The following is a 57,671-nucleotide window of genomic DNA, read 5'->3' on the forward strand; positions in this document are numbered from 1 at the left end:
CCACGACCCCGCACTGACGGCGTTCCAGTTTCTCGATCCCCAGCGATACCACCAGTTACAGCGCGATACAGATTCCGGAACCCGCCCGGCAGTCACCGGATTGGATATCGACGACGGTGCCGTGGAGGCGACGCGAGCGAACGCCAGAGAGGCCGACATTCTGGACAGCATTACAGTTTCGACGGAGGATGCGACGGTGATCGACATAGAGACAGATGTCGTCGTGACAGACCTGCCGTTCGGGATCCGGACGAACACGGAGTTGCGGGTACTGTACGATGCCTTCTTCGAGAATTTACAGGCTGGTAGCTGGGAGCGAGCAGTCGTACACACCGCACGCGAGGAGTTGGTACCAATCGAAATCAGTGAAACGATCCCAATGCGTCGTGGACGACTCGAAACGAGTATTCTCGTGATCGAATAGCCGCCGATTAGGCGGGTTCCGGTAACTGGAAGCTAACGCTTTCGTCTTCGTCGACGGAGACCATCCCGTCGAACAGTTGTTTGAGGGTGTTCATCGTCTCCGCGTCGTGGGCGTTCGACTCGATGACGTGGATCCCGATCGCCTCTGCATCTTCGATCCGACTCGTCAGAACGTGCATAAACCGGAAGACAGTCTGGAGATCGGAGTACATGAGCAGCGTCGACAGCGAATCGATCGCGACGCGGTTGTGTCTGACCTGGCGGTCGGTGTAAAACTCTTCGACGAACTCTGAGAATTTGATACCGATCCCCGTCATGTCGACCGGGGAAGAAGTGTATTTGACCAGCTCCGTATCGTTGGTCGACCGTCCCTGGTGTTGGGTGACACAGTCGACAACACCGACGTGAGCGTCCTCAGGATTCTCCAGTAGCGATCGGAAATCCGTGAGAACCCGGTCTGAACTATCCCGGGTCGTGACGATGACGGCCCCCTCACCACTGTTCGCCCCGTGAGCAAGCCCCTCCATCATGAGACGTCGCTTGCCACTTAGTGGTGGCCCAGAGATGAGAATATTCGTCCCTTCCTCGACAGATTTGTTATCGAACGCCGGACCAAGTTCGTACATTGCAATGTTCCCTTTGGAGACTGACACGGATCAGCGAGCCAATCCCTTTCTCTCGTCTGTTATCTTGGCCAGCATATATATATGGTTTTTTGTTACTGACTGGACTCCTGATATCGATGTCGAACCGGGGAGTTTTTATTCCAACGCCGGTTTGTTGCGGATGCGGGCGCTTAGCTCAGCTTGGACAGAGCACTTGGCTTCGGACCAAGATGTCGCGGGTTCAAATCCTGCAGCGCCCACTTCCAGACGGGTTGTTCTAGATTGTCCGTACGGCGTAGGGGCGTTTATAAATCATATCAGTCCATCAGAGAAGTGATTTCAACCCGCGACGGGTTGACCCCGTCACGTCCCGCAACTTTCTGCGAAAAGTATCGTAGTTTTGATGTGTAAGGCTGCCCGAGTAGTATCCCGGTTAGAAGGGTCAACGGCCAATCAAGACCCGGCCGAAATCCGCCCTTTTTCACGCACGTTTCGGGTGCCCTGCCCTTTTATGCGCGCGAAAGTGTAAGATTTCAATTATGATGTCCGTCGGCACGCGGGATGGCCCAGATGGGGCACCACCGTCTCGAAGGCACGTGCAGTTATGGCTCCGAACAGGGGTAAATGCCTAAAAATTGGATTTGAGACGGGTCTCGTGCTGCAATACGGGCTCGGGGGTCAAAGATCTATCCGGTCGCCGTGGCGGTGCCGGCGGTGCGGATCAAGCGGGAGAAATTTTTTTCAGCCTAACACCGCGGAGGTGCCCGGCGATGAGGGATGAGAACCCTCGTCCGTCGGATCACACTAATTTATGCATAAGTATCATACAATCTGACAAAATATGGCCGAGTCACCGGATGACCCTCCTTTCCGATCCACCAAATCAACTGAGGCGATTCAAGCTGCCTACGACGAGGAAGAAGCCACGAGCTATGTCGAGAGACACTGGCTCAAGCGCCGTATCGAACGGCGTACCCGCCGCCACCAATTCGGGGATGCCACCGGTCGCGTCCTCGACGTTGCCTGTGGCACTGGCGAGAACCTCCCCCATCTTCCTGAATCAACTGAAATCGTCGGGATTGACATCAGTACACCTATGCTCCTTCTCGCGCGCGAGAGGGCAGACGACCTCGGTCGGCAAGTCGAACTGGAGCAGATGGATGCCCAACGGCTCTCGTTTGCGGACGATTCGTTCGACCACGTCATCTCATCGCTCTCGACTTGTACCTTTCCAGATCCCACCGAGGCGCTGAACGAGATGGGGCGAGTCTGCAAACCTGACGGACAGATTCGACTGTTAGAACATCACAAATGGAAAGCACCTGTGTTTGGCAGAGTCACAGAACGAATGCACGAGGGCGAATATGAGCGAGTCGGCTGCCGACTGTATGAGGATCCAACGACAGTGGTCAGACAGTCAAATCTGGAGGTCATCTCTGACCGACGGTGGCGTCTCCCACCATTCACTGGTATCACCGCTTGCCCACCAACAACCGCCGATACACCAATTTAATAGAGCACCTCGAAACGTACAGCAACTGCTTACCGTCCCCAAGCATCTAAAAAACTTCTTGGGAGGGTGAGCCGAAAGGCTCTGACAATGAGCGGCGATCAAGAGCGCTCGACTCCGTACGGCGCGTGGTCATCGCCGATCTCCGCCGAGATGGTTGCCAGTGGCGGGATCGACTTCGGTCACACTGATTTGGACGGCAATACCATTTACTGGCGCGAAGCACGGCCAGCCGAAGACGGCCGTGGCGTCGTCGTGCGTCACGACGGTGAAGATACTCGAGACGTGACGCCTGACGACGTCAACGTCCGCACTCTCGTTCACCAGTACGGGGGTGGTGATTTTGCCGTACACGATGATGTCGTCTTCTTCGTGCGATTCAGCGACCAACGCGTCTACAGACAGCCACGGAACGGCGAGCCGACACCAATCACGCCAGAGCCCGAGACCGACCGCGGGTTGCGATATGCGGACTTCGAAATCTCCTCCGACGAGAACCATCTCTACTGCGTCCGGGAGGATCACGATGCGCCTAATGTCGAGGAAGCTGTCGACGAGCCGGTGACTTCTCTGGTACGGCTCACACCCGACGTGGACGAGGAACCCGTAGTGGTCGCATCAGGCCACGGTTTCTATGCGGCGCCTACGCTCTCGCCGGACGGTGACCGGCTCGCGTGGCTCACGTGGGATCACCCGCGGATGCCGTGGGACGGCACCGAACTCCACGTCGCCGACGTAGATGACGACGGAACGCTTTCGAACGAGCGCGTTGTCATGGGCGGCTCCGAGGAGTCGGTCTTCCAACCGGCGTGGCGCCCCGACGGAACGCTCCACGCCATCTCTGACCGGACGGGCTGGTGGAATCTCTACCGACGAGATGGTGACGACTGGGTGCCCTACCGCGAGGAAGAAGCGGAGTATGGCGTTCCGCAGTGGGCGTTCGGTCTTGCCACGTACGCGTTCCTTGACGAGGGGCAGGTTGCCGTGGTCGTCATTCGCGACGGGGAACAGACACTCGAACTGATCACCCCGGATGGGGATCGAACAGTCACAGACCTGCCGTTTGCAGCGTTCGGAGAGCGCGGACAGCCGCGACTTCGATCGGACGGCTCGTCCCTCTATTTCGTCGCCAGCGGCCCCGCGACGCCGCCGCGACTGGTTCGCTGGTCGCCCGGGGCGGAGTCGACCGTGCTACGACTCGGGAACGAAGTAGAACTCGACGAGGAGTACGTGTCGGTGCCGGAGCACACCAGCGTCCCGACGCGAGACGGGTCGGAAACCCACACGTTCGTCTACCACCCGGCCAATCCGGACGTAGATGCACCTTCCGACGAGTGTCCGCCAGTTCTCGTGTTTGTACATGGCGGCCCGACGAGCGCGGTGCTTCCGGCTTTCCACCTCAGCACGCAGTTCTTCACGTCCCGCGGGTTTACTGTCGTTCACGTGAACTACCGTGGTTCGACCGGACACGGTCGGGCGTATCGTGAGGCGCTGTACGGCGAGTGGGGAATGACCGACGTCAAGGACTGCATCGACGCCGCGCAGCATCTGGCCGAGACCGGGCGAGTCGATGGTGATCGCATGGCCATCAGGGGCGGAAGCGCCGGTGGGTTCGTCGTCCTGTCGGCACTCGCGTTTCACGATGTGTTCGCAGCGGGGACGAGCTACTACGGTGTGGCTGACCTCACGCGCCTCGCCGAACTCACGCACAAGTTCGAGTCACGGTACCTCGACCAGATGGTCGGGCCGTACCCCGAGATGGCCGACACATACGATGCCCGGTCGCCAGTCCACCACGCTGACGGCATCGAGGCCCCCGTACTCCTCCTCCAAGGAGAGGACGATCAAGTCGTGCCGCTTTCACAGGCCGAAGAGATGGTGGAGGCGCTTTCCGCGAATGACGTCCCGCACCGTCTCCGCGTGTTCGAAGACGAACAGCACGGATTCCGCCGTGCGGAGTCCCGGAAACGCGCTCACGAGGCGGAACTAGCGTTCTACGGCGAGGTGTTCGGATTCGACCCCGACGATGACCTTCCCCCGTTCGACTTATCGGAGAGCTATGATCTGGAGCATCGCGGCCACTAAGAAACTGGCGTGTGAGTGTCTGGATACCCCGGGTCAGACGAAGGCGGTGTGACGGTTATAGATAGAAAGCTGGGCCAATACGGACATCTCCCCTCAACCACTCAGTTCGCCCGGGACTATCCATCTGAGGTTGTGAGTCCCTGATTGCGTTAGCTAAGTTTGTGAAAATTCCCAAACTCCAGACTACACCTGCACCATATCAAATAAGTGTCCACGAGGGGTCGTCTGAAAGTATGAGCCTACGCAGCGATGGGGGCACATCTGAAATTCCCTCTCTCGATTCATCGTTTTCTCGCGACGAAGTCTCGATGGATCTCACGATGTGTGGTCTTCTCGTCGAGAAAGCCGAAGAGATGGCGAACCTCTACGCGTCCCATCGTGATTGGACGACGGTCGAAGATCGATGGTTCGACGAACGGATTGACGGGCGAAGCACACGCGGCAGCTCGCGGAAGGTCTACCGAGTCCTGAGTTCGAGGTTCAAGACTGCGGACACCTCGTTGCCGTCGATTTCGCAACTGCCGTCCGTCTTCGAGCAGTGCGACACCACGCGAGACAAGGCACAGGTCTTGTACTTCTACCTCGTCGAAGACGACCCGCTCGTTCGATTCGTCGTTCATGAATATGTACGACGACTGCAGGAACGCAGTACTGATAGCTTGGACTTCGAACAGGATGTCCTCGAATCGATTCTTGGAGGCTTTCATTACTCGGACGGTGGGAAATTCGATTACGCCGACTCAACGACCGCGAGGTGGGGTGAAGGATTCAGAAGCGTACTGCGAGAGATTGGCGTCCTCGAAACACAGCAAACGCTACAAGGACAGCCCCCGAATCTCGGTGAGATCCCTCTTCTCGTCGCCTCGGGCTACTCGTGGGAGAAGGAAGAGGATGAGTGGCTCACCCAACCTCGTGGGTGGCTCTATCTCTTCCAACCGGAGCCGTACTGGGACTCGTTGGCCGAACGCCTCAGTGAGCATCCGAGCTGGGAGGCGAGCGGAATTCACGGAGAGCTGCGACTTCAACCAGTCGACGAGACGTACGGCTGGGCCGAGCCGATGGAGGATAACTCATGACTGACGGGACGTGGTTCGCCGCCGACGTCGGGGTCGACTTCGAGGAGTCCGTACGGATCGACCGCGAGGACGACGGCCGCGACCACCGGCTGGAGTCGATCGACACCTACCACGTGACCGACGAGGCCGAGAACTTCATGTCGGACTTCTTCGCGCGGCTGCTCGGTCGGTCGGAGGACATGCGGTCGGGGGCGAACTACTGGCTCTACGGCTACTACGGCAGCGGGAAGAGCCACCTCCTCAGCGTGCTTCGCGGCCTAATGGACAGCGAGTGGCGCCGTGGGCGAGATGACATCTGGGGACAGCTCACCGACGGACGAGAATTGTCGGCGTTGCAGACGACGTGGGAGTCGATCCACGGCGAGTACGAGGTTATCCCGATTTCGGTGAACCTCCTGAAGCACCAAGGACAGAAAGAACTCAGTTTCAGCGAGATCGTCCTGCAGGCTGCCCACACGTCCGAGCGGCTCACGGGTGTCAAAGACGGGTTCTCCCCGCAACTCGACGTCGCCTACTTCGAGGACTGGTATCGGACGACCAACGCGTGGCCCGACCGCACGGCTCATGCTCGGTCTGCACTCAGCGACACCGTTTCCGACCCCGACAAGTACGACTGGGAGGACGTCCAGCAGTACAACGCGCTGGCCGAGACCGTCCTCCCCGCGCTCTTTGAGGAGGAGACCGGCACGGCCGACGGGCTGGACGACCTGACGCCCTCGGATCTCGACCCCGAGGCGATGGTCAGCCGCCTCGAACAGCTACGGAGCGACCGCGAGGACGAACTCGGTCGCCCGGTCAAACTTGTCTTGCTGCTGGACGAGGTGAGCCTGTTCATCGGTACTGACTTCGACCGCCTGACCGAGCTGCAGACGCTCGCAGAAAGCGTCGACGAGATCGGCGACGGGGACATCCAGATGGTCGCGACCGCACAGGCCAAGATCGAGGACGTTCAGCCGCAGTTCGCCGCCCGGGGCGCTGACTTCAGCATCGTCAAGGATCGATTCCCACACCGGTTCGGGCTCCCGAGCAGGCACGTCGGCGAAATCTCGACCCAACGGCTGCTCAAGAAGACGACAGACGGGAGACGAGAGACGGAACGCGTCCTCGAACGCACCAGCAACGAGCCGGAGACGCTACTCGTGTACTCGGGAATCGAGCAAAACACCGAACCACCGCTCGACGACATCGACCGCGACCGTCTCCTTGACTTCTATCCCTTCCTCCCATACCAGCCGGCGCTGTTCCTCGATATTCTCTCGAATCTCCGACAAGAGGCTCACGACCCGGCCAAGTCGATTTTCTCGGGGACGGCCCGGGCGATTCTGGCGCTTGTCCACGGCCTTTTGCAGGAGTGGCTGGATGCTGATGAAGAGACGCATCTCGTTTCGCTGGTCAACTTCTACGACCTCATCGAGCCGGAACTTGAGGACATCACGCCGCAGGACGTTGCAGTCATCGAAGAGATCGAAGAGCAACAGGAACGGGGCGAACTGGAAGAACTCGATATAGATGTAGCGAAGGCCGTACTTCTTCTACAGCACGTTCCCGAGACGATCCCAATGTCCGAGCGGAACCTCGCTGTCGCCATACTGAGCGACCTCAACGGCCCAACCCAGTTCCAGATGGAAAACCGTGTCGAGGAATCACTTCAACGCCTCCGGAAGTTTATCCGGCCGACGCACGACGAGGCGGGAGCGAAGTATGCATTCACGGGGCCAGTAGAGCGCGAGATTTACGAACGGGCCGAAGAGAACCTGAATAATATCGACTGGGAAGCCATCATTGAGGAGTTGGACACCTATCTCTGGGACGACATCGTCCGTGATATTTCGCTTCCGACGGCAGCCGAATACGGCGACACCAGCGAACAGTATCCGGTTCGCTACGAATTTACTGTCGATGGGACTCCGTTCGAGACCACGGTCGAATCTGACGATTCACTTGATGTGGAGGTGGCTATTGAGGGTATTTCTCTAGCACCGCGTCAAAATGAGTTTGAAGACGATCCGATGGAGTGGGTGATAAGTGAAGACGGACTAAACGACCTCCGTGACAGTCTAGTAGATTGGTGGGCACTCAGAGATGCCGTGGGTGACGAGCTTCCAGAATCCGTCGAACGCGACCTCACAGATCGAGCAACTCGTGTCCGTAGCAAACTTGTTCAAGCACTCGATAATGGCTCGTTCACGGTCAAGGATCGGACGGAAATCCACGGATTGTCCGCGGCGGTAGAAGAGTTCGTGGAGGTTCGCTATCCCGATGACTTCCACCCAGTAATGCTGCAGGTCAATGAGGAACATCTGCGGGAACTCCGCGGACTCTCTGCCAATGACCCGCTTCCGGGGTGGAGCCAGCAGATCGAGGTCGCTACCGAGGATCCGGAGACCCACGGTGGAAGAATTCAGAACAACGTGAGATCGTTTACCCACACGCCATTAGATCAGAGTGGCGGTAGCCTCGCGATGGCCACCGTTCTTGACGAGATCACCGACCGGAAACCGATCTACGAGGATGCCCGCCCCGCCCTTTGTGCGATTATCTGGGGGCTCTGTCGCAAGGGTGACTTCCTCCCCGTCGACGAGACCGGGGACTCGCTCGAACTCGACTCCGTCATCAACCTGAGCGAGTTGACGACCACACGTCTCAAGATCGCGGGGGGAAGTGGCGTCCGCAAGGCGCTCGAAGCAGGCGGCTTCATCGACTCGACGGAGACCATCCCGGACGGGATGGTCAGGCTCCAGTCCGCGAACGAGACTCTCGCCGGGCGTCTCGGGAGTCTCATCGAGGACGTTGAGCTGGTCGCAAAGAGCGACCTCCAGACACAGCCCGTTCGGGGACTGCTCGACGCGTTCGTCAACGCTCTCGAAGACAAACAGCAGGCGGCCGTCGCCCGCCACGAGGCCGTGAAGTCACGAGATACCGACTGGCAGCAAGTGGTTGAGGCCACCAACGACGCACAAGAGTGGTACGACGATGCCGAGGAGGTGTGGAACCTCCGCCTGCCGGCGCTGGCGCAGCTCGACGCCCAGCTCACCCTCGCTCAGCAGTCCTTCGACTGGCTGACCGACGAGTGCGACACTGCCAGCCGGGCGCTTCGGGACAGTATCGCGGAGTACGACGACGAGTGGTGGACGCACGACGGCTGGGACAGGTTCAACGACGCCCGAACAGTCTCGCCATCGTTGGACGACGCCATCGAGGACGCGTGGGAAACGTTCCAATCGTCGACGGATGTGGACGCGTTCGTTCGTGATCTCGACGACCACCCGTGGATCCGGCCACCGAGTGACTTCGGATCGAACGTTCGCCCCGCCTTCGAGAACGCGTACATCACGCCGCTTCGCCGGGCCGCGTCGTGGTACGAGGATGTCTCGGAGGCCGTCACCACCGTGACCGGGGGCACGACGGGCACAGAGGCAGACGACTTCATACGGGCGACGGACACGCTGGTCGATACCGAGCCACTCCACGTGGTCGCGGGCAGCGAGATCGACGAGTTGCGGGCCACGTTCGAAGAGCTGCAAGCGATCGTGGGCAACCAACCGCCGTCGGAGGTCACTGCAGTCGGCCTGCTCCCGTTGGATCGGGAGTCGCTAGACGCCGAACTCGAGCGGTTGGTCGAGCGTCACGACCTCAGTATCGAGCGGATGGAAACGGGGATGATCGTCCGATGACGAGCAACCGTCCCCTCCACGACTTCAAAGAGCGACTTGCCCGGTTTGCAGACGGGCGTCGCGGCATCCGAAACCCGTTCGTGATCGTCCCCGTTCAGCCGAAATACGAGCGACGCGTCGCCGACCGCCTCGTCGAGTGGGCAGAAAATCCACACGAAACCGATGGGTTTCCCGTGGACGGAACCGTGCAAGTCCTCCGGTTGGACGAGTTGCTCGTGGAGACCGACGTGTTTGACCTCGCGGTCGATCTCGGTGACCGATCGCAGCCGGCTACGATCAAAGACACGATGCAAGATCGGTTGGCAGAGGAACTGATCGGGGTCATGGTCGAAGAAATCGCGGCTCCCGACCAGCAGCGACACGTGGTGGTCTTGACCCACCTCGGCAGTCTCTACCCGTTCACCCGTGCCTCGGAGCTGCTTGACGAACTCGACCGCCGCAACGTCCAGTCAACGATCGGTATCCCGTTCCCCGGTGAAATCACTCTCGGGAAGTTGAGCTTCTTCGGCGAGGAATCGCGCAACTACTACCCGGCCCACCAGATTGACGGCCGCATCGAGGGGGTGCATCTCCAATGAGCGACCAACGTATCCACGACATCTTCCAGCAGTCACCGACCCGCGAACTTGAGGAAGTCCAGAAGGTCAACGCGAGAACACAGGCCGAGAACGACGTGCGCGAGTTCTACGAGACGGACAGCGCACGGAGCGTCCTCACCACGCTTGGGAACCTCGTCGACAGGTATCCGAACGAAGACCCGCGCTTCCTCTACATTTCTGCGACGTTCGGGTCGGGGAAGACCCACCTCCTGAAGCTCGCCGGGTTTGCCGCCGACACCGAATCGGAGTTCACCGACCTCGGCGAGGAGCTGGCGAGCCGGTGGCCGGGCTTCCAGTCGTTCAGACAGAGCATCGCGGACTCCCACGTCGACCGTCTGAAGCCGGTCTTCCTCAACCTTCTCAACCGGGACGCGTCACAGGAGCCGCCACTTCCCTACCTCATTTACGAGGCCATCGGCCGCGAACTCGGGTATCCGACTGATCCGAACTGGCTGCTCGAGTGGGCGTGGCAGCTGGACATGAACCACGGCGACTGCTGGGAGCAACTGCAAGAGATCGAATACGACGGGCGGACGTTCGACGAGGTGTACGACGAGCGGGCCTCGCTGCGGAGCTGGCTATATGGAGCTGTCCCCACTCTCGACGACTCACCGTATCGCTCCAGCGACGAGGTGAAACAGTCGATCGATAATGCGATCGACGAGGTCGACCCCGGCGAATTCGACTCGGAAGAACTCGTCTCCCGGGTCAAGGTGGCACAGGACGCCCTGAGTACAGCCGATACCGAGACGGAGCTGCTGATCGGCCTCGACGAGGTGGCGTTGTTCATCGGCGACGGTCGCCACCGCTACCGGGAGTTCCAAGAGACGATGGAGGCGCTGACGAATACCGCGACCGGGCCAAATCCGCCGATCGTCGGCACGGGACAGTATCCCTTCCAGCGCATCCACAGCGAGTTCGAGGACTCTGACGTCACCGACGAGCCGTGGTGGGGCGAACAGGAGCCGCTCGAAGGGGCCGACACTGAGATCATCGTCCGCAAACGGTGGCTCCAGAAGGACGGCGACGGCGAGCGGGCAGTCGAGCCGGCGATTCAGGAGATGCCCGATCTCACGCTCGACGCGTACTCTGACATCACGGGTACGGATCCAGATGCAATCGAGTCCTATCCCTTCCGCGAGTACGATCTTGGCCTGTTGCGCACGGTGATCCAGCAGTTGATGCCGCGCGGTCGCGTGACCGAGGAAGAGTACGTGCAGGGTCGGGCCTTGCTCATCCTCGTGCGGTCGCTGTTCACGCGGTTCGAGTGGGGCGAGAAGTCCGTCGGCGCGCTCGTCACGTGGGACGAACTGTACGACCTACTGGTGGAGGAGACGACGTACGTCCCGCTGTGGGTGCAGGAGATGGTCGACAACAAGCTCGTCCCATCCACCGGCGGGGATGAAGACGCGTTCTCGGTGCGGGTCGCGAAGGCGCTGTACCTCCTGAATCAGGTGCGCTCGGAGGTGCCGTCCACGCCGTCGAACCTTGCCCGACTGATGGTCGGGTCGACAGACGAGTCGCTCGCATCATTCCGAGACGACGTCGAGTCTGCGCTGGCAGACCTCGTCGAGGACAGGAAGGTGCTGACCGAGACCAACGACCGCGGGGACGAAGAGTACCTGCTGGTTTCCGAGGAACAGGAAGACATCCTGACGAGAGCGAAGACTCGGGCGCAGCAGATTTCGTCTCACCGGCTGTCGGCCAAGTTGGAGACGTACCTGCAGGAGGGGAGCAACCACCTCCTCTCATCGGGCAGTCGACACGAGGTCGATCTCGATGGTGAGCGCCGGGTGCCGCTCCGGTTTGAATACTCCATCCTCGATCCGATCGAGCGGGCTCCCACCCCGGAGTTCGACGCCATCCGCGTCCGGCTGGTCGCCGACCAGCCCGACACGGTGGCCGATCAGGTGGACGTGTGGCAGTCGACAAACGGGGGACAGGACGGCGGTGAGCACATCCTCGTAGCCGTCGATATTCCGGAGTCGACCGTTGACCGGTTACGGGACGTCATGGGGATGCAAGAAGTCCTCTCGGAGGAGACCGAGACCTACTCTGACTTGGAGTCCGACCATCGTGACGAACAGCTCGCACTCGAATCCACGGTGCGCGAGCAGCTCGACGAGGCGGATGTCTACGTCCGCACCGGCGACACACGGGGTCGCTACGGCGACGCGTTCGAGCAAGTCGTGACGGGACAGGTACGGTCGGTCTTCGGCCAAACGCGGCACGTCCTGACGAACGGGATCACCGAAGTCAACGACGCCGAGCAGATGGCGCGGTTCTTCCGCGGCGTCGACGACTGGCCGCTGTCGAGCGAGGACGCCGTCACGCTCGGCGTTGACACCGACCGGGCGGAACTCGCCGACGGCTGGTGTCAGGAGTTCCTCGACGACTACGAGAACACCCAGTCGCTCCGCGGCGAGGACTTGCTCGCCCAGACCGTCCAGCGCGGCGGCAACTACCGTGGGACGCCACGGGAGTCCATCGCGGCGCTTTTGATCACGCTCGCCACGGCCAACGAGATCGCCCTCCGTCGCGACGACGAGTACATCACTGAACCCGAGGAGATCGGGCGGGCGGTCAGGAACAAGACGAACATGACTGGCGTACAGATTCGGTTCGAGTCGTTGGACGGCATCGATCCCGATCAGATTCGGGAGACCGTCCGGACGCTCATGGGCGAGTCGCCGGACGGTAGCGACCCGGACGCGTGGCTCTCGGAGCTGGCCGAGTGGGTCGACGAGAACAGCGTTCTGGTGAAACGCGTCCTTCGGGGCGTCAGTAGAGAGTTCGGCGAGGGTGCGTCGCTGGACGAACTTGAGGACGCCCTCGAACCGGCACTCGGCGGTGAGGCGCTCAAGACCGAGGACTTCGCGACCGATGCGGTCGAGCGACAGGCCGAACGGTTCGCTCGGGCCAGAGGGCTGTTCCGGCCGGACGAGGACGATGAGACCCTGTGGGAGCGGTTCAGCGAGCGGACGGCCGAGATGCAGCGCCTCCATCCCGGCGCTGACGTCACCGGTGACATGCAGGGCATCGCCGGCGGTATCGATGTGCCCGACGCCGAGCGACTTCGGGCGCTGATCGACGAGGCAGACGCCCACAGACAGCGCGTCGTTCGGGAGCAGTACGAGCGCATCACCGGCGAGACGCCCGCCGACGAGGCGCCGGAGAGCGTTGTCTCCAGCCTCGCAACGTGGCTCTATGCCCACGACGGGAGCAGCAAGGAGATTGCCGACCGGGTGTCCGTCGAATTCGAGGGGGTGACCATCGACGATCTGTACGACTTCTTTGAGGTGGCATGGGAGGGTGACTCGTTCTCGGAGGAGGAACTCGTCGATCCGGCGGTCGTTCAGCAAGCCGAGCGATACTCGAGGGCGCGGCAACTCCTCGAATCGTCCGGCGGCAAGTCCAGTCTCTGGTCGCAGCTTCTCGACGCGTCGAGACGGCTCGAAGAGGAGTATCCGAACCACCCGGTTACGAGTGACGTGGATGAGACGCTTTCTCGGTCACAGCCACCGAGCGTGGACGAGGTCGAAAGGCTCCTTGACGAAGCCGAAGACCCATTCAAGGTCGACGAACGGCTGGAGGAACTCGCCGACGAACTGCAGGCTGAACACCCCGATCACGAAGTTACCTCGGCAGTCGTTGACGCCGTCGAAGGAACCATCCCGCTGAGCGACGAACGTGTGGGGGAGTTAATCGAGGAAGCCGAACAGTTGCTTGAGGGCGTGGACGAGCAGATGCGGCGGATTAGGGAGACGATGGACGAACTTGAGGATGGTTCCGTAGTGCTGATTGAGTCGCTCGACTGAGTGGTAGAATTTTTTGTCAGCGGGGTATGAGAATCGGGACATGCGTGAATACAAAGATAACATATTCTATTACGAATCCGGAGAGAAAGCAGACCCATTAGAAAAGAATACCGTACACGGGCTCGTTAAGACTCTCAAGGACACGGAGTTCCCCGTATCACAGCGGGTTCTTGAGTTCTGTACTGGTCGCTCCTTACCGGACTCGGCTACATTTGAGTACGAAACGGAAGTGCCTGCTAAGAGGGTGTCTTCTGATTCGGCAGAGAGGATTCTGATCGGTCTTTCAAGAACTGGTGGGGTAAGAGACGGGGGTGGCGCGGGAGAATCACCGCAAGTGGACGCCCGAGTCCGAATCAAGAATTCTGAGGGAGAGTCTCTGTATGATGTGTTTATTGAGGCAAAGGTTCGTGGCTCTGATCTTCAGCGCAGCCAGCTCGATGATTACGTTGACGCCTTCGACATCGATGAGCAAGGTGAAGATAGGCAGCCGTGGGATACCATCCAGTGGTCGGATATTTACCGCCTTTTCGAGGAGGCTCGCGAATCTGTCCCAAGTGGCGAGGTTGCCTCTCGAGACGAGTATCTACTCAGCGAGTTCAACCATCGCCTTCTTCAGAAGGGTATGGTGCGGGGAACGCTCGGAGTGAGCAAGACTGGTGGAAGCGGGGACAAACACCGCAAACGGTTGCTCGTTGGCCCAAAAGACCCAGATAGTGATCCAGTACTTACCTTCTGGGCGTTCTCCCGCCGTGAAGAACAGAACCAATCCTCGTCGATGGAGCTTCCAGAAGATTGTCTTCAGGAACTCTTCGGTGAGATGTCTCTCGAGACTCGACGGAAGGTGTTCCTTGAAGGTAACTTCGAGAAATTACAGCAGTGGGTGGTTGATACAACGGATCTCACTCCATCGGACTTCAAAGACGATGGAAGTACTTTCGCGAGAGCCGAGCGAGAGGGATACCCTGAGCCAGCTGGCATAATGCTCAGATTCAGCAATTCAAACCTCTTCAAAATCAACTCTTACAACGTCGAGAAATCGAATGGCTGGATCTACTATCCACCGATATTGGCTCCTAACGAGTGGGAAACCGTGTTCACCGAATTAGCAGAAAAACTCTCTGCGAGCCAACGAGATCGGTTCATCGAGGATTTCGATTTGGACGCCCTCTGGGAGGCATATTTACACGATTCACCAATGAGTACAAGCTGAAAGGATGGTTCCATCTCGTTGTAGTGCCTTCCCGGATGGACAATCTTCAAGACACCTCCGTGGTTCTGAACGAAACATCACTAACTCTACTATGGAAGGGAATTCTGCGGCTCCGCGGAAGGCTCAGCTCGACAAGGAAGAGCGCGAGCATCTCGAAGACATCGTCACCGAGATGCGGGAGCGCGTCGAAGCGAACGTTCGCTACCAGCTCGAGGAGTATGATCTCGAAGAGCGTCCTGACGAAGACGCGCCCCTGAGCGACGAGGAGGAAGATCTCGTCGAGGCCATCGAATTGGAAGCCGTCGACGGTAACGAGTGGGACGAGGGCTACGAACAGTACATCACCGGCGTCGGCTACACTATCGTCAATCGGCTCGCTGCTCTCCGCTGTATGGAGGTTCGGAACTTCATCGATGACGAGGTGACGCGATTCCGTGAGGATGGGCTCACGCCGGCGGCCGACCGGCTGGTCACCGAGGAGTTCATGCTTGAGGAGGAAGCCGTCCTCGAAGCCTACCGAAACGCGTGCGACGACCTCGCCGAGGAGATCGAGATTCTCTTCGACCGTTCGACTGCCTACAGTCTGATCGATCCCGACGACGACACCTACGAAGACCTCTGTGAGATGCTTGACAAGGTTTCTGACGAAGTCTGGCGAGCCGATGACGTGCTCGGTTGGGTCTACGAATACTACAATGTCAAACTCCTCGACGATCTTCGACGGAAGGGCGACCACGAGGGATTAGAGCCCGAAGACGTACCGGCGGCGAACCAGTTCTACACCCCCCACTGGGTCGTGCGGATGCTCACTGACAACTCCCTCGGCAAACTCTATCTCGAAGATCAAGGGGAGTTACAGGATACCGTCGAAAGGCAGGACTCGATGACATCCAACGAGCGCAAGAACCGCCCTCTCTCCCCTAACGAATCTCCGGACATCGCGGACTTCTGTACCTATCTTGTCCCCTCTGAAGAGGAAGGTGAGCCCCCGGAATTTGATGGCCCTGAGGACATCCGCGTCATCGATCCAGCTTGTGGTAGCGGACACTTTCTGTTGTATGCGTTCGACGTGCTGGAGCGAATCTATCGGGCCGAGACTGACCTCGACCACGCCGAGATCCCCCGAGAAATCCTGCGGAACAACCTTTACGGCGTCGACCTTGACATGCGGGCCTGCCAACTCGCTGCATTCAACCTCTATTTGAAGGGGCGTACGCGTGCTGAAGCGGAGGGTGCCAACGGCTTCGACATGCCAGAAGTCGGTATCGTCTGTGCCGACGCCAAGGTAGCTGATGTCGAGGGTGTTGAGGCGGTTTTCGAGGAAGTTATTTCGAGCAGCTCGAGTATCGAGGGCGCTCTAAGTGAAGAGGATGTTCGCGAGGCGTTAGAAAATATCCTCGGCGCATTCGAGAACATCCACGGACTAGGAAGCCTTCTCGACGTTCGAGGAACTATCGGTGAGATGTTTAGTGATGAAGAGGGTGGCCTTCAGTTAACCTTCGAAGACGATTTCTCTGCTGACTACACTTTAAGCAGTTTCCTCCACACCCTACAGAAGGCAATCTCAGAGCATCGTGATGAAGATTCGTTCTTAGCACAGGACTTGCGTAGTTTTGTACGATTGCTCGATGTGCTTGCACAGGACTACGATGTGGCATTAATGAACCCCCCGTATGGATCAAAGAATCGAATGCCAGACGTTGTTCAGGACTATGTTGAATCACATTATTCATACCCCAGTGAATTTTATATCAACTTCTTCGAAGTTTGTAGCAGATTGACAAACCAATATGGCCGTATCGGTATGTTGATTCCAAGCACCTTCATGTTTAAAGGCCGATACGAGAAATTTCGGAGGGACTTCATAGGGCGTGAAGGTAGTTTTGACTTTTTAGCAGAATTTGGCAATGGTATCCTTGATAACGCAACTGTTCGGACAGTCGGTACTGTCGTACGGAATGGTGCAGAGCAAAAACCGACGGGAACGTTCTTTCGGCTTCACGACTTGCCCACTCAAGAGAAAGAAGAAGCGTTCACAAACATTGCGTCGGGTTTAGACACGAAGGTAAAGAGATACTTCGAGCTTAGTTTGGGCGAGTTTGAATCCATTCCAAGAACTCCAATCTGTTATTCTGTTCCGGGTATCGTTAGAGAGTTACAAGATAACGATACAAAAATTGACGCCGTTCAGGCCGGTATTGAAGGGGAGTCAGTGGCTCATGCTGTTACTGGTATTGTGACTGGGAATAACGACCGATTTACGAGGGAACATTGGGAGTTGTCCGATTTCGACCGGTTCAAACCCATGACAAAAGGCGGATCAAATGCTTGGGTAGTTCCACATATTCCAAAGACAGTAGAGTGGGGTGAAGGCGGGTCAATTGTGATGAAACGGTCTGGCGATTATGTTCGAACGCCAAATGAGGATCTGTATGGTCAAGAAGGATTGACGTGGACTTACATTAAGCAAACCGGGAGAAGATTTGGATACTATCCGGGAGGTCTGTTTAGCCATGCTGGCTTCATGTTAATTCCACGGGGAGATGAATCTCCGTGGACTATGATGGCTGTATTGAACTCGAATCTCTATCATAATATGTTCATATCTCAGACTTTAGATCGAATGTGGAATGTTGGTGAAGTCGGAGGATTGCCTTGGCTTGATGAACTTTCTGTAGACGAAGTTTCAGAACTAGCAGTAGAACAGTATCGGACAAGAATTAAGCAGCATACAAAAAATCCGACAAGTCCGTTTTACAAATCCGCTGCATTAGCACCGGAATCTGGGTTCTTCTACGATCATCCACATACTGAAGAAGTAGAAGAGTGGATAAAGGAAGACAACTCTGTAGATCCTGCGTTATCAATTAAGAATGCTGCTCTTGAAAACGAGCGGCAGAAGATCCGGCGGCACAATAAGCTGGAAACTTTATCAGAAGAAATTGACTCGATCATATACGAACTGCTCGATATAGACGAGGACACGCGAGACCTTATTGAACAAGAAGTCTTTCTTAGAACTTCTGAAACAGCTGAGGATAGGGAAATTCAAGATGAAGATACTGTCGAAGGCGTTCCAGAGAATATTGATGAACAAGCCAAAGGCCTTGTCCACCACTTCGCGATGGGGGCCGTCCGCGAGGAAGATGACGGCATCATCCCGCTTGAAGGTACGGACGAACAGGCTGATATGCTCGACCGAATCGTCGAGCGATTCGAGGATGCGTATGACGAGTATGCTGAAGACCGCCTCGTCGAGGTCGACGACATCCTCGGGGCCGAATCTGCCGGCGACGTGGCGTACCCCAACCTCCGGTCGTTCATCGAAGACGACCTCTTCGCCTACCACGTCGACACGATGGAGAACACGCCGATCATCTGGAAGCTCAGCACGGCGCGGCTCCTCGCCGACGCGAAGGGCGAGGGCTTCGCGTGCTTCGTCGACTACCATCAACTCGACGCCAGCCTGTTCGACCGCCTGAGCAACCAGTACCTCGAACCACGAAAGGCAGAACTCCGCGACCGTCGGTCGGCAGCGAACCAGCGCCGGAACGACGAGTCACTCTCTACGAGCGAACGCGCCGATGCGACCGACGAGTTCGAGTTCTGTTCGAGCGCCCTCGAACAAATCGCCGAACTCGAAGAGGTGATGCAGGAACTCGGCTCCACCAGCGAGCGGGATTTCGACGATGATGACCGGGAACGCGTCAGCGAGTTGGCCCCCAAGGTCGCCACGTTCCGCGAGGAAACCGCCGAGCGTATCGAAACGCTCGCCGAACTCCGCGAAATGAACGGCGAGGAGTGGTTCCAAGACACCTTCTCCGATGGCTTCTGGGACAAGGTCGACGAGTGGCGCGAGGAGTGGCTGGACGCCCTCGAAGAACTCGAACACGCCTGCGAGGAGTACGCCAAACCCGGCGACGAGCCTGTAGAAGCGCATCTCGCCGACCTCTTCGACTACTTCAACTGGCGGCTCAAGGGCTCGGATCACTACTCCAGCACCGGCATCCTCTTTATGACCTACTACTTCGAGCGCGAGGGCGCGGAGTTGCTGAACGAAGATGGAGAGCCCTTCGAGAATTTGACCGATGACGAACGGATGCTAGCCTCGCTGGCGACGGGAGTAGACGACGCGTCCACCATCGGCGAGGAGTATCTCGAACAGATTGCGGACGATGAAGATGTCGATGACGTTGATGACCTCCCGCCGCTAGCGGAGTTCAAGGCGCTGGCCGAGGAGATCGACGACCGCTGCCAGACCGTCGATAAGCAGGTTCCCTCTGATTGGTCTGATCGGTCGCTGTCGGAAATCACGACCGCCGGCTACCAGCCGAACCAGAAGCACGGCGTTGCAATCAATATCACTCCGCTTGTGGAGAAGAACATCGTTCCGGAAGTCGTCGAAGACAAGGTGCTCTAAACTATGCAAGCGACCCAGACCCTCCCCGACGCTGCGAAAGACACCATCCGGCGGAAGTTCGACCGTGCAGAGTCGAACGATCCGATCGTTCTCTGGTGGGACGACGGTAACTACCTCGAAGACATCCTCCAGCAGGCGTGCGCCGATCTCGGTATCCCGCTGAAGACCGCCGAGAAGACACCGCTCGAACTCCGTGCTGACCCAGTCGACGGTGAGCAGGTCTGGTACGTTCCGCATGTCAAAGAACCAGCTGACAAAGAGGGCGACTACGACTGGTTCCGGGACATCCAGCACACGGGGAGCGAAGTGGAGATGAGCATCGAGGATCTCACCGTCCACGTCTTCGGGAGTGAACAGCTCCAAGCGTGGGAACTGAAGAACGCCACCGAGTCCAACGACCCACAACAGCGCCGAGAGATTGCACGGATTCTTCACGACCAGCTCACCGGCGGCCAACTCCCGACGCTCGAACAGCTCCGCACCCAGATCGTCACCGGCGGCTACACCGATCCCGTGGCGTTCGTGCTGGAGAACGGCTGGGCTGACATCGACGACGATCCCCAGACCATCGACCAGATGAAGGACTTGCTGACCAGCGAGGGCGTCGATGCGGTCGCCGACGAGAGCGATCCTACGGCCATCGAAACCCAGACGCGTCGGTGGGCGGTCGCGGAGTGGCTGATTCACGCCGGCGCTGATGCCGAGCAGTTCCCGAACGAATTCCGTGCCGAAACCGCCGGCGCTCACGACTTGCCCGAACTCAAGTCGCTGCTGAACAATACGACTTCACCTAACCTGATCGCCGACGACTACCTCGGTGAGACGATTTGGCCCGAGGTTATCGATACCATCGACGATCCGTGGGAACTGTCGAGCTGTATCGTCGACGCTGCGCTCGAACGTCGTCTCTGGGAGGAGTGGCACGCGTCCTTCGAAGCCGGCGACTACGAGGCGTGCCTCAACCGGGCCGAGGAGCGGCACGAAGCCCTTCTCGGGAGCGAGGACATCCACGGAAACTACCGAGGCGCCTACGGCCCTGACAGTCCGTGGACGCAAACGTGGGAGCAGGCCGCCGAGGTGGCCCGACTCGCACATCAGCTCGACACGTGGGACGAGAGCGTGAACGACGACGTCGTCTCCCTATACGCGGACGAGGATGACGGCACGTGGCAGATCGACAACGCCGTCCTAAACCTCGTCGTCTCTGGCGAGCCAGAAACCGCTCTCCCCAGTGACCACTCGGCAACCGAGACGCTGGACGACCTCCGTACGCAGCTCCAGTCGGAGTACGTCGACTACCTCGAAGACCTCGGCGACCTCGTCACCGAGACCGTCGAAGCTGGTGCCCCCTTCGTCGACGACGATCACGCCTACCAGTTCTTCACCAAGGAATCCAACGGCCTCGAGAGCGGGCAGACGGTCGCACTGTTCGTCATCGATGCCCTTCGACTCGACTTGGCCCGTCGTCTCGCGGACGAACTCCGCGAGTACGTCGCGACGCTGCCGGCAGAGGCCCCCGAGTTCGCCGTCGAGGAGAGCGTCTGGCTCGGCACACTCCCCTCGGAGACCGAGTTCGGCAAGGCCGCCCTCACACCCGGCGAGGTGCAGATGTTCGACATTTCGCTGGTCGATGACGAGCTACAAGTCCTCCGGAACAACCGCGAGGTCACCGTGAATCGACGTAACTCACTGCTGGATGGCGACGGTTGGATGGTTACTCGTGAGGAAGATGAAGGTTGGCAGTCGACGCGTGTGGCCTACTTCAAGAACGATCTCGACAACATGGGGGAGAAGGAACTCAGCGACCTTGAGGAGATGCTCGCCCAGCGCGTCGACTCGCTCGCGGAGTTCATCGGCACGAAGATCGAACAGGGAGAGTGTGATCAGGCCTACGTCCTGACCGACCACGGGTTCGTCCTCCTACCTCACGACGTAATCCCCGAGAAAATCTCGCGCCCAGCCGAAGCGTCGGACTCGGGGCGTCGGTGGATCGCCGGCGAGGATGTCGACGAGGAGTCGCCCGGTGTGCTGCTTGACGCCAGCACGCGGTTGGGCTATCTCGATGCCAACGTCAGCGCCTTCGCGAGTCCGCTCAAACGGTTCAGCAAGCAGGGCGTCGGCGACGCCCGCTTCTACCACGGCGGTCTCCTCCCGCAGGAGTTCGTACTCGACTTCATCAGCATCACGCAGGGCTGAAGACAACTATCTACCATGTCATCACGAGAGATTGAGGAAAGCATCTCCGAGATTCGCGGACACATCGTCGACCTACTCGACACGCTCGACGACCGGATGGCCGATCCCCGCCTCGACGAGGTAGTCGAAAACGGCGGCACCCTTCGGAGTGCCAATCTCGGCCAGCTCCCGGAGCGGTGTGTCGAAGATGCGCTGATCTGGCCGACCTTGGAGACGCTCGGATTCGAATACACCCCACGACCGTACTATCCCGTTGGTGCTGACGACGAGCAGCCCGACTTCTCTATCGAGAACCTCTCGGAGACAGTCATCGGGGAAAACAAGTCGGTCAATCGGTTCGGCGCTGCGAGGGACGACATCGAGTTGTATCTCGACACACAGCGGTACGAGTACGGCATCGCGACCGACGGCCTCCGCTGGGGGATGTACGCCATTGAGACGCACGGGAACGGGCGGGCAGAACTCGTCGACGTGATCGAGGAACAGGATTTGACACCCGCCGTGCAGCGCATCGCCCGCGACCGTGGGCTCGTGAGCTACAACAAGGAACTCCAGTCCGAAGGGACAGTCGACGCCGTGCTTGGGCGGTTCTACCAGACATTCAATCACTACGGCGTTCGTCGGGCCATCGGCGGACTCACGGAGTTCTACGACCTCTATCTCGAGGTAATCTCGGGGGATGGCGAGTACCAGTCCCTCGAATCGAATCTCCACGAGACGATCGAGGCGCCAGCCGGTGCCTCTGAGGATGATCGACTGGCCTTCGCGGCCCTTCTGGTTGATCGGTTGGCGTTCCTCAAACTGCTCATCGACAGAGGTGTTCTCGACGGTGTCGCACTCCACGACCAGTGGAGCGAGCATAATAAGGGGCTCAACCGATTCCGGGGGAGCTTCTACTCGCAGTATCTTCAACCGCTGTTCTACGACGCTCTCGCCACTCGCCCCCGGCAACGCGGCGACGAACTACCCGATTCGTTCCGGGATGTCCCGTTCCTCGCTGGTGGGCTGTTCGAACCCATCCTCTCCGACGAACGTGACTACGACGTCTCGGACACGGTGATGAAACCCGTTCTCTCTCGATTCGTCGAGAGTGAAGAACGCACGCTGGTCAACGAGGCGGCAAACGGATCGCTGTTGCAGACGTACACAGAGGGCTTCGAGAGTCGCGACTTGGCCGGACAGATACCTCGCCACTACTCGGCCATCGTGGACGCGTACGAAGCCGAACTCAATTACGTCGAGTCGGAGATCGAACGGACACTCCGGTCGTTTACCAGCTCGGAGGCGAACTGATCGATGGACGAGCCGACAAGATTCAAGATTCCATGCAATCTTGAAACACATATCACTCGATGACGGACGCTACCTTCTCACCCGGGCAACAGATTGTTCTCAACGGCACGTCCGCGGAGGTCATTCAGACGCGGACAGTTGGTGACATCGAGTATCTACGAGCCTACATCGACGGGGAAGGCGTCAAGACGGTCTGTCTCGACGACGTCGACGTCCAACCCCACCAGACGGGCCTTGAGCGACTTCCTATTCAGCGGTTGGCTGACCTTCACCCGGATCACAACGCCGTGTCTGCCCAGTGGTTCGACCTCCACACGCAGGCGACGAAGCTAAAACTCGCCCACGAGCAGGGCCAACTGCTGAGCATTTCGAACTCGCTTGTCCGGCTGGAGCCCTACCAGTTGGCGTGCGTCAACTGGGTGATGCAGAAGCTCCGGCAGCGCGCACTCATCGGCGACGACGTCGGCCTCGGGAAGACCATCGAGGCCGGCCTCATTCTCAAGGAACTGTCCGCTCGCAACCGGGCCGACCGCGTCCTGTTCGTCGTGCCCGCTCACCTCCAGAAGAAGTGGATTCGGGATATGGATCGCTTCTTCGACGTCGATCTCACCGTCGCCGACCGTGCATGGGTCGAGGGCGAACGCCGGCGGCTGGGGGAGGAGGCCAACATCTGGAATCAAGACCAGCAGCAGCTCGTCACGAGCATGGCCTTCTTGCGGCAAGACGAGTTCCGGCCGGCACTCCGAGACGCGTTCTGGGACGTCGTCGTGGTGGACGAGGCCCACAAAGCCGCCAAGCGGGGAGACTCCCCAAGCAAGACGGCGAACATGGTCAAGACCGTCGCCGGAAACTCCGATTCCCTACTGCTCCTCAGTGCGACGCCTCACGACGGGAAGGGGGAGGCATTCCGCTCCCTCGTTGAGTACATCGATCCGTTCCTCGTCGGGGAGAACCGCGAACTCGGTCAAGAGACCGTCGATCGTGTGATGATCCGGCGCGGCAAGACGGACATCTATGACGACGACGGCGAGCGCATCTTCCCCAACCGTGAGGTCAACTCGGTCTCCGTCTCGATGACCCACGACGAACGGCAGTTCTACCGCGCCGTCACCGACTACGTCAAGAACGTCTACAATCGCTCTGAGAAGCTGAACGAGCCCGCAGTCGGATTCGCGATGGCGCTCATGCAGAAGCGGCTGGTCAGCAGCGTCGGTGCGATCCACGCTACGCTCCGCCGCCGACTGACAGACCTGCTCGACGAGCAGACTGCGACAGACGAACTCTCGGAGGCGGCTGAGGCCTACCTCGACGGCGAGGATCTAGACGAGGACGACAAGCAGCAGGCGGAAGACGAGATTGCCGGGCTGACCGTCGCCAGTAACGACGAGCAACTCCAAGAGGAGATCGACACGCTCCGCGACCTCGTCTCACTCGCCGAAGATTTGCCGGTCGACTCCAAGGCCCAGAAGGTGCGGCGGTTCATTAGCCAACTGCTCGAAGAGCAACCAGACGAGAAGCTGCTGCTGTTCACGGAGTATCGGGACACGCTCGACTACCTCCTCGACTTCGTACAGGACGAACCGTGGGCTGACGAGATTCTCGTCATCCACGGCGACGTCGACAAGGAGGAGCGGGCGCGCATCGAGGACGAGTTCAACCACGGCCAGTCGCGGCTCCTGTTCGCGACCGACGCAGCGAGCGAGGGGATCGACCTGCAGCACAGCTGCCACATCATGGCGAACTACGAGTTGCCGTGGAACCCCAACCGGCTCGAACAGCGCATCGGCCGGATCCACCGCTACGGACAGGACAAGGAGGTCAAGGTCTGGAACTTCCTCTTCGACGACACTCGCGAGAGTGAAATATTCGAAATGCTCCAGACCAAGGTCGAAGAGATTCGCTCGAAGCTCGGAAACACCGCGGACGTGCTCGGAATCCTCGACGACATCAACGTGGACTCGCTCATCATGGAGTCCATCCAGAACGACGAGCCGCCGAGCGCAACCAAGGAGGAACTCGAAGAGCTGATCGAGGAACGCCAGCGCACGCTCGAAGAGTGGTACGAACGGAGTCTCGTCGACACCAGCACGTTCGACGCAGAGAGTCGCCAACAGATACAGGAGGTCGTCGACGAGTCGGAAGACGTCTACGGGAGCGCCGGCGATATTCGGGAGTTCTTCGAGCAAGCAGTCGAGGCCTTCGGTGGCGAGTTCGAGAAGCGCGGCACCAACCTCTATCAGGCGGAGTTACCCGAGGACATCCGGCCACCGAATGCGGATGCGACCTTCGGGCCGTTCACGTTCGACCGCGATTTCGCGATGGATCACGAGGACATCACGTTCGTGGCGCCCGATACGGACGTCCTCCAACGCCTCATGGCACGCGTGCTGGAAGACGACCGAGGTGAGGTCGGCCTCAAGCTCCTCCCGTTCGTCGACACGCCCGGAATCACCTACAATTATCGCGTCGCCTTCGAGGACGGCACTGGAGAGGTAATCCGAGAGGAGACGATTCCCGTCTTCGTCGACGCCGAACAGCGTGACGCCCAACAGGCGCTCGGGGAACGAGTCGTCGAGGGCGAGACGGTGTCTGCGAAGCCCGATGCAACCGATCTTCGGAAGGTGATGGACGCCGAAGACAATCTACGGGCGGCTGCCGACCGCTACGTGAGTGTCCGGGTCGATGAGATCAAGGCCGACCTCCGTTCCAAACGCCACGAGGAGACCGCCCGAGAACTCGAAAACCTCAGCGAGTACGCGGAGGCCGAACGCGATCGCATCGAGTCCTTCATCGAAGAGTACGAGCGCAAGTCCGAGGCAGGTTCGGACATGGACATTGCGATCAGGGGCCAGCGCGAACGTCTCGAAAAACTCGAAGAGCGAATCGAGACGCGTCGCCAAGAGCTGAAACGGCGGGAGCAGGTCATCTCTCTGGCGCCTGAAGTCGAGAATTACTGTCTCACCTTGCCGCTGTAAGGTCAGAAGAAAATATAACAGTCCATTGATGTTTTGAGCCGACTTACCGTAGGTACTTCTATCAACTTGGCGTTAATGACGTCTATATTTCGTCCTCTTTCGGTTGCTGCATTTACAATCACCGTGGGAATTTCGAGACGATTGACAGAGGAGCACAAATGCCAGAGATGGGCCGCCTCCGGGTGTAATTCCCAACGGTGAACCTATTGGGATCCTCAACCGGACACGACCTACCTGCTCTCGAGACAAAGTGCCGATTCATTGTAATCGCGAACAGAGGGAACCGGTCACCATGCCGGACATCGCCGCTATAAGATCCTAAATCTCACATAACTAACCGCGTGAAAAGTTGGGGGAACTACATTTCTTGACATGACTTATTATCACTTGCGAAGCCGGTGGCTTCAAATGCTGGTACTGGCGCCTCCCCTGCTCCCTCCACCAACGTTTATACCGATTTGCTGCCGTTAACGGATGTGGCCCGAAACCGAAAAGTGAGTACAGCCGATCTTCTCGTGGTATTCGCGGATCGGAGCGATCCGTTTGAGCCACTGACTGCTTCCGAAGTGGCCGAGGAGGTCGATTTGAGTCGCCGTGCCGTCAGTGACAGACTGGAGGAACTGGCGGGAGACACCCCGCCCGCACTCAGAACGAAAAAGACCGGGGCGAAGGGGCGTGTTTGGTGGGTCAATGCGGACGTCTGGTATCCGAGTCTGTCAGGTGGGACGTGGCGGGATGTCGCCGTCGAGCGAGTTTTGGAACGCGTCCACGGGCAGACACTCGACGAAAGTGAGTCCGATGACGAGATGGCGCTGGAACGGGCGCTCGCCGACCTCGACCTGCCGGGTTCAGGTGAGGTTCTGATCGCTCGTCGAGAGGCGATTCGCGAGATGTACCTGTATCTTCGAGAGGAACGAGAGGCTGCGAAGCGGGAACTTTGCGAACTGGTCGACCCAGACGAAGTGGGGTATCAGGATCGAGAGTCATTCTGGAGCAACCTGATCATCCGGCATGACGTGATGCGTACGCTGCCCAACGTCGTGCCGCCGGGAAAGGGTGGCCACTACTACCACTACATCGCCAACGCGTAGTCGCATCGCCTGAATGCAGGATTGCTGACTCGGGGAGTGCCGAGTGTCGAGGAACAGCACGATCTATACCGAGTTGGTGACGGTTAGTCGAGGCAGCCCAAACTCGTAAACACTCTGTAAATATGGTTCCTTGATATTGAGCCACTCTGCCTGCGTGTAGTCGCGCTTCGCCTTCCCAGATGAGGCCTTGCTGGGAGAGGCGTTACGCTGTGAACCGATACGGTCGCCACGGATGTAGTCCACCAGCAGGTCGTCCATCGATAGGCGGTGATGAGTAGTAAAGTAGTGCCGGAAGAAGTGGGGTGTAATATCGTTGCCGTCGCGGTCATTCCAGCCCATCTGCTCAGCCCGTTGCCGGATTCGGTCGGGGATGTCTGAGAGAGAGTGTCGACGATAGTGGCCCATTTTGTGGCTGTACTCACCGACGAATAGAGGGTGCGTAGGATGATTGTGGGTCTCGGGACGAGCGGCCAGCCACCGGACGAGGGCGTGTTTTAGCTCACCATCGATGGGAAGGTAGGTCGGCACCTTTCGCTTATTTCCCCCTTTTCTCGTGTCGCCACGGACTTGCTTACCAGCCTCAATGTCCGGGTCGATGTAGATGACGTCGTGTCGCCCCTCAAGTTCGTGTCGCGTCTCGATGGACGCGTAGTACGAATCCCGGTTGAATGGCGCAAAGTCGATGCTGACATCGTGGAGGTCGAGGTTGTGTGCCTCTGATAGCCGGACGCCAAACTTGGTGAAGAGGAGCGTCTCTGCGCGGTCGCGGGGATGCTTGAGTGATTGCAGGAAGTCACCCATCTCTCTGAGCGACACACGCGGCCACTCACGCTTGGACGGAGAGATACCGAGATCCTCTTTTGCGGCTCGAACTGGGTTTGTGACTTCGGGATTACTGCTGCGACGAACGAAGTAGTTGTAAAAGGTGGAGAGCCCATTGAGCATGTTACTGACCGTCGTATCCGAGTACTCGCTCGACATGTCTTCCGCGAACTTGACGACATCCGTGCTATCGACTTGCACAGGGTCGTCAAGGAGATCATTCTCTTGTAGCCACTGGAAGAATGGGGCGAACTTCGCTTCGTAGGTGGTGTAGGAGCTGTCCAGTACGTCGTCTTTCTCCCACCGACTTTCGAGGAAAGTGACGAGCATCTCGAGGTCGTCGGTGGGCATATTATTCCGCGGCAGATCGACGCCGATGCCGTCTCTGTCGTAGTCAGGCAGGCCATAGGGGTCGCTATCGGTCATTGTGGGTCGAGAACGTATCCTCCGTCTCGGGGTCGGTACGTGGCACGGTCGTCGTCGCGGAGGACTTCGGCGATACGCTCTTTGTAGTGGGTGGTGACAACCTCCTCAACAACATCCTCGAAGTTTTTGGGTTCTTCCGCGTCGAGGACATCGATGACGCGCTCTTCAAGCAGTCGATTGGTGGTATCTTCAGCATCCGCGGCCGCTTCCACGAAAGCGAATTCGCGGCGGCCGGCGTTGATCATCATCCGGTAGTACTCGGAGTATGTCATTCCCATATCGTTGGCCTCTTCTTTCCATATTTCTGACTCTTCGGAACTAGGATAGACTGTTACGGGTTGTATGTCGTCGTCTGTCATTGCTGCCGGCTGCGTGTTCTTGCAGCCACTTAATGGCTGCGTGGGGGCCTCTGAAAAGTTGTTTACACTGAAATCGAATCTTGAATTGTATCTATCCGGAGTTCCGGTGTGCCTCACAAACAGTGGCTGTAATAGTTTTAAAACCGCCGGACGTCAATCGGGTGGATTACTCGAACAGAATCGATCTAAGCATAAAGAGTATTATTCTTGGGCCAGATTCGACTGCGTAGAGGGGCTAAATTATCGAAACAAGATACCAATACTAAAATCTCTCGCTCAATATCCGTTAACGGAAGTATCAATTTTAGTATTGTTATTGGCGAGATAGTGGTGGTAATGAGGGGCAGTTTGAGTACCCAACGAGACCGAAGACGCGTGCCCGACTTCTGGCCCCCTATCCCGGCATCGTGCATTCGGATCTGGGTCACTACTGTGCGTTGGTGGATTGGCCGAGTGCGCTGGCGAGATATTCACCCACGATTTTTTCGCCCGGTATGAATACACCGGCCGGTCGGGGCCAACGGTCACCGGGCCCATCCCAGTCGATTTCGGTCACCACGCGTCTCACGACAAACGGCGAGATACCCACGAGGAACCCCGGAGAGGGACACAATCAGTTTTTCCAATAGCCATATCATAGGTGACATCCGCTCGTACGACCCGCTTCGACGGTCTTCGATGGGATGGGACACGTAGACGACGAATCAAGAGGTTCCCGGTCACTGCTACTTCGGCGAGTGCAATCCCTCGACACTCAGAGAGATGCGATTCAACCGTTCGTCAAGTGCCTCGTCGGCTATTTGTATGTCGCTGTGTCGCAGTTCCGAAGCGAGCCAGTAGAGATCGGTCTCTGCCTCGTCGCCACGCTCGGCTAACTGCTCGTCCATCCACGCCAGTGCCGCGTCCACGTCCGAGAGAAACGTCACTTTCACGTTCGATTCGTCGAGGACGGTCAGTTCTCTCCAGATCGGGTCGACGTAGTCTCGCCTGCGGTAGTCTTGGCCAATATCGAGTAGTTCGTTGGCTATGGTGTTCACATTATATTTTTTCACGACGCTGTATTCGTAGCGGGCGATGGCCTTGATCAGCTCCCGCTTGACCTGCACGCTCTGCGGAAGGGCATCCTCACTGACGTGATCGGGATTGATCGCGATGGACTCATCAATCGCGGTGAGCTGTTTTAGCGCGTCCTTGGTTAACCGACCTTCGTCCCGAGGGTCGTACTCGTCGAGAAGCGGTACGTCCGGCTTGGCCTCGGTCTCGGGATCGGTCAGTACCGGTGCGTCATCCTCGGTTACTCTCGAATGAATCTCCGTAACCTTCGACTCGAGATCTTCACCCCTGACGTAGTCGAGGAGTAGCCGCTCCAGTACATCCCCGGGATTGTCGCCCCGATCTTTGCACTCTCGCACGAACCGGTTGGCGACGTCCAGCGACAGGTCATTCAACGCATCATTGGTCATGGGAAGGGAGATCTACCACTGACTACGATTACTGGTGTAAATGGATTCGTGCCCGGCAGTGTGACAGACCCCGTGAGATATTTGCTCGATATTTTTCCTCGCTACGGCAAAATGTCGACAATTTTGACGCGAGCCGGAGCACCTGCCAATCGTTCAAAATGATTGGATCCCGAGTGCCTGATTACGGTTTGAGACGATTTCCGCGAGACGCGTTTGACTGGATAGAGCAAACACTACCTTCGAACGAAGAAAACTCAAGAAGATCCTGATCGGTGGGTGACGAATAGGAACCGCATGTATCAACTCGTTCTACTTGAGATTCTCTAGGATCTGGAGGAATCGAAACGCGGGAGAGCCGTAGTCACTCGTGTCTCCCTCGGCCTCCGCCCGCAGTTCGTCGATATGCGCGGTGTAATCTTGGTTGATGATCAACTCGAGGTGCTCGCCGGTTTCGTCTTCAAATTTGGACTGGAGGGCGTCGAGACCGTCGATCAGGTCGCCGCCGCGTTGCCACCCCTTGACGACCGGCGCCCAGAGCTGAAAGACGTACTGGCCGTCGCGAGTGAACGTCTCGGTCACGTACCGGCGATCGTTGGTGAATTTCGTCCAGAGCTTCTCGAGCGAGAACTGGTAGTCGTCGTTGTCGGCATGTGCGGCCCACTCGTCTCCCTCCGGCGTGCCCGAGTAGAGGTCGCCGTCCATGTGGGTGACTACTTCGCAGACGTACACCGTCTGCTCGCCGGTCTGTTGATTGGTTTTGATCCCGATGACGTCCGCCTCCATTTGCTCGCCCTGCTCGTCGGAACGATTGTTGTAACTGACGACCTCGCATCCGGTGACGCATTGATGGTATGCACCGACCAGCAACTCGCCCCAGTGTGGATTGACTGCCATGATCCGTACAAACCCACAGTGGCTTGAAAAAATGTGTTCCGAAAATTTCGGCGTGCATCTGGCCTCGACCGTGGGGTGGCAGTCCACGACGACAGTCGGTTCACACGAGAGCGGCGGTGGTCGTGTACGCGTCCGGCGTGTATCGATGCGTGGGCGTTTTCGTGAAAATCCACCCCGAACGTCCGGGCCGTACGCCGAGATCGCGGCATCGTGGGGCGGGCTGGGCGCATCTGCGCAGGGACGGTGGTGTGCGGACGCCCGACCGAATCGTGCTGACGTCGGCCCTGTGGGGTGAAAAAATATCTCCGAAAACTCCTCGTACGGCCCCGGAGTGTCACCTCCGAGTTCAGGGTGGCCGCCTCTCCTCGGGCGGGTACATGAACGTCGTCTCCTCGACATCCTCGTCGGGATAGTGATCGACAAAATTGTGGCGGATGCCGAACGTGATCTCGTCCAAGGGGACGACCTCCGGCCACGGAACCTTCCACAGACGCTCACGCCCCATCATGGGATTTGTCTTTGTGAGTTCTCTGCGTCGACTTGGAACTCGTCGCGGCCGTTCGAGCAATGCCCGCATAGTAGCTGCTCGGCGGGCTCGTTGCAGGGGGTCGGACGACGCGTCCGGCCGGGTTTTGGCTGGACGACTCCAGATGAACGCTACGAGCGCCCATGCTTTTATTATCTGCTGCGCGCTGCTGCCGCGGGCATGGTAGTCACAACTGCAGACAGTCGACGAATTGAACGCGAAAGAATAGTGTCACCGATCAATCGGAGAGCAGGAAGATGACTCGTGCTCGCCGCCAAGGCCGCTATCATGGACAGGGCTGGTTCCTTGAAGACGAGACGCGTGAGTGGCTGATGACGCTTGACCGCAGGGTCACGACCCGAAAACTCTTTTGGGGGCACGAGGTCGATGTCGTGGCCCGTCGCGATAGTGATGAGCAGCCAAAGCGACTTCTCGGTTCCTGCAAGGACTGGTATCAGAAGCAGAAAATAACACCCTGCACGCTCTGGCGGCTGATCGCGCTGTCGATGACCGCCCGTGCCGAACCGGTCTTGATTTACAATCACCGCGCGGAACTGACCGACACGGCCCAACAGATCGCTGAAAACTGGCGCGTCCGACTCGTGACCGACGAAGACGTGCTGAGCAACGCACCGCTGCCGGAACCGGAGCGCCCGTCCAGAGGCACCAACACGCAGTATCCGCCACTACTCAGTTGGGACGTTGACAGACCGCACGAATGGGCGCCGGACTATTACGGTGTACTTGACACCGAGGAGGCGTGGGACGTACTGGACATCGCTCTCCCATAGCGGGCGAGTGTCCCCGCGGCTAATCCAGCCGCCACCCACGCACCCCTCGGCTCCAATGAACGCGTGAAGAGTCGACAGTGCCGAGCAACGTCGAGAGACACAGGCCCAGACGTCCAGTTGACGGGGCAAGAGCCTTTGACCGGCCACCCACATTTGACCGCATGTCACTGATCGTCTTCTGCCCCACAAACGGCTCCTCACTCCCCGGGACGAGGTCGTCGGTAGTTGGCTGGTTCCTGCCAGAAGTGAGAAGACTGATTGGTTCCCTCAGGTTCGCGAGTTCGTTAAAACCACAGAGCAGAATGATGGCCAAAGACGAGTCCAATACGTCCCAACTGCGCTTCGAGGACGGTCGCCTCGTCGAGGGATGCCGCGATGGACGGTTGGATGACGAACCGTCCGCGGATCCGGTCGAGCCGGGCGACGAGACGGGGTTCGTGCTCGAAGTGAAGTCAGGGGCCCTCGAGGTCAACGACACACTTCGGGAGGCCGTCGATTCCCCCGGACACACACTCGAATTCGGGTCGCGGTCGCAAGCCGAGGACTACGCCCGGCAGTTGTCGGCGTCGGACGGCGCACTCAGAGTCCAAGCCACGCCAGCGAACGAGCCGAGGGACGTCGACGCGTACCTTCTCGCCGACCACGACCTGTCGATTGCGGAGCCCGCCGAGATTGATGGCGACGCGTGGACGTTCGATGTCGGCGCGAACCTCTACGGGACGCTCGGCGAGGCGATCCTGCTCCACGCACCGAAACCACACGCGCTCGTGTATTTCGTCCGACGGGATCTGGACATCGACGAGGAAGACCTCGAGTGGGGTCTGAACGTCGATGTCGAACCCGGAAAGCCGCTCTCTGTCGACCGAGACGGCGAGAGACGACGGTGGACGCCCGACTGCGTCGTCGAAGCCACGGACGGCTGGAGCGGTCGGACACTGGAACGCTACTTCTGCGAGATCAAGACCGGCAACGCGTCGTTCGAGCGATCGCAGGTGGACACGATGCGGGAATTGGCGAGTGAGGAGCGCGTACTGAAGATCAGGGTCGACATCGACTCGCTACCGGATCAGTACTCGCTCAGGATTCACGAGGTGGAGCCCCCCGACGAAAATGACTGAAGCCTACGATCGAGAAGGATTTTCGATCGAATCGGAGCCGCCGTCTTCCACAGACCACCGCTGCTCGCGATAGTCCACTCTCGCGCCGCCGAGCTGTCGTTGTAGTTCTAACCACCATTTTGGAACGACTTCCTCTGGTTCGAATTCGCCCTTTGAGACCAACCGCAAGTGGCCAGTTGCCTCTCGCTTCGTTGCACGGCCCAGATTGACCTCGTCCACAATGCGCACAACCTCGGCCCGGGACAGAGAAAGGCGTCCGCGGGCCACTTTTGCAACGACCGTCCAGTACCCGATGTCCGGAATGTCTGGAAGCGACGATGGCTGCTCGTCGCGCAGCGTTGCACAACTTCCCGCCCAGAGGGAGGTCACTGCGGAAAGATAGGTGCGACGGTGCATGCTCTGTCCTACGTGTCTCGATGCCCTCACCCGCGGGGTAGCGGCAACTGATTATGTCGGGGGTAGATGCCCGACGCTGTTGTCAAAGCGGGTGGCTCGCTCCGATGTGGGACAGGCAAGCTGCTATCCCCGTACCCACACACCCCTCGGTTCCGATGAAAGCCCAATTTGAAGCGAACGACGAATACTCTGGAGAGTGATTCGGCGACACCACTGGGCAAAAGCCAATGTGTCTCCCTCCGAACGGTGCTTCTATGTCATTAATTGGATTTCGCCGAGAGGACGGCGAGATCGAGTACCTCGAGGAGGTGGAATACAGCGAGGAACACCTCGAAGACGACCTCCACGAGGTAATTCACAGTGACCCACGGCTGGTGATGGGGACGCTCACGACACGGGAGAACGTCGTGCTCGGGAGCAAGATCCAGTTGCCGACCGGGAAGGAGCCAGACCTGCTCGTGTGCGACAAGCGGGGAACGCTCACGACGATTGAGTTCAAGCGCGATCGATCGCCGCGCTCGGCCGTGACCCAGCTCTTCGACTACGCGTCCTCGCTGGCCCGACTGGATCAAGACGAGTTTTTCGATCTCACCAAATTCGAGTCGTTGGAGGAACTCTACGAGGCGTTCGACCACGAGGAGGACTCGGAGTTCGACATCGACGACTTCGAGCGGGAGTTCGTCGAGGGACTGGAGTCACCCCAACTCATGCTGGTCGCGTACACGATCACGGACGACGTCCGGCGGATGACGCGCTGGCTGCGGGACGCTCACGATCTGAAGATCAACTGCGTCGAGTTCGACTACTACGAGCGAGACGACGCCGAGATGTTTGTGCCGACGATCATCGGCGCCGACGAGACGCAGGAGATCAAGGAGCGAGAGGCGTCGCCGAAGCAGAAGAAGTACCGGCGGTTCTTCGGCGAAGTACTCGAACGCTTCAAAGAGGAACTCCCCGGCGTCACGAGCAGGAGCGCCGGCAGCGACAGCTGGCTCACGATTCCGGCCGGCCACTCGGATGTCGAGTTCGTCTGGCACTTCAAGGGCGATCCCGGAGACAAGGAGTTCCACGTCGTGATGAACTTCCAGTTTGACGACTCCGCACGGAACGAGGAGATGCTCGAGACGATGTTGGCGGCGATCGAAGACCGTCCGCTGGACATTCCCGAGGAGATTCACTCTGAGGAGTACGGCACCAGTGGGTACACACGGCTCTATGTCAAACGCGAAATCGGCCGACTGGACGATGCTCTAGAGGACGAGGAACTCAAACAGTGGGCTATCGATCGGCTGGCGGAGTTCCACGAACAACTGACGCCAGTCTTGGACAAAGAACTGCGATAGACGCATCAGGGGTGTCCCCCCAATCTGTGTTCTATACATTGGAACCGAGGGGTGGGTGGGTCACCGTGCTGAGGGGGACAGCTTAATTGCCGAGTCGATCGTGGGGGGCAGAGAATCAAGGAATTAGTCAAAACGACGCCACCGATGATTGAGTTGTGTGCTATGCATGAGGATGACGATTTGAGGGGATTGTAGTTATTGAAGTCATTTCTATACCCTTAATTCTGTCAAAAGCTACAAGCAAATGGAGCGATTACCATTAAACAACGTCCAGCAATGGCGAGTATCAACCAATCCAGCACCCTCGGTTTCGAACTTGAGATGGACTACGACGAGGGATTTGTAGAGGGGGATTTCGTCCAAGTACCCGGGCCAACGGACGGCGAATATGTCGCCCAAATAACTCATACGGAGACCAGCAACGATCACATCGAAGCAAGTGCGTCCGTCATCGGCAGCTACCCAGACCTCCCATTCCGACAGGGAACCGAAGTCGAGAAAGCAGATGAGAGGTTGGTTCTCGAAACCCTCACACTACCACCCGACGGCATCAATATCGGTACACTTCGTAGTTTTGGGACACCCCTCTACCTCTCTGTCGAGAAGTTCATGGAAAAGCAGATGGGTGTATTTGGACGGACGGGGAGCGGGAAGTCATACACTGCCGGAGTACTAATGGAAGAGCTATTTGAATACGAGCAGCCGATGGTGATCATCGACCCCCACGGAGAGTATGCATCACTAAAGGTGCGACCTGATGGGGAGGCGAGTGACTACCGAGTCGTTGAATATGCTGATATTGAATTCAATTCGGATGCAGATCGTGACCTCGACCTCGACAGCATCGATCCACTCGACCTTTCCCGGCCCGGACAGGCGACCGTTCTCAACCTCCGTGGAGTCGATACCGAGCGTCAAGAAGACATCGTGGCAACCCTTCTAGACGCCCTGTTTTTGGCCCGAAAACGGGATCGCATCCCCGCAACCAAGGTCTTCCTCGAAGAGGCCCATATGTTCGCTCCCCAGCGAAAAAACGATCCGCGCTCCATCATCGAAAACATCGCCAAGGAGGGCCGAAAGTTCGGATTTACGTTGGCACTGATCAGCCAACGTCCAAGTGAAATCTATCCAAATATCCGCGCCCAATTGCAGGCGTTCACGATCCACAAGCTCACCGACGACACCGACATCAAGAAGATCATCAAGAGTGCCGAGGGGCTCGATTCATCGTGGGGCACGCAGATCCAGAAGCTCCAGACTGGCGAGGTGCTGTTCGTCGGCGACGTAATCGCCTCGCCGACTTTTGTCAATGTTCGTGAGCGCCGGACGAAGCACCACGAAGGAAGCGAGGGCATGTTCCAAACAAGCGACCACGCACGGGATACTGCCGCGGTCGATGACCGACAGACCGAATTAGACGAGGAGGTGACGGCGGCAACAGTCGCGCGGCTCAAGGAACGCATCGACGAACTCGAAACAGAACGCGACCGGCTTCGCGAGCAACTTGAACAGGAAGGGGAAACAAACGAACGGATCTCGGAACTCGAAACTACCGTCGATGCCCAACGGAATGAGATTGAAGAGCTCCAGTCGCAGATACGTGACCGGGAGGCGTCCATCGAGGAGCTTGAAACGCAGCTTGAGAAACGGGAGCAGCAAATTCAAGAGCAGCGGAACAAGATCCAGCAACTTCGGGCCGAACGTGACGCTCTCGGCGAGGGGGCCAGCAGTTCGACTTCGTCAGAGGCCGAAGACGGTGAGGGCGATATTCTCGACCATCCGTACGTCGACCGCGTGCTGGCGCGGCTTCGGGAGGAACTCGCCTCCCTAGACAAGTACGAACGCGGGATGCTCGAGTTCTTCCTGTACAACGAAAGTGGTTCGATCGAGGACGCGTACTTCCACGCCGGAGGCTCTCCCAACTCCTCGCAGCGGTACGAGAAGGCTGAGACATTGCTCGAGAAAAATTTTATTCGCAAACGTAAGCGGGGCAAGTACGTGTACGCGTTAGATGACCTCATTGAGGACAAACTTAATGACTTTACCGATCAGGGGAACATCGACGTGGCAATTGACACAATCGAGGACGACTTAACCTCTTCAGCCGGCAGCTGATCCTTCACTCCTGCTAGCTTAGATAGTACTCACTTTTATTTATAAACCGGTTCGTAGTATTCTACTATCTAAGTCTAGTATCTCGGTCTTGGCTTCTCAAAAGATCTACTCCAAGCCTACTATGGTATTCTGGCCAGTTCTATTTCTCAAAGGCCAAAATCAGGGTCTTTAGGCCCCAAAAAAAGGATCATGTCTTTGTGGTGACGAGGGCTTGACCCTTACTTCTTTCTGCTCTGCACTCCGCTGGCGCCAGTAGATACTTGGCCTTGAAACTTACCCTCTGAATTTATGCCTATTAGGCCCAAATACGACATGATAAGCCAGACACTATCCCAAGTTCCAAAGGTTTTATTGTGGTTGGTCATGTATGGAGGGGCAAGGCATGACAGACGAAGATTCGTCACAGTCAACGCTCGAAGATCTCCTCGTCGACGAGGAGCAGATGAACGAAGAGTTGCTGACCAACTTGCTTTCCGACTACGTTGGTATCGGGAGCAACTCCGGGAGCCTTGTACCCACACCTGCGTTCGAAGAGCTGACCGCGAAACAGCAGATCGCCGTGGTGCTGTTGGCACAAAGAGCACGGCACGAACTCGAGATGGTGGAGTCGGAACAGCTCACCCCATCAGAAATCAGCGAAGAGAGTGGGATCAAGACGGGTACCATCTACCCGTCCGTCCGGGAATTAGAGAACGAAGACATCGCTGTGGGTAACGATGGGAGCTACCACATTCCGCCGTACAACTTTACAAAAGCCAAACAGCTAATCCGAGGTGATACGTAATGAACGACGATGTTGAGGCTCTCCAAGAGCGGGTCGAACAGCTCGAAGAGCGCGTGGCGACAATCGAGGAGCGATTCGACTCCGGGGAGGTGCCGGACGAGCCTACCGGTCTCCGCACATTCGTTGAGCAGGTCGACCCATCGACGCACGTCGAGCGCGTGGTTACGATCGGTTACCATCTCGAAATCCAGCAGGGCCGCGAGAACTTCACCATCGAGGACATCGAGGAGGGATACCATGCCTGCAAAATCCAAAAGCCCGCGAACCCTAGTGACGCGCTCGCGAACGCGGAGGAGCGTGGCTGGCTGATGAGAGACGGCAAGGACGAACACTACCAGCTGTGGATGCTGACCCGCGAAGGAGAGCAACACGTCGAGGAGGTGAGCGAGGCATGAGTCTCGAGGACGAGATCCAAGAACGCCTCGTGGCCGACACCGAGTCCATCCTTCAGAACAACCTCGACCGAGTCGAGAAGCTCTTCCAACTCCACGGAGATGGTACTGTCGCCGTCAGCGACGAGTACCGAGATGCCGGCCCGAAAAATCGGATGTTGATCTACTTCATCGCCCAGCGGTTCGCAGTGGAGGGCAATATTGCCGACGAGGATACGGTCGAGTCGGAATTCTTCTACGAGCGAATCGATCGGGAAGATAGTACGATCAGGCACTATCTAAAAGATCTCCGAGACGCCGGGTTGGTTACCAAAGAAGGCAAAAGCCACCATCGGCTGGTCGTAGAGAACCTTCCCGATGCACTCGACCGACTTGAGGACGCGGTCAATTCGGCGGGTGATGATGAATGACGACTACATCGAAATCCCGACTGTACTATCCGCCCAACCATACACTTGACACGCTGAAGGCAGTCATTAGTGGGAGCCAGACGAAAGAACAAATCGCCGACGAACTCGGGATCAGCCCAAACACCGCCAAGAACAAAATCCACGACCCGCTACATCTTGGCCTCATTGAGAGTGACGGTGAAAAGTACGAAGCCACTGACGAGGCGCGACGACTCGTCCAACTCCAAGACGACGACGTACTTGAAGATCGGTTCGTTGACCTCCCCGGCGTGGAGGGTGTACTAGAACAAATCGAGAACGGCGGAGCCACGGCCGAAGAAATCGGGCGTGTCATCAGTTTTGAGACGGAATCAGGAGCCGCAGACAAGGAAACCTTCAAGCAATATGGTCGGGTCTATGCTCAGTGGATTCACCGTCTCGACCTAGGCGAGGTAGAGGAAAACAACACCCAGTCTCAGCATCCGTTGGAGAATGATCGGGGTGCCAACAATCCCCGTGTCCCTCCGCAGAAGGTTATCGAGGCTCTGCGTGTTATGGACGAGGTCGGTACTCGCGCGGAGTTAGCCGACCGACTCGATTACTCGGAACGATATACACAGAAAATACTCACTACGGCGTATGCACTCAAGATCGCGCAAACTGAGCGTGGAGGCGGGTTCACTACGACGGAAACTGGCCGCACGCTAACGACGACGAGCCAAGGCAAGCAGCGGGAGTTACTGCGAGATAATTTGCTCGAGGTTCCACTCGTGCAAGCATACTGTAATCGCGTTCCAAGTGGCGAATTCAAGAACAAGGCTGTGATGGAGCAGGTTTCTGAAGAATACGGCCTCGGTTGGAGCGAGGGAACGGTCAGAACTCGAGCAAAGCGCCTCTACCAATGGTTGATATTTACTAAACTGGCTGAAGAAAAGAAACAAGGAACCCTCGAAGCGACGGAGAAGATGCCTCGAGGAAATCTACCAGATCCATAGACACCCACTAAGCGAGGGCCGGTGTTTCGATGTCGAGCTGGACAGCGGTATCAAACTGGTGCCGATTCCCGACGATCCACTGGAGGAACTACGCGCAGCGGCTTCCGATGAGCTTCGCGAGGCGTCGCTCGCTGATCTCGAAGAAGCGGCTCGCGAAGAGGCACGCGAGCAGGCTGGCGAGCATGGGCTGATCTCCACTTCTGGCTGGTGCTACTGAAAGACGACGACTGGCTGGCCGATTGAGCCGAGTCCCTCCTCGACGAACACGAGGATGATCTCGAGGTCTCGCTGGCGACGTTCATCGAGCTGTTCCTCGTCGAAGAGCGGTTCGCCTTCGACCGCGACCGAGCCGTGACGGCGATTCTCGAACTGGCGACGTACGAGGGCGATCCAGATGTTGTGTATAGGCCTCGGAGAACATCGACGAAGGGTTGAACACGTTCGATGCGTTCCACGCGGCGCTGTCCGGTGGTAGCATCATCTCCAGTGACCGGACGTACGACGAACTCACCGGCGTGAATCGCATTCGGCTCGAACCTGACGAGAACAAAGATTCTGCGGCCTGAGTTCGACGGCGTTCAGTTAGTAGGCACAACAGACCCGGAGAAATAGTTGGAAAACGCGTCTGCCCTCCTGCCAGAAGTGAGAAGATTGATTGGTTCTCTCAGGGTCGTTCCAGAGGAATGGGCGACACAGAGACGACGGACATCACAGTACGGGTGCTTGGGCCACCTAAATTCGACCGGCACGGCAATCACGAGGTGCCTGTCAAGGACAGGGACGGGCGGCCCGCCGATCTCCGAGTGTGGAACAAGCACTGGGGGCAGCCCGAGTGGCGAATTGGCTCCACATACGAATTGGAAGGAGTCAAGCAGAATCCGCTCAAGGCGAAGAAAGCACGGTACGAGACCGCGACGAACTCCCGGATTGCGAGGCTGGGCCGGCCCACCGCTCCGGACGTGAGCCTGCTCCACGTGAGTGACACCCACCTCGGTCGCCCCCTGACCGACAAGGAACGCATGGGCGACGGGAACCAGCTGGGACGGTACCTCGACGTGGTCAACCTCGCAGTCACGCACCGCGTGGATGCTGTCCTCCACACCGGCGACATCTTCGACGACAACGTCGACGAAGCGACCGCGGCGACGGTTGAGGAACACGTCAAGCTGTTAGCCGACGCCGGCATCCCGCTCTATTACGTCCGAGGGAATCACGGGTGCGACGCGGGCGACAGGCTCCTGCGGGAGCAAACGAGGGAGGGACAGATGGCGCATCTCTCCAGCGAACCGGAGTTGCTAGGCGGAGGTGCGCTCGCGCTCTACGGACTGGACGCCAGCGCATCGACCGAGGGACTTCCGCAGGCGGCCCCCACTGGCGATGCACCTCGGGACGCGTATCGGTTGGTGGCGTGGCACGAGGCCGTAGAGCCGCTCGCCAGAAATGGAGTTCCAATTCAGCGACTGGTCGACGCGAGCGAGGTCGAATTCGATGGCCTCGCGCTCGGCGACCTGCACAAGGACAAACGGGCCTACATCGACGACGTCCGTAGGGAGTGCGGGCGACGTCTCCGGGTGTTCTACGCTGGCGCGACCACGCAAATCGCGCGGAACGCCGATGGATATGAGCCTGCTGTATGGCTCCTGCAGGTCAGCGACGGCAGGCTCGAACGACGTCGGCTGCCCCTCCGACCCACATCACAGGGGTGATTTCACCGGTCTGCAATCGGGGGCGCACTACAGAGCGGTGCTGTGCTCTGTGTTCGTGTCTGGAGGAATTTGATTTGGGTCTGATACGAGGATGGCCCCGAAGGGACGGCCCCAGATCCAGCTATCGCTCGTTACCGGCGATAAAAAGGTATGCCGCTGAAAGTGGACACGATGGCGGGCTACATCTGGAAATTTGCATGAAAGCTGGCGGCGAGCCGTGCCCGTGGTCTGCTGTGCGTCATGGTAGACTTCCTGTCGATCGAGGTTTCAGATTGCGAGTGAACAACCACCTCGCCAACGTCGACTACGACTCGATCTCGATGGCGGCAATCGGCTCGTTCAATTAGTAGTCACAACAGATCGGGAGGAATAGCAGTAGTTGTCGTCGCGCCGGAGGTGGCACTGAGCGTGACTGCAGGATGGGGACTCGAATGCGCTTGAGCATTATGGCCACCGAGAGCTGTGACGCGTGGAGTGACTGCTACTTGTCGCGGTGAGCGTCGTCGCGCTCCAAGTATTCGCGGCGGATTTCGGCGCGTTGGTCGGCGTCTCCGTCGTCGTAGTGCTTGTCGAGTACCGCCTCTGAGGCATCAACCTCGTGACTCACGACTCTGCGGGGCACATCGTTGTTGCGCATGCGGGTGATGGCCCCCTTTCGGACAGGGTGTGGGGTCGTCGAAGAGGGACACGCGTAGGCCTTGTTCTTCGCCTGCGCCGCCGGACACTTGGTGGGATCCTTGTCGTGCGGACAGCCTGCGCCGTATGCACAGGGCCGCGTCATGGCGTAGGTGAGCTTGCGGAGGTACTCCTTTCCGCGGCGGCCCGTCCCGTCCTCGTCGGGGAGGAGAGGGACGCGTCCTCCCTCGGCGACGGGGTCGTCGGCTCGGTCGGGATTGTCGAGCCAGTCCTCTATGACGTCGAGGACTGTCTGTGGGACGATGACGTTGCGCTCGCCGCCCTCCTTGCCCATACCCGAGCCATTCTTCAGGGTGGTTCCAGTGTCGGGGCGGTGACGGAGCTGGATCTGTCCCTGTTCCCAGCTGACGTCTGATTCGTCGATGCTGTGCGCGCCCTGAAGACGCATTGCGGTCGTCCAGATGAGTTCCCAGAGTACGTGGCGTTCCGAGCCCCATTCGTACTTGCGGAGGTACTCGGTGATTTCGCGGGCGCGGTCGATGTCGATGGCATCGTCGCGACGCTCTTCGTTCTCGCTCAGCGTTGGCGACTCGACGAAGCGATGGAAACCCTGCGGGAGTGCGTCGTAGTCTTCGAGGCTCCTGAAAAAGACTCTGACCGTGTCACACTCGGTTTTCAGAGTGGCTTTGGCGACTTCGGCACCGCGCTCCATCTTCCAGTCTTGGATGATCCTTGGATTCGAGGCGAGTTCGCCGGTGTGGGTGATGTCAGGGCCGGGTTGTGCGGCGTTCTCTTCCTCGGTGCGGAGAGGATTGGGGCAGAACCAGTCGAGGATGCGCGTGAGACGGCGTTCGTGGCTGTCTATGGTTGCCTCCGCGTAGTCGTCTACTTCCATCATGTTGAGATGGATGTCGAGGGCGTCTTTCCCGTCCCCGCGGTCGTGCGGAGTGTCCAGCCGCGAGTCCAAGGGAATGGGCGTGATTTCATGCTGAGGACGGCGCGGTTGGTTCTGGTTAGCGTACGGTGCCTGTCCGTTTTGAGCCGGGTTGTGTTCGCTCATTCTTGGGTGCTCCGCCCCCTCCTACGATTATACGCTTATAAGCGTGGGCGTGGTGGCCGCTCAGGGGCTGGGCGGCCGTTCACGGTAGATAGAGACTTCAACGCCGGCAATCCACTGATACTGTCCGGAAGATTGCGGTTATTCGCATTCGACTCACCCGTTGCAGGACGGAATCCGAAGATGAGCGGACGGGTGTCTTCATCGAGCGGTCGAACGGGACGGACGCGTGCCGATCGATCGGGGGAATGAGCAAGGTTGGATATGTCAGTTTCCCCGAGAGGTATGGGCAAGCTTTTAATACCGATGATGCCGACGAATCACGTGAAAAGATGATGGTCTTGTCGCTCTCCGTGGTGCGGTTTTCTCCACCCGGATAAGGCTGGTTGAGCAGACTTTGTTTTTAACCCGAGACGCGGAGTGCCCCTGCAGCGCCCATCATTCTGCGTGACGGGCAACATTTGGCAGACGGCAGTACGACGTTTATAAAAGGAACCCCTGTTGACCGATTTGATTTCATCACGTTCCGTGATGGGGGTCGCCGGTGTCATGCGATTCGCCAACATTTGATTGACAGTCTGGATACATAATAGTGGGGGTCTCAAAATCCGTCTCTGGTCAGACCCGTGTCTGGAGTCATGCATACCATCAAAATCCATCACGTAATTTGGCTAATTCCGCTAGTAGATGGCTTATTACTGATTTGAGACGTATTTTTGATTTTCCGGAGGTTGCGGTCTTTACGACCCTCTTGTATGAAGCTCCTTCCTGCGACGTTACAGTCCACCGGGCCTAACACATCTAATTCGTCAACAATCCGCATTGCCAGGCGAACAGTCGGGATAGCGAGGTTCTGTTGGTCAGAACGCCGATTACAGATTCATTCTTCAGTCGAATTATCGTTACCACGTACCCATCGAAGAAATCTCGACACCAGCTGAGATCCCTTCCCCGATTTTTGACCCTTTTCGTGAGCCATCTCCCTGGCTTCGGAACTCATACTCGGTGGTAGGATAGCAATCGTAAACAAACCAACGGGAAATAAATGAACCCACAGTATCCAGATCCATCATGAGCGAGAATCAGAAAGACAGCGAGGTGATGATACAACAGACTTGGATCAGATCCCCAGGAGCAGTTCAGAAGATGATTACGAAAACACATCGTAGTTGCTGGCCGAGTCCACACGCTTTTGCTAGCCATCCAAACTCGTCAAGTGACTATTGACAAGTGATCACGGTACAGGACGACCAATAGGCATATCTGTTTAATTAGTGGCCCGTGTCATCCGGTCGATTGAGTCGAGACAGACTGTCCCGGCAAATTGTTCGCGCAGTTTAGCGATCGAGGCTGTGGCCTCAATGGTCACAGTAACTGTCGCCACTGTCGCGGAGAGTCGCGGCTGCATCTCATTGAGTCCGTCGACACTGACCGCACGGACGCCCTCGATGGCCGCAATCCGCTGTTCGGCTTCTGTGGCGATGTCGAACTCAGACCCATTTGGAATTCGAACCGCTAGGAGCGCCGTTACAATTGTCGTTGTCGGTTTGGTTGTTGTTACTGGCATCTATTTCACCTCGTGAGCGCCGCGCGGTCGAACCGCGGCGCACGCTCGGATGCGTGAGGAGTGATTCGAACACTCGTTTCGGCCGTGGCACGGCCGCGTGATCTGCCAGACTACACTACTCGCGGAAAAATTGGACTAGAATGGGTCGAAGCCGTCGATCTCGTCGATGACCTGCCCGGGTTCCTCGGCGTGCTCGATGAACTCCAGGACGTTCTCCGACCAGCCCGAGATATTGTAGACGTCCTCGTAGCCGTCCGGCGTCACGAGGTCGCCGTAGGATGCCAGGTCGATCATATACAGTGACGCCTCCGGCGCAACAGCCTCTCGATACTCGACGAACTCCTCACGGATCGTGTTCGCGTCGTCGCTGAACCGAACCCGTGAATCCCAGATCTGCATGTCGGTGAATACGACGATTCGGTCCACTGCGATTGCTTCCTCTCTGAGGTATCGCAGGACTCTCCAACCGTTCGTCGAGTGTCCAACCTCCTCGTCGATCCCAAGCAGTGCATCCTGTCGCTGGAGCACTGGCGCGTCGACGTGCATCGGAACGGTCTGGAAGTCGTCACCGAGGCCACCGACACGAGCACCTCGCTCGGCCAGAATCGCCCCGAACAGCGACCCGATCTCCTTCCGCGCGAGGGTGCTGTTCTTGGAGAGAGACGAGTCCATCGATCCCGAGAGGTCGACAGCAACGAACGTTTCGCCGAGCCCGTCGGGAATATTCTCCACAGAGACATCGATAGCCTGCTCCAGCCAGCGCTCGGCGGCGGGTGCCTAGATCCCAGCCTGCTGGAGGGCCTTGTACGCCTGGTAGTACCGGAATGGGTACAGCGGTGCGTGCCGGACTGCCTCCAGATCGAGATGATCGACAATTACCTCCTCATCGACACCGGCCTGGAGCATGTTCCGCAGGTTCCGGATCGACGCGAGGATCGGCAGCGTGTACTCGTCGTCTTCGATGAGCGTCTCCCAGGCATCCCGGGTGTTACCCCGCTCGGAGATGACCGTTTCCCAGGTGTTCGGCGACGGAAGTGGCTCCACCTCAGGGTAGTCGTCCAGATCACCCCGCATGAACCGCTCGAACAGTTCCTCCTGTTGTTCATCGACCGGCTCCGGGTGGACCCTGTTGAACACGTCGTATAGTGTTATCTCTCGCCGGGAGAGGGTGTATTTGCCGAGCGTGTACGCGTCGGCCATCTCGACGAGCGCATCCTCAATCCCGCGGCGGAGCGGCCACGGGGCCGTCCCACCGAAGAGGTCATCGTGGACCGCCAGTGCTGTCGCTGTCTCGTCCATCCGCTGGATGATCGCCGGTGTCCACTCGCGGATCAGTGACTCATCCGAGTCGTCTTTGAACCGGTCGTCGTTGGCCGCCAGGACGAGCAGAACCTGTGGGATATCTCGCAGGTAGAGTTCCTGCCGCGCGTACGCGGCGAGTTTGAGGACGAACTCTGGGTCCTCGTTGGCTGCTGCGTCGAACCGCTGGACGACCGCAGCGAGATGCTCTTCGTCGGACTCGTAATACGAGTCTTCAAGCAGCTGGTTGATCGTTCGTTTGTACAGTGCTAGTCGCGGGTCGGCGGGCTCGAAGGCCTCACCACCCTCGTGAGAGGGTACGTCGACTCAGCGGGCCGGTTCGTGCCGTTCAGGTAAAATCTTTCCCCGTATTGCGGTTTGAGCGGTTTGTTCGCTCGTAACAACCGTTGCAAGAAACGCTAGACATATAAAAACCCGGATCATTGCCCCCTGAGCAATCGAAGCTCAGCGGAATCACGACATGCGATAGTACCCTCGAACAATTTCGCCATCGTTAGGCTGCCCTCAGGCAGCAGTTGACGAAACACACGTACCGCACTAGATTTATTCATGTGTAGATCTTACACATCAAATACAATGTCGAAGGAGAAAACCCGCGTCGATTTTAATGCGCCTACATCCCTCGTTGAACGGGCAGATACTATTGCGAGTCTCCTCGACATCTCCCGGACACAGCTTCTGATCGATGCGTTAGAGGACGAAATTGACGAACTCACGGGCGATGAAAGCTTCCAGCAGCGACTTCGGGAAGCATACTACACTGATTCCATCGAGTTCGAAGTGGTCGAGTCGATTCTCGGGACCGAAGAAGCGATGCGGATGAAACTCCTCCGATCGTCACTGGACCGCGATCCACCAGAACCCGAATTAGACGGAACGCTCCCGACAGATGCGGAGTTCTACGATGGCGAGAAACCAGTGTGGGAACCAGCTGATGAGCAAGATGAGGCAGGGATCGAGCAGACCGATGGGTGACGAACCGGTCATCGTCGTGGACACGAATGTCCTACTGAACCTTGCGACTCCGGTTGTCGACAGCCGGGCAGGCGCGCCAACTGGAGAAGACCCGCTCAAAACAGTACTCTCTGTCTACGATGTCCACATTCCATCGACCGTGCTTGGTGAAGTAAGCGAGGCAGCCCGAGATGACGATTTACTCGGCACAGCTGCCGATCTGGTACTCATGGCTGCGCAGTCCCTCACGACACATGACGTGGATGCCAAAATAGACGACGCATTGGCTTATGGACTCGACCGTGGCGAGTCACACGCAATCTGGCTGGCAAACGAGCTTGCTGCAGAGATGTTCGTCACTGACGAATTCAACACCACGAATTATCTTATCGTATCTATCGCCCTCGACGATCGGAATACACTGTTCACCACACCGCATCTCCTCTGCGTCCTTGCACAGCAAGAAATCCTCTCCAGCCAGTATGTCGACGCTGCGTTGACATACTACGTTGAAATAAAAGACTGGGACGATCAGTATATTGACCGACTACGAGCTGAATATCTCAGTGTATGAGATCCGATATCTATCTGTGAGCTGTTCAGCTGGGTTTTCAAGTCTTTATGAGCACTAATCCCGTCTTCGAACTCCCGTCTCCGAGCATCTCGAAGGCGTCTCGTGCACGTTCGAGTGCTTCAAGCACAGATTCCGGGTCTGAACTGTCACTCATTGTCGACACCTTCCTCTAGGAGGAGGTTTTCGACGGTTTCGAAGTCACCTGTCTTGTAGACCGGAATTCCCGAAACGACGATTTCCCGAATGTCCTCTGTGTATGTCGGAATCGCCTGGACGACCTCGACATCAATATCATACGCGTACCGATCACCATCGAATTTACTCTCTTCGAGATCGCGTGCGACGGCGTTCGCTTCTCGTTGGCTTTCGGCTCGCCCGGAGCGAGTCAGTACCCAGAGATCGATATCGCTTCGTCGGTCAGCATCTCCCCGAGCAACACTTCCGTACAGAACGATGCCGACGACGTCATTAATATTCTCACGAAGCTTCGTGACTGCAGTTTGGATGGGCTGGTGATACTCCGATTGAGGAATCCGGAGGATCGGATCATCTGAGATAGACAGGCGCTGTCTGTTGATCTGGACGAGTCGCTGGTTACTTTCGGGGGAGTCAATGACCAAGTCATTTGCACTGAGAACGTTCACTGCCCGTCGGACGGACTGGTGGGAATGGCCAATCTGCGTTGCAAGTCCTCGCAGTGAGAAGTCACTGAATCTATGGTTGGTTAAAAAGAGCAGGACATCGCTCGTTGCTTTATGTTTGAATAAATTCGGATCCGAAGGAGGTATAGATAGCGAAATAGATGCTCCTGACGAATCCGAACGTTCCGCCTCACGAGACATATATCGTCTTACGGACCACTAGTATAAAACCTTCATATACTAATAGGTATCTATTTAAAAATTATTTTGGAATCAACGTCAGTCCATGATAGAAAAGTGTACTATGCAGGCATCGGGAGATTGGTGAGGGCGTTCGCTGCTGCGAGTGGCGAACAGCGCTGGCGCTACCAGACCCCAACCAATGTGACCGACTGATCTTCGGTAAGAGCTCCGTTTCAAAATCCAGCTTTTTCGAGTTCGTCGAGAAACGCTGGTCGGTTCGAGTGTTTCTCTTTCAGGAAGTCGACAAACTCTTCGAACCGCTCACGGGGCACCAGTTCCTGCATTTCATCCAAGTGGCTGGCAATCTCTCGGTAATGACGGCGGCCCGTCTCACCGGCAGCAAACGGCACAAGTTGGTCGCGGTAGCACTCGAAATATTCCACCGGATCGACACGGACGACGGGATCACGGTATCGCTTGAGTAACGACAGGCTTTCGCTGTCTTTCAGCTCGGCAAACGCTTTTTCGAGATTCCCGTCGTGGACGTACAGCTTGATGAGTTGCTGTCGGTCCTCCGAAAGACTATTTTCGAACTCCTGATACATCGACTGCCACTGCTGGTCGTCACAGGCCTCTTTCAGGTCATCGTAGGCCTCCCACTCCCTGTGATCGAGAAACAACTGTTTCAGAATATCACGATACTTGTCCGGATTCCGATCGCGATAGCAGTCAGCAGCGAGCCATTCGAGGCCAGTTGTGGACCGGAACGTCTTGATCCCGTCTTCGAGGACATCGATTGCACGGTCTTCGTTGCCTTCCTCGCGCAGACGCTCGGCGTACTGTTTGCAAAAGCGGCTACTTTCGAGATAGATCTCTTCGTATAGCATCGAAAGCACCGCTTCGTTATCGACTTGTTCAAGCAGGTAAATGAACGTCGAGAGGATATTCCGTGTACGCAGTGAGGATGATTTCTCGTCAGAACTCAATGAGTCGATATCGACGGTATGTGCCTCAACAGTCGTCGGGTCGTCAACGCGCAGTTCCTCGAAAGCGTCACCGACGAACGATTCCAGTTGCAGCGGTCCGACCGCCAGGTGTTCGATATCCAGCGCCCCACCGGTGAAATCATCGGTGGTAAGCGGCCCATCAGTAAAATCCGAAGCATAGAGGATATCTTCCGTTCGCTCGCGGGTCTGGTCCGAGACACTGTCTGTCGTTTGCTCGCTGTCAGATTGCCCGGCAGTCAGTGAGTCGAGCGAGACACCAGAAATCCGCGTCTCTAGCAGTTCCAGCCAGTATTCGTGGTCTGTCTGCGTTGTACAGAGCGTTCGCAGTGCGTCGTTGTAGTAATCACTGGAAAAACTGTAGTCGGCGTCGACGAACTCCCCGCAGAGATACTCGATGTGCGGTTGCTTTTCGTCGTGGTCGAGATCCTGTTCTGCGACAGTCTCTGCATACGACTGGATGGCGTTCTCTACCTCACGGCCGTAATGGCCACCGCTATCGTCGATCCGGTCCAGGTTCTCGCGGATCGCCTCACCAACTGCCCGGTAGATGTCTGTCGCTGTGTCGACGTGACCCTGATCACGGTGTGTCTCTGCGAGGTCGTAATACTGTGAGACATCGATGTACGTGTCGTGTTCGACCATCCCCCGACGGCTGACTGCGTTATCGAATAGTCGGTCGATCTCTTGTTTGTAGTCGTAGACGCTCTTACCTGTGTCCGCGCCGGTAAAGGCAACGAGGCGGTCGCGAACGTCACGGTCGTCCTCGATCACCTCCCGCAGAAACGTACGGAGATCCGCTGCGTCCATCTGTTCGATCAGTGAATCGATGTCGACCGTCTCCGAAACCGATCCATCTGTCCCGGCTGTCGCTCCATCGGGCTCTCGATTCTCGACAGCAAGGAGGACCGAGACGATATGCTTGCAGTCGCCTGCGTAGTCGTACGGGCAACTGCAGCGAGTGCGGATCGGATCAGTTCCGACATCGATGGTCACATCATAGTACCGCGAGCCACGAACGGTTGCGCTGATCTCCTCGCCATCGATATCTAACTCCTGAATACGATCCTGATGGTAGTAGTTGCGGCCACGCTCGAAGGATTGTTCCGTGCAGAGTGACCGTATCTCTTCTTCGGACGGATACGCCATCTATCCTCTCTCACTACGATGGCCGTGGTCGAAAAACTGTTGGAGTACAGTGATTATCGGTGTTACAGAATGATATCAGTAAACTCCCAGTCATCAGGCAACTGTTGGGCGAGTCCACAGTCGACAACGACAGCGCGAAGTCGGTCCCGGACGCCAGGGTTCCAGTCGAAGCCGTCTGCGTGGAACTCGGGATACAGTGTCTCCCAGTCCCAGTGGTCGCTCGAATCGGGGTAGTAACCGCGATCGATTTTGCCGACGCAGTGGAGCAGTTGTGCAGGGTCCGAGACGAGATCTGCAGCGAACAACTCTTCGAGGATTCTCGTCGCGGCGTGTTGGTCTGCGTGCATGGCGTGTTCGATGGCTGTCCCGGCCCAGATATCGTACTCGCCATCCACGACCGTCTCGATAGTATCCTCGAACGAGTGGTCTGGATGACCGATCCCCCAGCCGTAACTCATCGAGTCGATCCAGGGCTGTGTGTCCCCGGGATGGCGATGGAACAACAGCAGATAGTCGAGCGCCTCGGCCGGGACCGCCGCGACACCGTCGGCACGGCGGGTCCGAACCAGTTGCTTCCCAGTCACGGCCGCGAGTACGTGGCTGACATGCGGGTACTCCTCGAAATCCCCTCGTTCTGCCTGGCCAAACGATTCGTGTTCGGAGTAGGTGTCGAAGTCGTACGTGACCGCTGGCCAGTACGCGTCGAGGATATCGAGCAGGAACGACCACCCCTCGCGCTGGACAATCAGTTCGACACCCTCGACTGCCGGCCGGAAGAAGACGCGATGGAAGCCCCAGTAGTCTCCGTCCTCTGCCTTCCCCCACTCCTCAGAGAGATGGCGTTCGTACTGTGCGAGTGTCTGATAGACGCCCATCTCCTCCCCCTGCCGTGCTTTCTCGATCCCGTCTGTCAGGTCGTCGCTGGCTGCTCGTTTCACTCTCCGCTCTGCCTCGCGCTCTCGTTTCTCGATTTCTGCTCTCCTATCTTCGAATGCATCTTCGTGGGCAGTGGATTCCTCTGCCGGACAGTCGTGCAGGCGAAGCCGCGTTAGCGTCTCGAATTCTTCACTGCAGTCATCGCAGGTATGAGGCATAGCTGTCTTTTGTTATGGAGCAGCCTTCAAATTCTCTTTCGTAAATACTATTTGACATTATTGTTCATACCGCTCTTCGAGGTCATCGAGCGCCCGCCAGAACTGCTCGTTGTTGATCGGTGGTTCCGTCGATGCCCGCACTTCCAGTACGCCGGCATACGTATCGAACTCACGGGGAGTTGGATCCGTCGCAAGGACGCAGTCGGCGTAGCCATCGATTGCCCGCTGTATGGTCTGTGCGTAGTGGTCGTAGGCACCTTCGATCCAGTTCGATTTCTCGTCGACCTCTTCGAACACTGCTCGATAGACGGTCGCAGCGGCTAGATACCGGTCGCGGTCACGGTACTGGTCTGCAATCTCGAAAAACCGGGAGAAATCGATTGCAGTCATGACACCGTAGTCCTGAGTCTGTTCTTCGAACAACTCTGCAATCTCCTTGCGGTACGCATCGACTGATTTGCAATCCTCACCAAAGCGTGCGAGAAACTGCTCGCGCAACTCCGCGTGTTCCGCGAGAGCATCACGGACGAATCCACGCAGGTTGTCGGCAGATACCTCATCAAGCACAGTTTCGATACGCTCGCTCTCGTCATCCGGCGGATCAGCAGCGATATCGAGCAACACTGCAACGACGTGCTTGCAGTCACCGCTCCCGTCGTACGGACAGGTACACCGTGTATCTATGCCCCGTCCACCAAATTCAACCGTCACATCGTACAGATTCGACCCGCGAACAGTTGCGGTGACGAGATCGGCGAACCGGTCGAAACGCTGAATCCGCCCCTCGTCGCGGTAGTTTTGCCCCCGCTCGAACACTGCATCGGTGCTCCGGGACCGAATTGTGTCTTTGTCTACGTCCATGTGCTGTTTGTGAGACGTACCTCAAACCTAATTACGATTTGGCAGTATTGGGCCGCCCCTCCGGATCCGCCAAAGCCATCAACAGCGTCAGTGCTAGCCGTTTGTCCAGTGGCTCGTTCGCTCGGCCACAGTACGGCGACTGGATGCACGCTGGACAGCCCTCGGCACAGCCACAGTCGGCGAGTAACTCCCAGGTGTGGCGGAGAACTGTCTCGATCTGGTCGTACCCACTTTTTGCCAGTCCGACACCACCCCGGTAGTCGTCGTAGATGAAAAGCGCACTCGTCGCTGCCTGTGGATGGTCAGTCGTCGAGACGCTCCCGATGTCACGTCGGTCACACAGAATACACAGTGGGAAGGTTGCGACCAGGGCGTGTTGGGCAGCGTGTAGCCCACCGTCGATCGATCCGGACATCGTCTCCATGAGCTGTTCGAGCCCAGGCGGGAGTGTCAAGTACAGCGCTCGGGTCGAGAGAGTCGTCTCCGGCAGGTCCAGGGACTGCTCGCTCAGTATCTCCCCTGTCCTGTGGTCGCGTCGCTGGAACCCCGTCACCTGCTTTCGTCGGGTCACGTCCGCGAAATGGACGGTCACATCCTCGCGGGTCGCCAACTGCTTTGTAGTGATGTCTTCTTCGATGGTGATCGACTCGTCAAACGTGACACGGGTCTGGTGGTCGCTGTCTGTCGGCGTGAGCCAGGCCGCGTCACGGTCGAGATCCAGTGACTGCACTTCGTAACGCGCCCCCTGGTGGTGGTAGATCGCTCCCGGATGCACGTCCCTGAGGGCAGCGTCGAGTGGTAGCTCTCCGAGTGTGTCCCGGCTCCCGCCGCGAACGCGCAGTGAGACTGTTCGATCCGCGACAGTCCGGAGCCCGCTTTCGTACGGATTGACGGTCCGTCCGCTCGCCGATAGTCGCCATTCGAGTCCATCTGCGGTCTGCTGCCGGCTCAGTTCGCCGTCGTCTGTGAGCGTGCTGACGACCGCTGGAAACGTCGAGCCGAAATACTGCTCGTCGCTTGGTCGAAGCGGCTGTTCGGCGGCTGCGGCGTATGTGTGCAATCGGAGGAGATGAGGATTCGATGGATCGGCGACGGCGTGTTCGGGTGTGCCATCGAACAGTTCTTGCGGGTTGTTGATGACGTACTGATCGAGTTGATCCTCGCTGGCGATGAGGGCAACGAGACTCGGCGCAGTGCCGCGCCCCGCACGACCGGCGCGCTGAAAAGTTGCCATCTGGGTCCCTGGATAGCCATCGAGTAAGACGGCGTCGAGACTCCCGATATCGACACCGAGCTCCAGTGCACTCGTACTCCAGACGCCTGCACACTCACCAGCGTGGAGCGCCTGTTCGATACTCCCCCGGCGGTCGTCGCGCAGTCCGGCGTGGTACGCCGTCACGTTCGATGCGAGATCGTCTTTACCCCGTTCTGCGAGCGTATCGCTACTGATTGTGGCGTATCGTTCCGCAGTCTGTCTGGCTCGGGTAAAAGCGACGGTCTGGTACCCTCGCTGGACGAGATCGACGAACAGCCGCATCGTTTCGCCATGGTGAGAGCGGCGCTGTCCCGCCCCGGCAGGTGCGTCTCCCTCCTCGTATTTCGGTGGTTGCCAGAACAGCCAGTGTGTCGGGCCAGTCTCACTGGTATCCTCGTCGACAAGCGCGAACGAATCGGCAGGCTGTCCGGTGATGGTCGCCGCGTGCTCTCGGGGATTGCCGATCGTCGCGGAACAGCAGACGAACTGCGGGTCAGTTCCAAACTGGTCACAGAGACGCGCGAGTCGCCGGAACACGAGTCCGACATGGCTCCCGAAAACACCACGATACTCGTGTACCTCGTCGACAACGATCAGATCGAGCGACTCGAAAAACGCTCGCCAGAGATCACTCGCGTGGGTGAGTAATCCACAGTGGAGCATATCCGGCGTCGTCAGCACGATCGACGGGTCGGCGTCACGGGCGTTTTGACGCTCGGTCTGCGAGAGCGCACCAGTGTATTGGGTGACAGCAATCTCTTCGAACGGTGCGGAAAAATTCGATAGCGTAGCCTCCTGATCGTTGATCAACGCGACTTGCGGACCAATATACAGCGTCCGCCCGTCCCGTTCGCGTGCACGTTCGAGTGCTGGAACCGTGTACGTGAGGCTCTTCCCGCTTGCCGTTGGCGTTGCAAGGACGAAGTTGTCGCCGCGATCGAGTGCGTCGAGGGCCTCGACTTGGTGTGCGTAGAGTTCGTCGATCCCCTGGTCGGCGAGTCGTGCCGCAATCGCGGCGTTCAGTTCATATGGCCTCGTCTCGGCGCGGCGAGCGGAAACCTCCTGTCGAAAGCGTATCTGGCCCTCGTAGTAGTCGCGGTTCCGGATCCACTCGATGAACTCGTCCACTACTGACTACTACTCACGCACTAATATATAGGGATCGTGACCTGAACGTTTTACACGAAGGGGTCGTACTCACTCTCATGCCCTTTAGCGTCAGTTGGCATACGCTGCTTGACGAACTCGGCGAACTCGCCGACGGTGCCGAACTCATCACGCCACTTTCTCACAATCGATTTCGGATTACCGATGTCCAGGAACACCGCATCGTCATCGCGCGCGACGAATCGGGCGACCGACGCCCACTCCAGCGTGACCAGTTCGAAACGCTCTATCAGCGGATTCAGGATTCGACCGGTGGCTTCGACCTCGACCGGCTTCCACCGGATGCTGACCCGTATCCAGCAGTACTGAGTCTCCACCCTCGCTTCGAGATCGACGAAGACCGGAGTGTCATCGTCGAACAGGAGACGGCCACGGATACGCAGTTGGTGAGCGACGACTCTGGCGACGACACCGACCGTGTCGAACCGGAGAGTCTAGAGGTGTATTCAGACGCACTGCTCCTCGTCGACGCCCTCGAACGCCACGATGTCTCGGAGCTCTCCGAGTTGGAAACAGACGAACTGGTAAATCTCTACACGCTCTGTTCTGACGTGCAGCGGAACGCGAACGAATTCCGTACAGATGTCGCCGACGTATTACTTGACCGCCTTCACCATGACCAGCCGGTTCACGGCCAGTACGGTTCGGTCCAGCGAACATCGCGTCGCAACCGCTCGCTCAGAGACGAACAGACGGTTCTCGAACAGTTAGAAGCGGCTGGTATCGACAGAGAGCGTGTCACGACTGTAGATTCAAGCAAGGTAGACGAGGCACTCGACGTGACAGAACTATCCGAGTCAGCTGTCTACGAGATCGACGAAAGCGAATACGTCCGGAAAGCCGGGGTCGACGAATCAGTCAAGGAATCACGCCTCCAGGGACTGAAAGACCGCCTGGCAGCCAGTGAGGAGGAGGAAACCGACGACCTTCGACGGGAAATCGAAGCGTTAGAAGACCGAATCGACGACCTGACGAGTTTCAGTACAGGTACGCAACTGCAAAATTAAGACTTAGTTTTATCCGCATCGACCGGGGATCGCCGACTACTACGTGGCATCCGACGTTAGTTGGTCGATGGCGTTGATACAAACTGTCTCGGCAAGCCGCTCGCGGAGTTCATCGACAGTTACTATCGCCTCGATGGTCACAGCAACCGTCGTGACGGTCGCGGACAGTCCGGGTTGAATCTCGCGGAGTCCGTCAATATTGACCGCACGAACGCCCTCGATAGCCGCCAGCCGCTGTTCGGCCTCAGTCATGAGATCGAAGCCAGCGCCATCTGGAATACGAACAGCGACAACCGCTGTGACAGTCGAAACTGTCGGGTCTGTCTGAGTAATTGCCATTAATATCACCTCATGAGCGCCGCGCGGTCAGCCCGCGACACACGCTCGGATGCGCGAGGAGTGATTCGAACACTCGTTTCGGCCATGGCGAGGCCGTGTGATCGGCCAGACTACACTACTCGCGCAAAAATGAACCGTAGCTCTGCAGGTTCAATATCATCCGCTCCATGCCTTCTTGGTAGAAAGGTTAACTACGTTCCAGATGCAACTTCACGTATGCCGACTGCAGTAAAGATGGACGAAGACACGAAGTCGAAGCTTGAAGAGCTACAGGCCGAAATCAAGTTGAAAACCGGGAAGAAGGTCACTCAACAGGAAGTACTGTCTCGTCTCGTCGAATCCGCTGTTGAATCACGGTCAGAGTTTATCGATTCGTTCAGGGACACCGCAGTAAGTCTTTCTGACAACGAACTCGCGCAGTTCAACGAGGGAATGATCGCTTCAGGCGTCGAGACGGATGAGGAGGACATTGACGACATCCTGTACGGATGAGTGTGTTCGTGGATACAGGGGTTTTCTATGCCCATCACGATACTGATGCCAGCCGTCACGAGACAGCCGTCGGTGCCCTCAATCGTGTCCTCCAGGCAGCGGAATACGGTCGAGTGATAACAAGCGACTACGTGTATGATGAAGTAGTTACGCTCACGCAGCGACGAACTGGATCTGTTGCTGACGGTATTGAGGTCGGAAAGCGAATCCGCGGAGAGGGATATCCCGACGCAATCGACATGGTGTACGCGTCGCCCGCGCTTTTTGACACCGCTGTCGAGACGTACGAGACGTACGCGGATCAGGATCTCAGCTTCACCGACGCAATGACCGTCGTCATGATCGAACATCACGATATCGATGCCGTGCTGAGTTTTGACGATGACTTCGATGGGGTAATCGATCGACTTGCTCCCGAATCTGTTACTGATCAAACCTAACGCGCTCTCAGAGTAGTGGATCTCCGAGTTATGCCGATGCGTGAGGAGTGATTCGAACACTCGTTTCGGCCCTGGCACGGCCGTGTGATCGGCCGGACTACACTACTCGTGCAAAAAATTGGTCTAGAATGGGTCGAACGAATCGATCTCGTCGATGACCTGCCCTGGCTCTTCGGCGTGCTCGATGAACTCCAACACGTTCTCCGACCAGCCCGAGATGTTGTAGACATCTTCGTAGCCCTCGGGGGTAACGAGGTCGCCGTAGGATGCCAGGTCGATCATGTACAGTGACGCCTCCGGCGCGACAGCCGCTCGATAGTTGTCGAACTTCTCACGGATCGTGTTCGCGTCGTCGCTGAACCGAATCCGTGAATCCCAGATCTGCATGTCGGTGAAGACAACGATTCGGTCCACTGCGATTGCTTCCTCTCGGAGAT

Annotated in this window: 47 protein-coding genes and 3 tRNA genes (2 of these 50 only partly in view); 30 read left to right on the top strand and 20 right to left on the bottom strand. The window is 57.9% G+C overall.

The annotated features are described in order from the left end of the window. A protein-coding gene (locus EOW68_RS04440) for a THUMP domain-containing class I SAM-dependent RNA methyltransferase (RefSeq protein WP_128223979.1) crosses the window boundary here: on the top strand, nt 1-424 show its 3' portion. The gene continues 701 nt to the left of window position 1, outside the view; the window shows 424 of its 1,125 coding nt (coding positions 702-1,125); its start codon lies off the left edge, out of view; it ends in the stop codon at nt 422-424. Between the two features lie 7 nt (nt 425-431). Here EOW68_RS04440 and EOW68_RS04445 read toward each other — a convergent pair whose 3' ends face one another. Continuing rightward, nucleotides 432-1,049: an RAD55 family ATPase gene (locus tag EOW68_RS04445; RefSeq protein ID WP_128223980.1), complete on the bottom strand. Its 618-nt coding sequence runs from the start codon at nt 1,047-1,049 to the stop codon at nt 432-434. Nucleotides 1,050-1,213: 164 nt separating this feature from the next. On the opposite strand from EOW68_RS04445, the gene EOW68_RS04450 reads away from it, so the two are divergent. The 13 genes from EOW68_RS04450 to EOW68_RS04510 all read left to right on the top strand — a co-directional run bounded on the left by EOW68_RS04450 (nt 1,214) and on the right by EOW68_RS04510 (nt 26,975). Next, nucleotides 1,214-1,288: transfer RNA gene (locus EOW68_RS04450), tRNA-Arg, on the top strand. A 581-nt stretch (nt 1,289-1,869) separates the two neighbouring features. Then, nucleotides 1,870-2,541 (top strand): class I SAM-dependent methyltransferase, encoded by a 672-nt coding sequence (locus EOW68_RS04455; RefSeq protein ID WP_128223981.1) that lies wholly within the window; start codon nt 1,870-1,872, stop codon nt 2,539-2,541. Between the two features lie 87 nt (nt 2,542-2,628). Beyond that, nucleotides 2,629-4,623 (top strand): S9 family peptidase, encoded by a 1,995-nt coding sequence (locus EOW68_RS04460; protein WP_128223982.1) that lies wholly within the window; start codon nt 2,629-2,631, stop codon nt 4,621-4,623. A gap of 233 nt (nt 4,624-4,856) precedes the next feature. Continuing rightward, the gene (locus tag EOW68_RS04465; protein ID WP_128223983.1) at nt 4,857-5,699 is read left to right on the top strand and encodes a BrxA family protein; all 843 of its coding nucleotides are present in this window, start codon (nt 4,857-4,859) and stop codon (nt 5,697-5,699) included. Further along, nucleotides 5,696-9,373 (top strand): DUF6079 family protein, encoded by a 3,678-nt coding sequence (locus EOW68_RS04470; protein ID WP_128223984.1) that lies wholly within the window; start codon nt 5,696-5,698, stop codon nt 9,371-9,373. The genes EOW68_RS04465 and EOW68_RS04470 overlap by 4 nt, the downstream gene beginning before the upstream one ends. Beyond that, complete coding sequence (locus tag EOW68_RS04475) at nt 9,370-9,951, top strand: BREX protein BrxB domain-containing protein (protein ID WP_128223985.1); 582 nt, start codon at nt 9,370-9,372, stop codon at nt 9,949-9,951. The genes EOW68_RS04470 and EOW68_RS04475 overlap by 4 nt, the downstream gene beginning before the upstream one ends. Continuing rightward, entirely contained in the window at nt 9,948-13,790 is a 3,843-nt protein-coding gene (locus EOW68_RS04480; protein WP_128223986.1) for a hypothetical protein, read from the top strand. Before EOW68_RS04475 ends, EOW68_RS04480 begins: the two co-directional genes overlap by 4 nt. A 40-nt stretch (nt 13,791-13,830) precedes the next feature. Then, nucleotides 13,831-15,000 (top strand): hypothetical protein, encoded by a 1,170-nt coding sequence (locus EOW68_RS04485; RefSeq protein ID WP_128223987.1) that lies wholly within the window; start codon nt 13,831-13,833, stop codon nt 14,998-15,000. A gap of 91 nt (nt 15,001-15,091) precedes the next feature. Beyond that, nucleotides 15,092-19,420, top strand: a complete 4,329-nt coding sequence (gene pglX / locus EOW68_RS04490; protein ID WP_128223988.1) for a BREX-5 system adenine-specific DNA-methyltransferase PglX — start codon at nt 15,092-15,094, stop codon at nt 19,418-19,420. A gap of 3 nt (nt 19,421-19,423) precedes the next feature. Continuing rightward, nucleotides 19,424-21,616, top strand: a complete 2,193-nt coding sequence (gene pglZ / locus EOW68_RS04495; protein ID WP_128223989.1) for a BREX-5 system phosphatase PglZ — start codon at nt 19,424-19,426, stop codon at nt 21,614-21,616. 15 nt (nt 21,617-21,631) lie between these two features. Further along, entirely contained in the window at nt 21,632-22,909 is a 1,278-nt protein-coding gene (locus EOW68_RS04500) for a hypothetical protein (protein WP_128223990.1), read from the top strand. Between the two features lie 59 nt (nt 22,910-22,968). Further along, the gene (locus EOW68_RS04505) at nt 22,969-25,884 is read left to right on the top strand and encodes a helicase-related protein (RefSeq protein WP_128223991.1); all 2,916 of its coding nucleotides are present in this window, start codon (nt 22,969-22,971) and stop codon (nt 25,882-25,884) included. Nucleotides 25,885-26,360: 476 nt separating this feature from the next. Beyond that, nucleotides 26,361-26,975: a hypothetical protein gene (locus tag EOW68_RS04510; protein ID WP_128223992.1), complete on the top strand. Its 615-nt coding sequence runs from the start codon at nt 26,361-26,363 to the stop codon at nt 26,973-26,975. Between the two features lie 63 nt (nt 26,976-27,038). Here the strand turns inward: EOW68_RS04510 and EOW68_RS04515 are convergent, their stop codons facing one another. From EOW68_RS04515 to EOW68_RS18465, 5 genes are all read right to left on the bottom strand, one after another. Then, entirely contained in the window at nt 27,039-28,223 is a 1,185-nt protein-coding gene (locus EOW68_RS04515; RefSeq protein ID WP_128223993.1) for a site-specific integrase, read from the bottom strand. Beyond that, nucleotides 28,220-28,582 (bottom strand): DUF5805 domain-containing protein, encoded by a 363-nt coding sequence (locus EOW68_RS04520; protein ID WP_128223994.1) that lies wholly within the window; start codon nt 28,580-28,582, stop codon nt 28,220-28,222. The genes EOW68_RS04515 and EOW68_RS04520 overlap by 4 nt, the downstream gene beginning before the upstream one ends. 725 nt (nt 28,583-29,307) lie before the next feature. Then, nucleotides 29,308-30,045 (bottom strand): hypothetical protein, encoded by a 738-nt coding sequence (locus EOW68_RS04525; RefSeq protein WP_128223995.1) that lies wholly within the window; start codon nt 30,043-30,045, stop codon nt 29,308-29,310. Between the two features lie 309 nt (nt 30,046-30,354). Next, nucleotides 30,355-30,939 (bottom strand): hypothetical protein, encoded by a 585-nt coding sequence (locus EOW68_RS04530; RefSeq protein WP_128223996.1) that lies wholly within the window; start codon nt 30,937-30,939, stop codon nt 30,355-30,357. 346 nt (nt 30,940-31,285) lie between these two features. After that, nucleotides 31,286-31,447, bottom strand: coding sequence for a hypothetical protein (locus EOW68_RS18465; RefSeq protein WP_431358740.1), 162 nt, complete (start codon nt 31,445-31,447; stop codon nt 31,286-31,288). 275 nt (nt 31,448-31,722) lie between these two features. On the opposite strand from EOW68_RS18465, the gene EOW68_RS04535 reads away from it, so the two are divergent. Beyond that, complete coding sequence (locus tag EOW68_RS04535; RefSeq protein WP_128223997.1) at nt 31,723-32,256, top strand: hypothetical protein; 534 nt, start codon at nt 31,723-31,725, stop codon at nt 32,254-32,256. Nucleotides 32,257-32,561: 305 nt separating this feature from the next. Beyond that, nucleotides 32,562-33,374 (top strand): DUF8081 domain-containing protein, encoded by an 813-nt coding sequence (locus EOW68_RS18470; protein WP_431358741.1) that lies wholly within the window; start codon nt 32,562-32,564, stop codon nt 33,372-33,374. 3 nt (nt 33,375-33,377) lie between these two features. Here EOW68_RS18470 and EOW68_RS04545 read toward each other — a convergent pair whose 3' ends face one another. Further along, nucleotides 33,378-33,770 carry a hypothetical protein gene (locus tag EOW68_RS04545; protein ID WP_128223998.1) on the bottom strand — a complete coding sequence of 131 codons (393 nt, stop codon included), beginning with the start codon at nt 33,768-33,770 and terminating at the stop codon, nt 33,378-33,380. A gap of 254 nt (nt 33,771-34,024) precedes the next feature. On the opposite strand from EOW68_RS04545, the gene EOW68_RS04550 reads away from it, so the two are divergent. The 9 genes from EOW68_RS04550 to EOW68_RS04590 all read left to right on the top strand — a co-directional run bounded on the left by EOW68_RS04550 (nt 34,025) and on the right by EOW68_RS04590 (nt 41,494). After that, nucleotides 34,025-35,113 (top strand): DUF4268 domain-containing protein, encoded by a 1,089-nt coding sequence (locus tag EOW68_RS04550; protein WP_128223999.1) that lies wholly within the window; start codon nt 34,025-34,027, stop codon nt 35,111-35,113. Nucleotides 35,114-35,389: 276 nt separating this feature from the next. Further along, entirely contained in the window at nt 35,390-37,228 is a 1,839-nt protein-coding gene (locus tag EOW68_RS04555; protein ID WP_128224000.1) for an ATP-binding protein, read from the top strand. A 382-nt stretch (nt 37,229-37,610) separates the two neighbouring features. After that, nucleotides 37,611-38,012 (top strand): hypothetical protein, encoded by a 402-nt coding sequence (locus EOW68_RS04560; protein ID WP_128224001.1) that lies wholly within the window; start codon nt 37,611-37,613, stop codon nt 38,010-38,012. After that, entirely contained in the window at nt 38,012-38,407 is a 396-nt protein-coding gene (locus EOW68_RS04565; RefSeq protein ID WP_128224002.1) for a hypothetical protein, read from the top strand. Before EOW68_RS04560 ends, EOW68_RS04565 begins: the two co-directional genes overlap by 1 nt. Beyond that, nucleotides 38,404-38,814 (top strand): ArsR family transcriptional regulator, encoded by a 411-nt coding sequence (locus EOW68_RS04570; RefSeq protein WP_128224003.1) that lies wholly within the window; start codon nt 38,404-38,406, stop codon nt 38,812-38,814. Before EOW68_RS04565 ends, EOW68_RS04570 begins: the two co-directional genes overlap by 4 nt. Then, the gene (locus EOW68_RS04575) at nt 38,811-39,788 is read left to right on the top strand and encodes a helix-turn-helix domain-containing protein (protein WP_128224004.1); all 978 of its coding nucleotides are present in this window, start codon (nt 38,811-38,813) and stop codon (nt 39,786-39,788) included. Before EOW68_RS04570 ends, EOW68_RS04575 begins: the two co-directional genes overlap by 4 nt. A gap of 58 nt (nt 39,789-39,846) precedes the next feature. Continuing rightward, a complete protein-coding gene (locus tag EOW68_RS04580) occupies nt 39,847-40,005 on the top strand; it encodes a hypothetical protein (RefSeq protein ID WP_431358742.1) in 159 nt (52 codons plus the stop codon). A 214-nt stretch (nt 40,006-40,219) separates the two neighbouring features. Continuing rightward, a complete protein-coding gene (locus tag EOW68_RS18475) occupies nt 40,220-40,354 on the top strand; it encodes a hypothetical protein (RefSeq protein WP_431358743.1) in 135 nt (44 codons plus the stop codon). Nucleotides 40,355-40,471: 117 nt separating this feature from the next. Next, entirely contained in the window at nt 40,472-41,494 is a 1,023-nt protein-coding gene (locus tag EOW68_RS04590; protein ID WP_128224005.1) for a metallophosphoesterase family protein, read from the top strand. 481 nt (nt 41,495-41,975) lie between these two features. On the opposite strand, the gene EOW68_RS04595 is transcribed toward EOW68_RS04590, so the two are convergent. The 5 genes from EOW68_RS04595 to EOW68_RS18485 all read right to left on the bottom strand — a co-directional run bounded on the left by EOW68_RS04595 (nt 41,976) and on the right by EOW68_RS18485 (nt 46,053). Then, nucleotides 41,976-43,190 (bottom strand): tyrosine-type recombinase/integrase, encoded by a 1,215-nt coding sequence (locus EOW68_RS04595; protein WP_128224006.1) that lies wholly within the window; start codon nt 43,188-43,190, stop codon nt 41,976-41,978. Nucleotides 43,191-44,454: 1,264 nt separating this feature from the next. Further along, a complete protein-coding gene (locus EOW68_RS04600) occupies nt 44,455-44,754 on the bottom strand; it encodes a hypothetical protein (RefSeq protein ID WP_128224007.1) in 300 nt (99 codons plus the stop codon). A 50-nt stretch (nt 44,755-44,804) separates the two neighbouring features. Then, nucleotides 44,805-44,877: transfer RNA gene (locus EOW68_RS04605), tRNA-Gly, on the bottom strand. A gap of 12 nt (nt 44,878-44,889) precedes the next feature. Next, nucleotides 44,890-45,486 (bottom strand): hypothetical protein, encoded by a 597-nt coding sequence (locus tag EOW68_RS18480; RefSeq protein ID WP_431358744.1) that lies wholly within the window; start codon nt 45,484-45,486, stop codon nt 44,890-44,892. 45 nt (nt 45,487-45,531) lie between these two features. Further along, nucleotides 45,532-46,053: a TROVE domain-containing protein gene (locus EOW68_RS18485; RefSeq protein ID WP_431358745.1), complete on the bottom strand. Its 522-nt coding sequence runs from the start codon at nt 46,051-46,053 to the stop codon at nt 45,532-45,534. Between the two features lie 597 nt (nt 46,054-46,650). Between EOW68_RS18485 and EOW68_RS04615 the strand changes: the two genes are divergently transcribed. Beyond that, nucleotides 46,651-47,049, top strand: a complete 399-nt coding sequence (locus EOW68_RS04615; protein WP_128224008.1) for a hypothetical protein — start codon at nt 46,651-46,653, stop codon at nt 47,047-47,049. Beyond that, complete coding sequence (locus EOW68_RS04620) at nt 47,042-47,602, top strand: hypothetical protein (protein WP_128224034.1); 561 nt, start codon at nt 47,042-47,044, stop codon at nt 47,600-47,602. Before EOW68_RS04615 ends, EOW68_RS04620 begins: the two co-directional genes overlap by 8 nt. 146 nt (nt 47,603-47,748) lie before the next feature. Here the strand turns inward: EOW68_RS04620 and EOW68_RS04625 are convergent, their stop codons facing one another. The 5 genes from EOW68_RS04625 to EOW68_RS04645 form a co-directional block, all read right to left on the bottom strand. Beyond that, nucleotides 47,749-48,246 (bottom strand): nucleotidyltransferase domain-containing protein, encoded by a 498-nt coding sequence (locus EOW68_RS04625; protein ID WP_128224009.1) that lies wholly within the window; start codon nt 48,244-48,246, stop codon nt 47,749-47,751. A 413-nt stretch (nt 48,247-48,659) separates the two neighbouring features. After that, nucleotides 48,660-50,579, bottom strand: coding sequence for an SWIM zinc finger family protein (locus EOW68_RS04630; RefSeq protein WP_128224010.1), 1,920 nt, complete (start codon nt 50,577-50,579; stop codon nt 48,660-48,662). A 62-nt stretch (nt 50,580-50,641) separates the two neighbouring features. Further along, nucleotides 50,642-51,673, bottom strand: coding sequence for a DUF8137 family protein (locus EOW68_RS04635; protein ID WP_128224011.1), 1,032 nt, complete (start codon nt 51,671-51,673; stop codon nt 50,642-50,644). Nucleotides 51,674-51,730: 57 nt separating this feature from the next. Continuing rightward, nucleotides 51,731-52,534 carry an SWIM zinc finger family protein gene (locus EOW68_RS04640; RefSeq protein WP_128224012.1) on the bottom strand — a complete coding sequence of 268 codons (804 nt, stop codon included), beginning with the start codon at nt 52,532-52,534 and terminating at the stop codon, nt 51,731-51,733. Nucleotides 52,535-52,565: 31 nt separating this feature from the next. After that, the gene (locus tag EOW68_RS04645; RefSeq protein WP_128224013.1) at nt 52,566-54,917 is read right to left on the bottom strand and encodes a DEAD/DEAH box helicase; all 2,352 of its coding nucleotides are present in this window, start codon (nt 54,915-54,917) and stop codon (nt 52,566-52,568) included. Nucleotides 54,918-54,994: 77 nt separating this feature from the next. On the opposite strand from EOW68_RS04645, the gene EOW68_RS04650 reads away from it, so the two are divergent. Next, nucleotides 54,995-55,963 carry a DUF7983 family protein gene (locus EOW68_RS04650; protein WP_128224014.1) on the top strand — a complete coding sequence of 323 codons (969 nt, stop codon included), beginning with the start codon at nt 54,995-54,997 and terminating at the stop codon, nt 55,961-55,963. Between the two features lie 39 nt (nt 55,964-56,002). Here EOW68_RS04650 and EOW68_RS04655 read toward each other — a convergent pair whose 3' ends face one another. Together EOW68_RS04655 and EOW68_RS04660 are read right to left on the bottom strand one after the other, a co-directional pair. After that, a complete protein-coding gene (locus EOW68_RS04655) occupies nt 56,003-56,302 on the bottom strand; it encodes a hypothetical protein (protein WP_128224015.1) in 300 nt (99 codons plus the stop codon). 50 nt (nt 56,303-56,352) lie between these two features. Continuing rightward, nucleotides 56,353-56,427, bottom strand: a tRNA-Gly gene (locus tag EOW68_RS04660). Nucleotides 56,428-56,518: 91 nt separating this feature from the next. Here EOW68_RS04660 and EOW68_RS04665 point away from each other — a divergent pair. Beyond that, entirely contained in the window at nt 56,519-56,794 is a 276-nt protein-coding gene (locus EOW68_RS04665) for a hypothetical protein (RefSeq protein WP_431358746.1), read from the top strand. Continuing rightward, nucleotides 56,791-57,234 carry a type II toxin-antitoxin system VapC family toxin gene (locus EOW68_RS04670; protein ID WP_128224016.1) on the top strand — a complete coding sequence of 148 codons (444 nt, stop codon included), beginning with the start codon at nt 56,791-56,793 and terminating at the stop codon, nt 57,232-57,234. Before EOW68_RS04665 ends, EOW68_RS04670 begins: the two co-directional genes overlap by 4 nt. A gap of 123 nt (nt 57,235-57,357) precedes the next feature. Here EOW68_RS04670 and EOW68_RS04680 read toward each other — a convergent pair whose 3' ends face one another. Next, on the bottom strand, nt 57,358-57,671 hold the end of the coding sequence (locus tag EOW68_RS04680) for a TROVE domain-containing protein (protein WP_128224017.1). 1,216 nt of this gene lie beyond the right edge of the window; the window shows 314 of its 1,530 coding nt (coding positions 1,217-1,530); its start codon lies beyond the right edge, outside the window; its stop codon occupies nt 57,358-57,360.

The organism is Halovenus amylolytica, assembly GCA_004015825.1.
GTDB lineage: Archaea > Halobacteriota > Halobacteria > Halobacteriales > Haloarculaceae > Halovenus > Halovenus amylolytica.

Excerpts from the sequence above, each read along its gene's own strand:
- EOW68_RS04445 (WP_128223980.1), bottom strand. The coding sequence starts at position 1,049 with ATGTACGAACTTGGTCCGGCGTTCGATAACAAATCTGTCGAGGAAGGG.
- EOW68_RS04455 (WP_128223981.1), top strand. The coding sequence starts at position 1,870 with ATGGCCGAGTCACCGGATGACCCTCCTTTCCGATCCACCAAATCAACT.
- EOW68_RS04460 (WP_128223982.1), top strand. The coding sequence starts at position 2,629 with ATGAGCGGCGATCAAGAGCGCTCGACTCCGTACGGCGCGTGGTCATCG.
- EOW68_RS04465 (WP_128223983.1), top strand. The coding sequence starts at position 4,857 with ATGAGCCTACGCAGCGATGGGGGCACATCTGAAATTCCCTCTCTCGAT.
- EOW68_RS04470 (WP_128223984.1), top strand. The coding sequence starts at position 5,696 with ATGACTGACGGGACGTGGTTCGCCGCCGACGTCGGGGTCGACTTCGAG.
- EOW68_RS04475 (WP_128223985.1), top strand. The coding sequence starts at position 9,370 with ATGACGAGCAACCGTCCCCTCCACGACTTCAAAGAGCGACTTGCCCGG.
- EOW68_RS04480 (WP_128223986.1), top strand. The coding sequence starts at position 9,948 with ATGAGCGACCAACGTATCCACGACATCTTCCAGCAGTCACCGACCCGC.
- EOW68_RS04485 (WP_128223987.1), top strand. The coding sequence starts at position 13,831 with ATGCGTGAATACAAAGATAACATATTCTATTACGAATCCGGAGAGAAA.
- pglX (WP_128223988.1), top strand. The coding sequence starts at position 15,092 with ATGGAAGGGAATTCTGCGGCTCCGCGGAAGGCTCAGCTCGACAAGGAA.
- pglZ (WP_128223989.1), top strand. The coding sequence starts at position 19,424 with ATGCAAGCGACCCAGACCCTCCCCGACGCTGCGAAAGACACCATCCGG.
- EOW68_RS04500 (WP_128223990.1), top strand. The coding sequence starts at position 21,632 with ATGTCATCACGAGAGATTGAGGAAAGCATCTCCGAGATTCGCGGACAC.
- EOW68_RS04505 (WP_128223991.1), top strand. The coding sequence starts at position 22,969 with ATGACGGACGCTACCTTCTCACCCGGGCAACAGATTGTTCTCAACGGC.
- EOW68_RS04515 (WP_128223993.1), bottom strand. The coding sequence starts at position 28,223 with ATGACCGATAGCGACCCCTATGGCCTGCCTGACTACGACAGAGACGGC.
- EOW68_RS04520 (WP_128223994.1), bottom strand. The coding sequence starts at position 28,582 with ATGACAGACGACGACATACAACCCGTAACAGTCTATCCTAGTTCCGAA.
- EOW68_RS04525 (WP_128223995.1), bottom strand. The coding sequence starts at position 30,045 with ATGACCAATGATGCGTTGAATGACCTGTCGCTGGACGTCGCCAACCGG.
- EOW68_RS04530 (WP_128223996.1), bottom strand. The coding sequence starts at position 30,939 with ATGGCAGTCAATCCACACTGGGGCGAGTTGCTGGTCGGTGCATACCAT.
- EOW68_RS18465 (WP_431358740.1), bottom strand. The coding sequence starts at position 31,447 with ATGATGGGGCGTGAGCGTCTGTGGAAGGTTCCGTGGCCGGAGGTCGTC.
- EOW68_RS04535 (WP_128223997.1), top strand. The coding sequence starts at position 31,723 with ATGACTCGTGCTCGCCGCCAAGGCCGCTATCATGGACAGGGCTGGTTC.
- EOW68_RS18470 (WP_431358741.1), top strand. The coding sequence starts at position 32,562 with ATGGCCAAAGACGAGTCCAATACGTCCCAACTGCGCTTCGAGGACGGT.
- EOW68_RS04545 (WP_128223998.1), bottom strand. The coding sequence starts at position 33,770 with ATGCACCGTCGCACCTATCTTTCCGCAGTGACCTCCCTCTGGGCGGGA.
- EOW68_RS04550 (WP_128223999.1), top strand. The coding sequence starts at position 34,025 with ATGTCATTAATTGGATTTCGCCGAGAGGACGGCGAGATCGAGTACCTC.
- EOW68_RS04555 (WP_128224000.1), top strand. The coding sequence starts at position 35,390 with ATGGCGAGTATCAACCAATCCAGCACCCTCGGTTTCGAACTTGAGATG.
- EOW68_RS04560 (WP_128224001.1), top strand. The coding sequence starts at position 37,611 with ATGACAGACGAAGATTCGTCACAGTCAACGCTCGAAGATCTCCTCGTC.
- EOW68_RS04565 (WP_128224002.1), top strand. The coding sequence starts at position 38,012 with ATGAACGACGATGTTGAGGCTCTCCAAGAGCGGGTCGAACAGCTCGAA.
- EOW68_RS04570 (WP_128224003.1), top strand. The coding sequence starts at position 38,404 with ATGAGTCTCGAGGACGAGATCCAAGAACGCCTCGTGGCCGACACCGAG.
- EOW68_RS04575 (WP_128224004.1), top strand. The coding sequence starts at position 38,811 with ATGACGACTACATCGAAATCCCGACTGTACTATCCGCCCAACCATACA.
- EOW68_RS04590 (WP_128224005.1), top strand. The coding sequence starts at position 40,472 with ATGGGCGACACAGAGACGACGGACATCACAGTACGGGTGCTTGGGCCA.
- EOW68_RS04595 (WP_128224006.1), bottom strand. The coding sequence starts at position 43,190 with ATGAGCGAACACAACCCGGCTCAAAACGGACAGGCACCGTACGCTAAC.
- EOW68_RS04600 (WP_128224007.1), bottom strand. The coding sequence starts at position 44,754 with ATGCCAGTAACAACAACCAAACCGACAACGACAATTGTAACGGCGCTC.
- EOW68_RS18485 (WP_431358745.1), bottom strand. The coding sequence starts at position 46,053 with ATGGACGAGACAGCGACAGCACTGGCGGTCCACGATGACCTCTTCGGT.
- EOW68_RS04615 (WP_128224008.1), top strand. The coding sequence starts at position 46,651 with ATGTCGAAGGAGAAAACCCGCGTCGATTTTAATGCGCCTACATCCCTC.
- EOW68_RS04620 (WP_128224034.1), top strand. The coding sequence starts at position 47,042 with ATGGGTGACGAACCGGTCATCGTCGTGGACACGAATGTCCTACTGAAC.
- EOW68_RS04630 (WP_128224010.1), bottom strand. The coding sequence starts at position 50,579 with ATGGCGTATCCGTCCGAAGAAGAGATACGGTCACTCTGCACGGAACAA.
- EOW68_RS04635 (WP_128224011.1), bottom strand. The coding sequence starts at position 51,673 with ATGCCTCATACCTGCGATGACTGCAGTGAAGAATTCGAGACGCTAACG.
- EOW68_RS04640 (WP_128224012.1), bottom strand. The coding sequence starts at position 52,534 with ATGGACGTAGACAAAGACACAATTCGGTCCCGGAGCACCGATGCAGTG.
- EOW68_RS04650 (WP_128224014.1), top strand. The coding sequence starts at position 54,995 with ATGCCCTTTAGCGTCAGTTGGCATACGCTGCTTGACGAACTCGGCGAA.
- EOW68_RS04655 (WP_128224015.1), bottom strand. The coding sequence starts at position 56,302 with ATGGCAATTACTCAGACAGACCCGACAGTTTCGACTGTCACAGCGGTT.
- EOW68_RS04665 (WP_431358746.1), top strand. The coding sequence starts at position 56,519 with ATGCCGACTGCAGTAAAGATGGACGAAGACACGAAGTCGAAGCTTGAA.
- EOW68_RS04670 (WP_128224016.1), top strand. The coding sequence starts at position 56,791 with ATGAGTGTGTTCGTGGATACAGGGGTTTTCTATGCCCATCACGATACT.